The sequence below is a fragment of the Sphingobacterium sp. Ag1 genome, from assembly GCF_000988325.1.
Lineage (GTDB): Bacteria > Bacteroidota > Bacteroidia > Sphingobacteriales > Sphingobacteriaceae > Sphingobacterium.
Window position 1 is genome coordinate 1 of the sequence record NZ_LBGU01000038.1, and the last position, 57,671, is coordinate 57,671.

Annotated in this window: 45 protein-coding genes (1 of these 45 running past the window's edge); 28 read left to right on the forward strand and 17 right to left on the reverse strand. The window is 40.8% G+C overall.

Translation table 11 applies throughout. From position 1 onward, the window contains the following. Positions 1-36 precede the first annotated feature (36 nt). The 5 genes from AAW12_RS12065 to AAW12_RS12085 all read left to right on the forward strand — a co-directional run bounded on the left by AAW12_RS12065 (position 37) and on the right by AAW12_RS12085 (position 7,286). A complete protein-coding gene (locus AAW12_RS12065; RefSeq protein WP_046673894.1) occupies positions 37-639 on the forward strand; it encodes a TetR/AcrR family transcriptional regulator in 603 nt (200 codons plus the stop codon). A gap of 80 nt (positions 640-719) precedes the next feature. Beyond that, positions 720-3,473: a TonB-dependent receptor gene (locus AAW12_RS12070; protein WP_046673895.1), complete on the forward strand. Its 2,754-nt coding sequence runs from the start codon at positions 720-722 to the stop codon at positions 3,471-3,473. Positions 3,474-3,495: 22 nt separating this feature from the next. Further along, a complete protein-coding gene (locus AAW12_RS12075; RefSeq protein ID WP_053003658.1) occupies positions 3,496-4,770 on the forward strand; it encodes a parallel beta-helix domain-containing protein in 1,275 nt (424 codons plus the stop codon). A 2-nt stretch (positions 4,771-4,772) separates the two neighbouring features. After that, positions 4,773-5,852 (forward strand): SO2930 family diheme c-type cytochrome, encoded by a 1,080-nt coding sequence (locus AAW12_RS12080; RefSeq protein ID WP_197084027.1) that lies wholly within the window; start codon positions 4,773-4,775, stop codon positions 5,850-5,852. Positions 5,853-5,873: 21 nt separating this feature from the next. Continuing rightward, complete coding sequence (locus tag AAW12_RS12085) at positions 5,874-7,286, forward strand: aldehyde dehydrogenase family protein (protein WP_046673896.1); 1,413 nt, start codon at positions 5,874-5,876, stop codon at positions 7,284-7,286. A gap of 65 nt (positions 7,287-7,351) precedes the next feature. Here AAW12_RS12085 and AAW12_RS12090 read toward each other — a convergent pair whose 3' ends face one another. Then, complete coding sequence (locus AAW12_RS12090) at positions 7,352-7,717, reverse strand: response regulator transcription factor (RefSeq protein WP_046673897.1); 366 nt, start codon at positions 7,715-7,717, stop codon at positions 7,352-7,354. Positions 7,718-8,200: 483 nt separating this feature from the next. Here AAW12_RS12090 and AAW12_RS12095 point away from each other — a divergent pair, with 483 nt between their 5' ends. Further along, positions 8,201-10,717: a cation-translocating P-type ATPase gene (locus tag AAW12_RS12095; RefSeq protein ID WP_046673898.1), complete on the forward strand. Its 2,517-nt coding sequence runs from the start codon at positions 8,201-8,203 to the stop codon at positions 10,715-10,717. A 151-nt stretch (positions 10,718-10,868) separates the two neighbouring features. On the opposite strand, the gene AAW12_RS12100 is transcribed toward AAW12_RS12095, so the two are convergent. From AAW12_RS12100 to AAW12_RS12115, 4 genes are read right to left on the reverse strand one after another with little or no spacing between them, the layout of a single operon-like run. Continuing rightward, the gene (locus AAW12_RS12100; RefSeq protein ID WP_046673899.1) at positions 10,869-11,807 is read right to left on the reverse strand and encodes a glycerophosphodiester phosphodiesterase family protein; all 939 of its coding nucleotides are present in this window, start codon (positions 11,805-11,807) and stop codon (positions 10,869-10,871) included. Between the two features lie 3 nt (positions 11,808-11,810). Beyond that, positions 11,811-12,326 (reverse strand): shikimate kinase, encoded by a 516-nt coding sequence (locus AAW12_RS12105; RefSeq protein WP_046673900.1) that lies wholly within the window; start codon positions 12,324-12,326, stop codon positions 11,811-11,813. Between the two features lie 5 nt (positions 12,327-12,331). Beyond that, the gene (locus AAW12_RS12110; RefSeq protein WP_046673901.1) at positions 12,332-13,516 is read right to left on the reverse strand and encodes a BT_3928 family protein; all 1,185 of its coding nucleotides are present in this window, start codon (positions 13,514-13,516) and stop codon (positions 12,332-12,334) included. Between the two features lie 7 nt (positions 13,517-13,523). Beyond that, on the reverse strand, positions 13,524-14,066 hold the full coding sequence (locus tag AAW12_RS12115; protein WP_046673902.1) for a DUF1599 domain-containing protein: 543 nt from the start codon (positions 14,064-14,066) through the stop codon (positions 13,524-13,526). 302 nt (positions 14,067-14,368) lie between these two features. On the opposite strand from AAW12_RS12115, the gene AAW12_RS12120 reads away from it, so the two are divergent. From AAW12_RS12120 to cysM, 4 genes are all read left to right on the forward strand, one after another. After that, complete coding sequence (locus AAW12_RS12120; protein WP_046673903.1) at positions 14,369-15,166, forward strand: HipA family kinase; 798 nt, start codon at positions 14,369-14,371, stop codon at positions 15,164-15,166. Continuing rightward, positions 15,144-15,527, forward strand: coding sequence for a DUF3037 domain-containing protein (locus AAW12_RS12125; RefSeq protein WP_046673904.1), 384 nt, complete (start codon positions 15,144-15,146; stop codon positions 15,525-15,527). The genes AAW12_RS12120 and AAW12_RS12125 overlap by 23 nt, the downstream gene beginning before the upstream one ends. A 120-nt stretch (positions 15,528-15,647) precedes the next feature. Beyond that, positions 15,648-16,457, forward strand: coding sequence for a serine O-acetyltransferase (locus tag AAW12_RS12130; protein WP_046673905.1), 810 nt, complete (start codon positions 15,648-15,650; stop codon positions 16,455-16,457). 5 nt (positions 16,458-16,462) lie between these two features. After that, entirely contained in the window at positions 16,463-17,335 is an 873-nt protein-coding gene (gene cysM / locus AAW12_RS12135; protein ID WP_046673906.1) for a cysteine synthase CysM, read from the forward strand. 76 nt (positions 17,336-17,411) lie between these two features. Here cysM and AAW12_RS12140 read toward each other — a convergent pair whose 3' ends face one another. Next, positions 17,412-17,771: a bleomycin resistance protein gene (locus AAW12_RS12140; RefSeq protein WP_046673907.1), complete on the reverse strand. Its 360-nt coding sequence runs from the start codon at positions 17,769-17,771 to the stop codon at positions 17,412-17,414. Between the two features lie 242 nt (positions 17,772-18,013). Between AAW12_RS12140 and AAW12_RS12145 the strand changes: the two genes are divergently transcribed. Next, positions 18,014-18,988 carry a YeiH family protein gene (locus AAW12_RS12145; RefSeq protein ID WP_046673908.1) on the forward strand — a complete coding sequence of 325 codons (975 nt, stop codon included), beginning with the start codon at positions 18,014-18,016 and terminating at the stop codon, positions 18,986-18,988. Here AAW12_RS12145 and AAW12_RS12150 read toward each other — a convergent pair. From AAW12_RS12150 to AAW12_RS12160, 3 genes are all read right to left on the reverse strand, one after another. Further along, positions 18,985-19,449: a GNAT family N-acetyltransferase gene (locus AAW12_RS12150; RefSeq protein ID WP_046673909.1), complete on the reverse strand. Its 465-nt coding sequence runs from the start codon at positions 19,447-19,449 to the stop codon at positions 18,985-18,987. The two genes, AAW12_RS12145 and AAW12_RS12150, sit on opposite strands and share 4 nt — an antisense overlap. Positions 19,450-19,489: 40 nt before the next feature. Next, a complete protein-coding gene (locus tag AAW12_RS12155) occupies positions 19,490-19,948 on the reverse strand; it encodes a MaoC family dehydratase (RefSeq protein ID WP_046673910.1) in 459 nt (152 codons plus the stop codon). 161 nt (positions 19,949-20,109) lie between these two features. Further along, positions 20,110-20,550, reverse strand: a complete 441-nt coding sequence (locus AAW12_RS12160) for an SRPBCC domain-containing protein (protein WP_046673911.1) — start codon at positions 20,548-20,550, stop codon at positions 20,110-20,112. A gap of 179 nt (positions 20,551-20,729) precedes the next feature. Here AAW12_RS12160 and AAW12_RS12165 point away from each other — a divergent pair, with 179 nt between their 5' ends. The 7 genes from AAW12_RS12165 (at position 20,730) to AAW12_RS12195 (ending at position 27,017) form a co-directional block, all read left to right on the forward strand. After that, the gene (locus AAW12_RS12165; RefSeq protein ID WP_046673912.1) at positions 20,730-21,536 is read left to right on the forward strand and encodes an alpha/beta hydrolase; all 807 of its coding nucleotides are present in this window, start codon (positions 20,730-20,732) and stop codon (positions 21,534-21,536) included. Between the two features lie 145 nt (positions 21,537-21,681). Continuing rightward, complete coding sequence (locus AAW12_RS12170) at positions 21,682-22,086, forward strand: hypothetical protein (RefSeq protein WP_046673913.1); 405 nt, start codon at positions 21,682-21,684, stop codon at positions 22,084-22,086. A gap of 175 nt (positions 22,087-22,261) precedes the next feature. After that, the gene (locus AAW12_RS12175; RefSeq protein ID WP_046673914.1) at positions 22,262-23,143 is read left to right on the forward strand and encodes a DUF3347 domain-containing protein; all 882 of its coding nucleotides are present in this window, start codon (positions 22,262-22,264) and stop codon (positions 23,141-23,143) included. A gap of 11 nt (positions 23,144-23,154) precedes the next feature. Beyond that, a complete protein-coding gene (locus AAW12_RS12180; RefSeq protein WP_046673915.1) occupies positions 23,155-23,586 on the forward strand; it encodes a hypothetical protein in 432 nt (143 codons plus the stop codon). A gap of 12 nt (positions 23,587-23,598) precedes the next feature. Further along, positions 23,599-24,261, forward strand: coding sequence for a DUF3347 domain-containing protein (locus AAW12_RS25485; RefSeq protein ID WP_053003660.1), 663 nt, complete (start codon positions 23,599-23,601; stop codon positions 24,259-24,261). A 4-nt stretch (positions 24,262-24,265) separates the two neighbouring features. After that, complete coding sequence (locus tag AAW12_RS12190; protein WP_046673916.1) at positions 24,266-24,730, forward strand: DUF2231 domain-containing protein; 465 nt, start codon at positions 24,266-24,268, stop codon at positions 24,728-24,730. A 52-nt stretch (positions 24,731-24,782) separates the two neighbouring features. Further along, positions 24,783-27,017: a multicopper oxidase family protein gene (locus tag AAW12_RS12195; RefSeq protein WP_313418319.1), complete on the forward strand. Its 2,235-nt coding sequence runs from the start codon at positions 24,783-24,785 to the stop codon at positions 27,015-27,017. A 480-nt stretch (positions 27,018-27,497) separates the two neighbouring features. Here the strand turns inward: AAW12_RS12195 and AAW12_RS12200 are convergent, their stop codons facing one another. Continuing rightward, entirely contained in the window at positions 27,498-28,496 is a 999-nt protein-coding gene (locus tag AAW12_RS12200) for a beta-ketoacyl-ACP synthase III (protein ID WP_046673918.1), read from the reverse strand. A gap of 300 nt (positions 28,497-28,796) precedes the next feature. Then, entirely contained in the window at positions 28,797-30,233 is a 1,437-nt protein-coding gene (locus tag AAW12_RS12205; protein WP_046673919.1) for a PLP-dependent aminotransferase family protein, read from the reverse strand. 218 nt (positions 30,234-30,451) lie between these two features. Here AAW12_RS12205 and AAW12_RS12210 point away from each other — a divergent pair, with 218 nt between their 5' ends. Both AAW12_RS12210 and AAW12_RS12215 read left to right on the forward strand, forming a co-directional pair. Then, a complete protein-coding gene (locus tag AAW12_RS12210) occupies positions 30,452-31,609 on the forward strand; it encodes an aspartate aminotransferase family protein (protein ID WP_046673920.1) in 1,158 nt (385 codons plus the stop codon). Between the two features lie 128 nt (positions 31,610-31,737). Beyond that, positions 31,738-32,160 (forward strand): NUDIX hydrolase, encoded by a 423-nt coding sequence (locus AAW12_RS12215; protein WP_046673921.1) that lies wholly within the window; start codon positions 31,738-31,740, stop codon positions 32,158-32,160. A gap of 15 nt (positions 32,161-32,175) precedes the next feature. Here AAW12_RS12215 and AAW12_RS12220 read toward each other — a convergent pair whose 3' ends face one another. Both AAW12_RS12220 and AAW12_RS12225 read right to left on the reverse strand, forming a co-directional pair. Next, positions 32,176-32,703 carry a hypothetical protein gene (locus AAW12_RS12220; RefSeq protein WP_046673922.1) on the reverse strand — a complete coding sequence of 176 codons (528 nt, stop codon included), beginning with the start codon at positions 32,701-32,703 and terminating at the stop codon, positions 32,176-32,178. Between the two features lie 114 nt (positions 32,704-32,817). Further along, the gene (locus AAW12_RS12225; protein ID WP_197084028.1) at positions 32,818-35,991 is read right to left on the reverse strand and encodes an AsmA-like C-terminal region-containing protein; all 3,174 of its coding nucleotides are present in this window, start codon (positions 35,989-35,991) and stop codon (positions 32,818-32,820) included. Positions 35,992-36,168: 177 nt separating this feature from the next. Here AAW12_RS12225 and AAW12_RS12230 point away from each other — a divergent pair, with 177 nt between their 5' ends. The 7 genes from AAW12_RS12230 (at position 36,169) to AAW12_RS12260 (ending at position 50,867) form a co-directional block, all read left to right on the forward strand. Continuing rightward, a complete protein-coding gene (locus AAW12_RS12230; RefSeq protein WP_159332754.1) occupies positions 36,169-37,521 on the forward strand; it encodes a sensor histidine kinase in 1,353 nt (450 codons plus the stop codon). Positions 37,522-37,901: 380 nt separating this feature from the next. Then, positions 37,902-40,505, forward strand: a complete 2,604-nt coding sequence (locus AAW12_RS12235; RefSeq protein WP_231585258.1) for a zinc-dependent metalloprotease — start codon at positions 37,902-37,904, stop codon at positions 40,503-40,505. Positions 40,506-40,524: 19 nt separating this feature from the next. Continuing rightward, positions 40,525-43,863 (forward strand): SusC/RagA family TonB-linked outer membrane protein, encoded by a 3,339-nt coding sequence (locus AAW12_RS12240; RefSeq protein WP_046673925.1) that lies wholly within the window; start codon positions 40,525-40,527, stop codon positions 43,861-43,863. A gap of 21 nt (positions 43,864-43,884) precedes the next feature. Then, complete coding sequence (locus AAW12_RS12245; RefSeq protein WP_046673926.1) at positions 43,885-45,204, forward strand: RagB/SusD family nutrient uptake outer membrane protein; 1,320 nt, start codon at positions 43,885-43,887, stop codon at positions 45,202-45,204. Between the two features lie 75 nt (positions 45,205-45,279). Then, positions 45,280-46,005 carry a LytR/AlgR family response regulator transcription factor gene (locus AAW12_RS12250; RefSeq protein WP_046673927.1) on the forward strand — a complete coding sequence of 242 codons (726 nt, stop codon included), beginning with the start codon at positions 45,280-45,282 and terminating at the stop codon, positions 46,003-46,005. 230 nt (positions 46,006-46,235) lie between these two features. After that, positions 46,236-49,346: a SusC/RagA family TonB-linked outer membrane protein gene (locus tag AAW12_RS12255; RefSeq protein WP_046673928.1), complete on the forward strand. Its 3,111-nt coding sequence runs from the start codon at positions 46,236-46,238 to the stop codon at positions 49,344-49,346. A 36-nt stretch (positions 49,347-49,382) separates the two neighbouring features. Continuing rightward, positions 49,383-50,867 carry a RagB/SusD family nutrient uptake outer membrane protein gene (locus AAW12_RS12260; protein WP_156167633.1) on the forward strand — a complete coding sequence of 495 codons (1,485 nt, stop codon included), beginning with the start codon at positions 49,383-49,385 and terminating at the stop codon, positions 50,865-50,867. Between the two features lie 339 nt (positions 50,868-51,206). Here AAW12_RS12260 and AAW12_RS12265 read toward each other — a convergent pair whose 3' ends face one another. Further along, on the reverse strand, positions 51,207-52,388 hold the full coding sequence (locus tag AAW12_RS12265; RefSeq protein WP_046673930.1) for a PepSY-associated TM helix domain-containing protein: 1,182 nt from the start codon (positions 52,386-52,388) through the stop codon (positions 51,207-51,209). Between the two features lies 1 nt (position 52,389). After that, positions 52,390-54,720 carry a TonB-dependent receptor gene (locus AAW12_RS12270; protein WP_046673931.1) on the reverse strand — a complete coding sequence of 777 codons (2,331 nt, stop codon included), beginning with the start codon at positions 54,718-54,720 and terminating at the stop codon, positions 52,390-52,392. 283 nt (positions 54,721-55,003) lie between these two features. On the opposite strand from AAW12_RS12270, the gene AAW12_RS12275 reads away from it, so the two are divergent. Further along, positions 55,004-55,879 (forward strand): glycerophosphodiester phosphodiesterase family protein, encoded by an 876-nt coding sequence (locus tag AAW12_RS12275; RefSeq protein WP_046673932.1) that lies wholly within the window; start codon positions 55,004-55,006, stop codon positions 55,877-55,879. Between the two features lie 10 nt (positions 55,880-55,889). Here AAW12_RS12275 and AAW12_RS12280 read toward each other — a convergent pair whose 3' ends face one another. Both AAW12_RS12280 and AAW12_RS12285 read right to left on the reverse strand, forming a co-directional pair. Then, positions 55,890-56,315, reverse strand: a complete 426-nt coding sequence (locus tag AAW12_RS12280) for a tetratricopeptide repeat protein (RefSeq protein ID WP_046673933.1) — start codon at positions 56,313-56,315, stop codon at positions 55,890-55,892. Positions 56,316-56,416: 101 nt separating this feature from the next. Further along, positions 56,417-57,671 carry the 3' portion of a SusD/RagB family nutrient-binding outer membrane lipoprotein gene (locus tag AAW12_RS12285; protein WP_046673934.1) on the reverse strand. The gene runs 185 nt beyond the window's last position, so 1,255 of the gene's 1,440 nt are visible here — the last part of the coding sequence; its start codon lies beyond the right edge, outside the window; the stop codon is at positions 56,417-56,419.

Here is a 57,671-nt window from a genome sequence, read left to right on the forward strand (position 1 = left end):
TGAAAATTGAAAAATATATTACTAACTTTATTTTAGATGAACAAAAAGGAACAGGTCAAAGAAAGAATTGGACAGGCGGCCATGGAATGTTTCGAGCGTTATGGATTGGAAAAAACAACCTTGGAAGACATTGCTAAAACTGTGGGATTGAACAAAACGTCTCTTTATTATTATTACAAGAACAAAGAGGATATTTTTATTGAAGTAGCCATACGAGAGGGACAATCTTTTATCGATACATTACAAAAAAGTACATTGAAAAAGAAGGGCGTGGAGAATCAGATTTCTTTTTATTTAGAATCGAGATTGAACTATTATACCAATGTGCTCAATATGAATAGGGTGTCTGTCGAATCACTTGATAAGATTTTACCTCGTTTTTTTGAACTATATGATGCCATGATGGTGCAAGAGAAAGCTTTTCTTACGAAGCTTCTTACGCAAGCCATTGCACATGAAAAATTGGATCTAACAGATCCTGAAAATATAGCTTCTGTACTTATAAATTTTGCTAATGCATTAAAACATAGTACAGAACAACAGGCAATACTGAAGCGGCAGGTCGAAATTGACTATGCACAAAGTCTTCGGGATACCAAATTTCTAGTCGGCCTAATTTTTAGGGGACTTAGAATCTAATTCTCGATTGTCCATTTAGGAGAATCATGCTGGGTAAGGTGAAGCATTGAAGCGATAATAATACGCTAACCAATATAAACATGAAAAAAATTGCCTTATTAATCCAGATTCTCTGTATCTGTGTGCCATTTAGCTTGTCTGCACAACAGATCATCAATGGGCAGGTCAGTAATAGCTCGACATCCGAGCCGGCCTATGCCGTTTCGATCCACGTAAAAGACGGAAAGGAAGGTACTTTTACAGATGATCGAGGGCGTTTTCAGCTGAAAACAAACAAACCACTACCCATTACGCTCTATATTTCCGCTATTGGATATGAATCGAAAGAAGTTTTGGTGAATAACCTGTCATCGCCTTTGCGTATTTCGTTGAATTTGTCTCCCATTTTGGGGCAGGAGGTTGTTGTTTCTGCAAGTAGAACCGTACAGAGTAAACTATCCGCTCCAGTAACAATTGAGCAAATGAGCAGCAAAGACATTCGTAATGCTGCACAATTAAATTACATGGATATGCTTCAAGGTTTGAGGGGAGTGGATGTTACCGTATCCAGTATTGGTTTTACCAGTGTTACAACGCGCGGATTTAATACCAGTGGGAACACCAACTTTACGCAGATCGTAGACGGGATGGATAATCAGGCGCCCGGTCTGAATTTTCCGCTCGGGTCAGTCATCGGGCTAACCCAGCTTGATGTCGATAATATAGAGGTGCTGTCTGGAGCATCTTCGGCCCTGTATGGTTCAAGAGGATTGAATGGTACGATGGTGGCCACAGGCAAAAATCCGTTTAAATATCAAGGATTAAGTGTGCTGGTGACTCAAGGTGTAAACCATATTAATCCTAAAAAGAACAATGATCCGGTGCCTACGTCACCTTACTATGATTGGGCTATCCGCTATGCAAAACAAATGGGGAATAAAATTGCTTTCAAGCTCAATGGCCAGTATACACAGGCAAAAGATTGGGTAGCCAACGATGAAACCAACAAAAATGGTCCGGGGACAGCGCTGACAGATCCAAACTATAATGGGGTGAATCTGTATGGTGGAGCGACTTCGACTGATATCAATCCCTTTTTGGAAGGTGCACTGCAGGGAAATCCGGAATTGGCACCCTTAATCGAACCCTTACTGAAAAATCCGAATTATGTTGCCCGGACTGGATATCCTGAATATGGCTATCTCGATAATAGAGCCAAGCTCTTTAAAATCAATGGTGAATTCCGTTACAAGGTTTCCACAAATATTGAAGCCATAGCTTCAGCCACTTTTGGTACAGGTAATATTGTGTATACCAACGATACGCGTTATCAGCTGAAAGGATTTAAAGTTGGGCAATATCGGCTGGAACTTCGTGGGGATAAATGGTTTTTCAGAACGTACACAACCCAGGAAAATTCAGGGAGAACACTGGTCGCAGGGCCGACAGCACAATATATCAATGAATCTTGGAAAACAAGTTACGACGGAGGAACAGGTGGCTGGTATCCTGAATATACTGCTGGTCTCTTAAATGCACTTGCTTCAGGTACTTCACTCACAGACGCTCATTTAGCAGCGCGCACGCTAGCCGACCAAGGACGTGCCGAACTCGGAACACCACTGTTCAATAGACTTAAAGATAGTATCAGCAATACACCAATATCGCAGGGTGGAACGTTATTCTTAGATCGCAGCAAATTATACAATGCCGAAGCACAATATAATTTCTCCGATCTCTTAAAATTTATGCAGGTGATTGCAGGTGTCAATTGGCGTTTGTACAACCTAAATTCAAAAAATACATTATTCCCAGATAAGGATAAGCCAATTCATGTAAAAGAGTACAGTGCATATCTGCAGCTCGCCAAAAAAGTATTGGACGATCGCTTGAATATTGCTACCTCATTCCGTTACGATAAGAATACGTTGTTTGCTCAACCAAAATTAACTTCACGGGCATCACTGGTGTTTGATCTGTTTCATCAGAATTATTTGCGCCTTTCTTATCAGAATGCATATAGTTTCCCCTCCAATATACAAGCTTTACAAAATACCTTAAATGGTTATAATAGCTATTCCTCCGGTGGTTCATCGCTGCTGTTGATCGATAATTATCAGTTTGACCGCTATCCTCCTTACACCTTGGAAAGCGTACAGAAGTTTCAGCAATCGAACGATCCAACCGTACTTCAGAAATTTAAATTTGATGATATTAAACCGCAGTCGGTTAATGCTTTCGAACTGGGTTATGCAGCTATGTTGGGCAAGCGGGTGATGATCGATGTGTTAGGCTATTTTTCAACTTGGAAGAATTTTATTGGCTATGCCAATGTTGCTAATACTCCTGGAAGCAATGATTACAATGCGTTTAAAGATCATGCAACCTATGTGCAGTATAATATCGCCTTTAATGGCGGAGAGACCGTAAATACCTATGGATACGCCGCGAGTCTTAGTTTGGATCTAGGTCGGAATTTTGTAACCAAGGCCAATTATTATTCTGACTACCTAAAAAATAAAAACAATAGTCAAATTAACAACTTCAATACACCACACTATCACTTTAATTTTGAATTCGCGAATAGTGGCTTTGGAAAAAAACAAGTTTGGTCGTTTAGTACTTCCTTACGCTATAAACCGGGCTACTATTATGTCGTGTCTGGGGGGCTTGCCGCAGGCCAAGTGCCAAGCTCGGCGGTGATCGATGCACAAGTGAGCTATAAGTTTGTTAAGGCTCGTTCCGGAATTCGTATTGGCGGAACCAATATCACAAACAAATACTATTCTACAGGTATTGCTAATCCACGTATAGGTGCAGTATATTATGTCACTTATGCTTATAATATTTTCTAATCAAAATTAAATAAATCAGACCATGAAAAGATATTTAAAACAATTGATCGGTATTGCGGTCACAGCTTTCTTTCTGTACAGCTGTGCCGACCAATCGAAAGACAGTTACAAAGTCCTAACGTTTACTCCTGGACAGGAAGAGGCAATTGAGGAAGCTTTCCTCTCTATTAAAGATAGCACCAACATCGTGCTAAAAGCCGGGAAATACTCCTTCGATAATTTGAGTATCGCACAAGTAAATCATATTAAGATTGAAGGTGAGGGCTATGATAAGACAATTATTGATTTTTCCAGTCAGACACAAGGAGGAGAGGGAATACGGGTTACCGATGTGAAAGGTTTAACGATTGGAAATATGACCATTCGTGATTCAAAAGGAGATCTGTTGAAGATAAACAATAGTCAAGACGTTGTCATTTCAAACCTTCATAGTATATGGAGCTCGGCCGATTCTACGAGTGGCGGATATGGGATTTATCCTGTGCTCTGTAAGAATGTGCTTGTCGAGAATTGTTATGCCGAAGGGGCTTCAGATGCCGGTATTTATGTGGGACAGACAAAAGGTGTTATTGTGCGTAAATGCAAGGCAACGAAAAATGTGGCTGGATGTGAAATTGAAAATACAACAGATGCTGAAGTTTACGATAATGAATTCTATGGAAATACAGCCGGATTTCTGATTTTTGATCTGCCTGAACTTTCACAGCGGGGTGGAAGGGTAAAGGCGTATCACAATAAAATCTATGCTAATAATTTTAAAAATTTTGCCAAAGGTGGGAGCTTCGGAACTTTCTGGGGGGTAGGGAATGCATCACCGGGAAGTGGTATCATTATCCTCTCGACATCAAATATTGAAATTTATGATAATGTTATCGAACAAAACAATACCTCTGCGATTACGATCGCTTCAGGTTTTGCTGTCGATGAAAAAGCTGGAGAACGAATAAATTCAAATTACTCTCCAATACCCACACATGTTAAAATTTATAGAAACACCATTAAGATGGGGGATAAATTCCCCCAAGCAGCTTATGAGCATCGTATCGGTCAATTGATTATTGCTACCGAAGCCCAGTTAAATAGCGTTGAGCCGGATCGAAAAAATAAGCGAATTCCAGCCATATTGTATGATGGTATCACCAGTAATGTGATCACGAATGGTCGCACTCAAAACCCAGATTCCATCTGTATCAATCAGCCGGGTGAGAATATGTTTGTAGCCGCAGATTTTAGTCACGCAGGTCAACCAGCGAAGTGGAAACCCTCAAGTAATGTACAACCTTTTCTATGCAATTAACCGTGAAACCAACAAAATTTGCCCTCGTCTGTACCGGAATATTGAGCGTGATCCTGCTTGTGCTGCAACAGAGCTGTCGGCAGGGACAAAAGAAATCATCAGACCATGGGGTTGTTTCTTTTGAATTTAAAGAACGACTGTCCGAATACGGCTTTTTTACTGGAAAACTAAATCAATTAATCGCAAGAGCCGATATCTTGGGCTACGATCTGAGCACGCCTCTATTTTCTGATTATGCCGTTAAAGACCGCTTTATTGTATTGCCAAAAGAAGGGAAAATGGGCTATACAGAACATGGTCCGTTAGATTTTCCCGACTCAACAATTATTATAAAGAATTTCTCCTACATCAATGAACAAAAGCAAAAAGTATTGATAGAGACGCGCTTACTGGTGAAGGATCCAGCTGATCATGCCTGGAAAGTGATGAATTATCTGTGGAATGATGCGCAGACTGATGCGATGAAACACATTCGTGGTGCTAAACTACCGATTACATTGATCGATAATGCTGGCAACAAGCATACGACAAACTACATGGTACCCAATACCAACGATTGCAAACGCTGCCATAACAATAGCTCCAAGCTGATGCCCATAGGTCCAAAAGCCCGAAACCTCAATTTTGTGCGATTAGGTGATTCGATCAATCAACTCGCCAAATGGGTTTCCCTTGGTCGGATGGTCAATATGCCCAATCTAAAGAGCGTACCGCAATTGCCCGTATGGACTGATGAAAACAAATTCAGTTTGGAACAACGGGCAAGAGCCTATTTAGATGTGAACTGTGCGCATTGCCACACCAAAGGGGGAGACGCTTATAATACAGGGCTTTTCCTGGATTACGATGTGAAAATTCCTTCACACCTTGGTATTGGTAAAGCTCCTGTTTCAGCTGGAGGTGGAGCAGGTGGCTTAGATTTTGATGTGGTTCCAGGAGATGCCAAGCATTCTATCCTGCTTTATCGGATGAATAGTGTGGAACCGGGTACAGCAATGCCGGAGTTGGCGAGAAGTATAATACATCAAGAAGGTGTGGATCTGATTCGTCAATGGATCGATAATATGCCGTCAAAAAAATAATAATATTGATCTTCAATTGGTATGAACAAAGAGACATCAACCGATCAGATCGGTTTAATATTTGAACAGCAGCAGCTTTTTAAATATGAATTACGGTCTAGCAGTGCAGAGGACCGGATAAAGAAACTCCACAAGCTAAGGGCGCTTATTGAAAGTCATGAGGATTTAATCTATGCGGCGCTCGAAAAAGATTTACGGAAGTCACGAAGTGAAGCCGCCATAAGCGAAGTATTGTTTATTTACGGTGAAATAGCATTTGCAATACAACATTTACGAAAATGGATGAAGCCTAGAAAGGTTGGTCGCTCAATGACCAATTTTCTTGCTAAAAGCACAATTACCTACCAGCCTAGGGGTACGGCGCTTATTATATCGCCTTGGAACTATCCATTTCAGCTCACCATGAGCCCCTTGATTTCAGCTATTGCAGCGGGTAATTGTGTGATTTTAAAGCCCTCAGAACATAGCCCATTCACATCGGCAGTTATTGGGGAGATCTTGACCAAAGGATTTGACCAACGGGAATTGGCCTGTATTGAAGGTGAACAGCATGTTTCCGAAGCACTATTAGCGCTTCCTTTTGATCATATTTTCTTCACCGGGAGTCCGGCGGTAGGCAAACTGGTTATGCAGGCTGCCTCCCACAATCTCAGTTCTGTGACCCTGGAACTTGGTGGCAAGTCCCCCGTTATACTAGATGAGACTGCAGATTTGGAGATGACTGCCCATAAAGTTGCTTGGGGAAAATTAATCAATGCTGGGCAAACCTGCATTGCACCAGATTATATTCTTTTGCCTAAAGATAAACAGGATGAATTTGTAAACTATTATCTAAAGGCGGTTAAAAGTATGTTTTTCACCGAGGATGGACAGCTGGATCGAACAGTTTACGCGAAGATCATTAATCAAAAGCATGCTAGTCGTCTTGTTTCATTAATCACCAATGCAATAGCATGTGGGGCACAACTGCGCGAAGGCGGACAATTAGCTGATGATCTGACATTAAGTCCTGCATTGTTGATCGATGTGAGGGCCGACAACAGCATTATGCAGGAAGAAATATTTGGCCCCATACTTCCCATAGTGACCTATGAAGATCAAGAAGAGGCTCTAGCACTGATTAATCGTGCTGAAAAGCCTTTGGCTTTGTATATATTTAGCAATAACAAGTCCAATATTCAATATATCCTCCAACAGGTGTCCTCTGGAGGTGCTTGTGTGAATGATGTTTTGATTCATGTTTCCAACCCTCATTTGCCTTTTGGTGGTGTCAATGGCAGTGGTTTGGGCAGCTGTCATGGGCAGTTTGGCTTTAAGGCATTTTCACATGAAAGAGCTGTCATGTTTCAATCTAAATTTTCAGTTTCTACGTTGATTTATCCACCCTATGCTAAAAAGAATAAAGTTTTTAAATTATTGAAGAAATGGATTTAGTCAATTGAAACAGTTTTCAATAAAGACAGCTATCCGCTCTTGAATACAGGCTATCGGTGAAGGATTTAGTTGCGATTGTTGCTCGTCAGTCGTTTGACCCGCAGCAGGAGTTCTTCCGGGCTGAACGGCTTCACCATAAAATCTGAAGCGCCAAGATCAAAAGCCTCAATGACAACTTCTTCTTGTCCCATGTTGGAAAGTACAATAACGGGGGTTTTTTTCTCGAGCTTTTTTATGGAAGAGAGGACTTCTATCCCCGAAGCAAACGGCATCATAATGTCGGTAATGATCAGATCGAGATCCATTGTATTGAGCTTTTCAATTGCATCTTTTCCATTGGTGGTAGCGATAACCTCATGACCTGCCTTGATCAGTTTGTATTGAACTGTCCGTAATATCAACTCATTATCTTCTGCAATTAAGATGACCATCTTATTTTTATTATTAATAGACTACTATGGAGGCCATAACAAGTTTAGATCCTATTCCATATCTGACGATAGGTACAGAAATATTTTACAATATGTTGAGTTTTCAGCTTCAGTTTGTGTTTTGCACCTGAAAACATAGGTAGCAAAGAAGGACTTCAATAGCAAGAAGCTATCTTGGCAGTATTGGAAAATGATCTTAAAATTGCTTTCGGCTAATAAGAAATTCAATGTCCCCAAGTGAATTTCTGCGCAAATATAGGATTGTAATGGAAATATTCAATACAAGAAAAGCAGTAGAAGGTAAATTTTATGCTAATCTGTTGCTGATGAGTTTTTTATCCTTTCTGTTTTACAGAAAAGAAAGTGTAGAAATAAGAGATTGTAACATCATATTACGGGTAAAGGGGACGATCACCCACAGATGTTTTTAGTCCTTATATACCATAATTATTCATTATATTTAATCAACCTAGTTCATTCGATATGTCATATAATATTCCCGATAATCTGAAAGGTCTTTCCGCAACTGAGGTGCATGCCTCCCGAGCTAAATATGGTTGGAATCAATTGAGCGATAGTCACAAGAGTACCTGGTTTGAACTGCTTGTGGATATTTTGAAAGAGCCTATGCTGATTCTATTGATTATCATCTCGATGATTTATGTTTTTGTGGGGAATTACGGAGAGGCCGTATTTATGTTTGTCGCTATTGTTGCTGTTACGGCAATTTCTTTTTATCAGGACAATCGTAGCAAAAAAGCCCTGGAGGAACTTGAAAAGCTGAATGAACCATTAAGCACTGTGATTCGAAATGGGAAGGTTAGTGAAATTCCAACACATGAGATTGTTGTGGGGGATCTCTGTATTACAGAGGAAGGTCGAATTATAAACGCTGATGGTCGTATTTTACATAGTAACGATTTTTCTGTCAATGAATCTTCGCTGACGGGGGAGAGTTTTTCGGTGTTTAAGGACAGTAGATCCGAAGATAATCTAGTCTACAGTGGGACGGTTACGGTCTCGGGCCTGGCCGTGTTTGAAGTTACTGAAATCGGTAAGGAGACACGCGTTGGGAAAATCGGTGAATCGATAAAGAATATCAAAGAAGAAATTTCACCCTTGCAGGTGCAAATCCAAAAGTTTGTAAAAGCAATGGCTATTGTCGGTATACTCATTTTTTTATTCGTATGTATATACAGTTTTATTGATAGTGGTAATTTGGTGGCGAGCTTGCTCAATGGACTTACGTTGGCGATGTCTGTATTGCCGGAAGAGATTCCTGTTGCGTTTACGACTTTTATGGCGCTTGGCGCATGGAAGCTCATGCGCGAGGGAATTATCATCAAAAGAAGCAGTATTGTTGAGACTTTGGGCAGTACGACGGTGATTTGTACCGATAAGACCGGGACTATTACAGAGAATTCCATGCAATTGAAATACCTCTATAATTATGCTACGGATTCATCTTATGATCAGGAAAGGTTTGATGAATCCGATTTAAGAGAGCTTATCGATTATGCGATGTGGAGCAGCGAGCCTGTGCCCTTCGACCCCATGGAAATTACGTTACATAAAATATATGAAAAAACGCAAAAGCAGGACTTCAGAAAGGAATATGTACTATTTCATGAATATCCTTTAGCGGGTAAACCGCCGATGATGACCCATCTTTTCGAAAATACGGGAAAAGATCGGATTATTGCTGCCAAAGGGGCGCCGGAGGCTATACTTAGCGTATCCAAGCTGTCCGATAAGGAGAAAAATAAAATTAGGGCTATTGTTAAATCCTATGGAGCGCAGGGTTTTCGCTTATTAGGTGTGGGGAAAGCGACATTCGAAGGCAATAATTTCCCTGCGAATCAACAGGAATTTGAGTTCCAATTTTTAGGGTTGACGGTATTTTATGATCCACCCAAAAAGGGTATTCAGGAGGTGTTTAAAGATATTTATGCTGCGGGGATTAAAGTCAATGTGATTACCGGCGACAATGCCGATACGACTCAAGCAATAGCAGCTCAGGCCGGAATTCGTATTTTGTCTGCGCCGGTCAATGGCAGTGAGATCGTAAACAAGTCCGAAGGTGAAATTATGGCGATAGCAGAGCAAACAACGTTATTTACCAGAATGTTTCCGGATGCTAAACTAGCCATTGTAAATGCCCTGAAAAAGAAAGGCGAGGTCGTGGCGATGCTTGGCGATGGGGTGAACGATGGCCCAGCATTAAAAGCAGCCCATATCGGCGTGGCAATGGGTAATAAAGGTACTGAAATTGCAAAATCAGCCGCGGCATTGATTATCACAAACGACGATTTACAGAAGTTAATCATCGGTATAGCCGCTGGAAGAAGGATTTACGCAAATATCAAGAAGGCGGTTCAATACATCATTTCTATTCATATCCCCATTATTTTGACCGTGTCACTCCCTTTGTTTTTAGGCTGGGTATTTCCGCAGATTTTTAGCCCTGTGCATGTGATCTTCCTCGAATTGGTCATGGGGCCTACTTGCTCGATCGTATATGAAAATGAACCTATTGAAAAGGATACCATGAAGCGGCCTCCTAGAGCTATGAGCGACACTTTTTTGAGTATAAATGAGCTTGGAATCAGCATTGTTCAAGGCCTGATAATCACCATGGGAATTCTTTTTGTTTATCAGTTTGCTGTTCAGCAGGGGGGAACTGAGGAAAAAACAAGGGCTATGGTTTTTGCTACTTTAATCTTTGCCAATATTTTGCTAAGTTATGCCAACCGATCTTTTCACTATAGTATCCTGGAGAGTTTTAAAAACCGAAACTTGCTGCTCGTGGGAATTTCGATCGCTGTGCTTCTATTTTTAGCGGTGATATTATATGTTGCTCCGGTTGCCCAATTTTTTGCTGTAACAGCCCTGAGTGGATATGAATTGGGAATAGCGCTGTCCGTGGCTGCAGTATCCGTTTTATGGTTTGAGGTTTATAAATTGATCAGGAGAATTTCAGTTCAAAGAAAATCTGATTGATCTTAATTTAAGATTAGGATTTGAAATCTAAGCTAACAGCGATTTGCTTAAAGGCGGCCTAAGCTCATGATGCGATGCAGTGTCAAGTGCGATATTTGATGGCGAAATGATTTCTGTAGTGATTTGAGGTGGAAAAATGATGTTATCAGTCTTACTGAATAAATTTCGAAGTAATTCCTCTTTTCTTGATGTAGAAATTCAGCGCTCGCCCTGCTTCCGTAGGTCGATCTGTACTTAATATGTCTGCGCCGCGATCAATAAACCCAGCATAAACTTGAAAGCCTTTTTTGTCGGCCTGTTTGTCCAAGTTCCCCAGTGTACCCAATATGCACATGATGCCATGGTCATGTAGTATTTTGGTTAATGCTGGATCTGCTTCACGTGTTCCGACGAAAGCTAACAAGCGATTGTCGGGTATATCTTTTTCATTTAGACGAGCAAGGTCCTCCATGTTATTGACCGAAGCCGAAATCATGATGTCGCTTGCCAGACTGTGCACTTTGGCCGCTTGGTTGGCACTATACGTGATGATGACTACGCTGGATTCTGCCCTTTGTTTGCGAATAGCGTTGATAACGGCTTCATAAGGGACATCATTTTTAATGTCTAAGGTGAAGATTACCTTTCCTTTTCCCCAAGCAAGTGCTTCTTCCAGCGTAGGGATCCTATAGGGCGTTATCTTTTTGTTATTGTCCAATAGACGAAGACTTTTGAGCTCAGCCAATGTGCTGGCGTTCACAGTCCCTCTACCTGTGGTTGTTCGGTTTAGCGTATTATCATGCATTAATATTAATGCTGAGTCTTTACTGATACGAACATCACATTCAACAAGGACTGGCTGTAAGCTCGCGTTATAGGAAAAAGTTTCGATTGCATTCTCCGGGTATCCGGATGCGGGGCCCCCACGATGCAAACTGACCAATGGATAACGATTATCATCATAGGTCAAAAACTGATATAATTCCTCCACATTTTGGAGCTGTATACGTTTACCCACCGGCAAGCCATCCGTATTGGCTCCATTACGAAAGCAACTGCTTACGATAAAGCAGATCAATAAAAGGAAGTAGTGGGGGGTACGTATATTCATTGTCTATCTATTGTACTGATTAATCAAATCGGCCAGTGTCTCGACACTCGTGTTTAATTGGTCAATCGTCAAATGTGCCTGTGTATAATAAGGTTCTCTTTCGATCAACTTTTCTTCAATAAATAGCCGTAGTTCCTCCGGTGATTTTCCGATCAGAATGGGCCGTTTGTGTAATTTAGATTGAGAAAGACGGTCAAAAAGTGCTTTGGGCGACATCTGTAAGTAGACGGCATAACCATTCGCCTTGATCCATTCCATGTTATCAAAGAAACAGGGGGCGCCACCACCCGTAGATATTACGGCAGCATTCTCCGCAAATTTACGCAATTGCTCGCGTTCTAATGTCCGGAAGGCGTCTTCACCATGCTGACTAAAATATTCGGTAATGCTCATGCCAATTTGTTTGACGATTTCCTCATCAGTGTCGATGAAAGGGAGCTCGAGTTTGGTGGCAAGTTTCTTACCCAGGGTAGTTTTTCCACTTCCCATATAACCAATCAAAAATATAGGTTTAGGCATAGGTACTATTTGTCTTTACTTAGAAATTTATCTTCAATGGTTTTGGCATCCGGAAAATTATTATAGTGCCATTTTCCGACGACGTTGCCTCCTTTTAGGAGCAGTACACCAGGATTTGCTCTCACCATGCTTTTCAGAGGAATGAGATCGGCATAGAATATCTCCGCAATTAATTGCATTTTATCACTCAGATATTGCGCGTCTTTGGATGCAGAAGCAGTCAATAGAACAACGCGCAGTCCATTATAATCTTTTGTTAACTGAATGGCTGTCTGATTGATCTTTTGGATAGCATCAATATTGGTCGAAGAAAGATCTTTTGCAACGATCACAAGGTTATAATACGGGTTGGCAATGATTTCCTGTGTATGATCTGCACCATCAGCGTCTGTAATTAAGAGATCAGGAATAGGGATGTCATATCCTTTTTTTACTAATCTACTCTCAGGCTCACCTATAATTTCCCATGATTCATCTTCCCATAGCTTGTCAGCCATATAGACTTTGTCATTGACCTTTTTGGTTTCGCCCGTCTTTTTGTTTTTCATGGTATAGATTTGCTCAAAGACATCGCCTTGTTTGCCTTCAGGTAATACCATTAATGAAGGTAAGTTGTTGCCAACTTTGTAGGGTAAGAAATCAATAAAGGGGAGGTAGTTTACGGTGTAAACACCAATACCTAAGGAGATGATCGCTGTAATCAAAGTAGCAACGAATTGATTGCCTGATCCTTTGATAATTGATCGTAATTGTTTTCGGTTAAAAAATATAATAAGGATCAAGGCCAAGAGCACCAGATCTTTAGAAAATGATTGCCAAGGTGTGAGTGGGATGGCATCGCCAAAACAACCACATGAGGTCACGACCTCAAAAAATGCCGAATAGAAGGTTAGAAAGGTGAAAAACAGGATCAGCAGCAGCAGGCCCCAGGCAACGGTATTTGCATAAACCCCAAGTAATAAAAGTGCGCCTAACAAAATTTCAAAACCACATATCACCACGGCCATGGCAGTGGCGTATTCATTAAAAGCTGTGAGATGAAAGACCTCAAAGTATTCCTGAAGCTTATAGCCAAACCCTGTCGGGTCATTTGCTTTAATAAAACCGGAGAATATGAACAAAAGTCCCGTAAAAATCCGGCAAAATCCTAAAAGATAATTTGTTTTGGTACGCTGCTGTGTGGCTGTCATAATCCGATTATTGTTGTGCAATTCCTAATTTAATTAATGCAAAAACTGCGTAGTTGAGCATATCTTGATAGTTGGCATGGATGCCTTCAGAAACAAGGGTTTGCCCGTCATTATCTTCAATTTGTTTAACGCGGTGAATTTTCATCAAGATCAGATCTGTCATGGAAGAAACACGCATATCGCGCCATGCTTCACCATAATCGTGGTTTTTGGCAAGCATGAGATCTCTGGTCTCGGTAACCTTTTCGGTATATTTCTGATTCACAAAAGTTGGATCCAGATTTTCTTCACCATCTTCACCCAAATCAATCTGAATCATGGCCATGACACAGTAATTGATAATACCGATATATTCGTCGACAATGCCTTCGCCAACTTTGGAAACCTTTTTGATTTCTAGCGTGCGTATACGTTGTGCTTTAATGTAAATCTGGTCTGTAATGGAAGATAGGCGCATAATCCGCCAGGCCGTTCCATAATCTTTTGTTTTTTTAATAAATAAATCCTGACAATGTTTGATAACATTGTTATATTCCTGAATGGTATCCATATCGTTGATTGAAGAAACTTGATGAGACAAGTTGTGATTACACTACAAATATAATTAGAAAATAATACTTCCAACGGTCAAATGAATGTACAATTTGTGCTTTATTGCTAAAATATAAGCAATAATTTTGGATATTACCACACTTAATAGTTCGCAGGGACAAAGAGTAGTGGCATTGTGCAAGTACATGACGTGAATTTCTCGTTTCCTATAGCTGCAAACGTTTAAATATAGGTAACTTTAGATAAGTTTGATCAGTTTGCATGGTATTGCCAACTTTGAAGATCGTAAAAATATAATTCATGGATTTTAAACAACCTGTTATTAGAGATGTAGAGATCATCCGATATGTTCAGCCATTTCGGGAAGGAGGGTCTTTGCCCGCATTAGTCGATGCCGATGACGGCTTTAGTTATGTTATAAAATTTAGAGGGGCAGGTCAGGGACGAAAAGCATTGATCGCAGAACTGATCGGTGGAGAGCTAGCAAGATTGCTAAAATTGAGGGTTCCCGAAATTGTATTTGCGGAGCTGGACGAATCCTTTGGCCGTACAGAACCCGATGAAGAAATTCAGGATCTGCTCAAATTTAGTGTAGGCAAAAACCTGGGACTTCATTTTCTGAGTGGAGCCATCACATTTGATGCGAATGTTGATGCCATCGGCGCGGAGGAAGCTTCGAAAATTGTCTGGTTGGATTCTCTCTTGATGAATGTTGACCGTACCGTTCGGAATACAAATATGCTGATATGGCATAAAGAACTTTGGTTGATAGATCACGGCGCTTCCTTATATTTTCATCACAGTTGGGATAACTGGGAAGAACAATCCCTAAAACCATTTGTTCAGATTAAAGATCACGTACTGCTCAAAAATGCGAGTATGGTGGAGAAAATAGATCAGGAATATCGTTCCGTTTTTACGGAAGCGGTATTTCGTGGAATATTGGCGGTGGTACCCGATGAATGGCTGGAAGATGCCGAACGTGAGCTCTCCGCAGCCGATGCGCGCGAAGTGTATGTTTCTTTCCTGAAACAGCGTGTAGCCAATTCATCCATTTTTGTAAAACAAATAGAAGATGCCAGAAAAGACCGTATATGAGTATGCTGTGGTACGTTTGATACCACGAGTGGAGCGAGAGGAATTTATCAATGTAGGCGTAGCTCTTTATTGTCGTAAGTATCGTTTTGCGAAGATGGTTTATCTGGTCAATGAACAAAAAGTGCGTGCTCTTTGCCCGAATATCGAGTTGGAGTTGATCGAAAATCATCTGTCTTCCTTCCAGCGAATCTGCCACGGCGAAAAAGATGCCGGTAAACTTGCCGAGTTAGATATCACTGAACGGTTTCGTTGGCTCACAGCGAAGCGGAGTACCCTGATTCAATGCTCGGCATCACACCCCGGATTATGTGAGGATCCCGAAGCAACATTGAACGAGCTGTTTGAACGCTTGGTTCGCTAAGCTAAAAGATATGCTCTGCTCATCAAATGAGCTCAATGATCGGCAATGGGGCTAAGTTTTGATAATAAGGCTTAATCTATCAATATTGTATAGTATATTTGTTTTAATAAACTAGTGAAGATGCATGATTTTTATCAACATATCTATGAACAGCAATTGGCTGTTCTAGAAATGCCTTCTAACAAGAAGATCTGCGGCTGGGCTATCCGAATTGTGGATGTGCTCTTCCCCGAACGAAATTCTAGCGAGATGAAATCGGTCGATGATGTGAAGCTCGCTTTTGAACAATTTGAATTGGAGCTTGAGCAGCTCCTGAGCAAATCCAAAGCTTGTCAAAGCTGCAATCACTCGGAAGTAGCGCACCAGTTTTTTGAACGGATTCCACAACTTTATGAATTGATGTGCTGGGATGCAGATGCATTGATGGATGGCGATCCTGCAGCACAGAATAAAAGAGAGGTTGTACGTACTTATCCCGGTTTCTTTGCGATCTGTATTTTCCGGATGGCGAACGAACTACATCGCCTGGGTGTTCCTTTGATACCGCGCATATTGACAGAACATGCGCATTCCAAAACGGGAATTGATATCCATCCTGGAGCAACAATAGGCCATCATCTGCATATTGACCATGGCACCGGATTGGTTATCGGCGAAACCTGCACCATCGGTAATTATGTGAAACTTTATCAGGGTGTAACCCTGGGGGCCCTGAGTGTGGATAAGGTGTTTTCCAATGTAAAACGCCACCCGACAATTGGCGATCATGTTATTATCTACTCTGGAGCCACAATCCTGGGCGGCGAAACACACATTGGCCATCATTCGGTCATTGGCGGGAATGTCTGGTTGACAAGTTCTGTCGAGCCTTACACCACCGTATACCATCAGGCTACATCAAAATTTATAGATTCAAAACCAATAATATAGATACCATGGGAAATATTATAGATACCATAGGAAATACACCCTTAGTCGAGATTACACAATTTCATACAAATCCCAAGGTGCGGATCTTTGCAAAAATGGAGGGTAATAATCCTGCGGGCTCGGTGAAAGATCGTGCAGCACTCAATATGATCCGTTCGGCGATGGAGCGGGGCGATATTACAAAAGATAGTAAATTGATCGAGGCAACGAGCGGTAATACGGGGATCGCACTTGCTATGATCGCCGGTATATATGGACTTAACCTCGAGCTTGTGATGCCAGCTTCTTCAACGCGGGAGCGAACGCTTACGATGGAGGCTTACGGGGCGAAAGTTACTTTATTGGAATCCATGGAAATATGTCGCGATTATGCAGAAGAAAAGGCCGAAAAAGAAGGCTATTTTATATTGAATCAATTTGCAAATCCAGATAACTACGAAGCACATATCAAAACAACGGGACCTGAAATCTGGCGTGATACTGCGGGGAAGATTACACATTTTGTAAGCGCCATGGGGACTACGGGGACAATTATGGGAAATTCCATCTATTTGAAGGAAAAAAATGCAGCCATTCAGATCGTAGGCTGTCAGCCCACTCCTGAATCTTCCATACCAGGCATACGGCGTTGGCCCGAAGCCTATCTGCCTAAGATTTTTGATCCAAGCAGGGTAGATCGCGTTATCGATATATCCCAACAGGAGGCAACAGCGCTTGCCCGGGAACTTGTTAAGCGTGAAGGGGTTTTTGCAGGAATGAGCACCGGTGGAGCTTTTGCAGGAGCACTTAAAATTGCAAATGAAATCGACGAAGGCCTTATTGTATTTATTGCCTGTGACCGAGGTGACCGCTATTTGAGTTCAGACCTTTTTGGCTAAGAACCCATACGAACAATACCAAGCCCACTATGGATCTTTGCTGATTTTTAGCAATCTTTAGTGGGCTTTTCGCTATTTAAGCATCGGCGCCGAAGGTGAGTAGATTGCTGTCGGGATCTAAAATCGAAAACTCCCGCTGACCCCAGGGCTTAATCTCAAGTTTGCCATTAGGGTGAATCTCAACGTGATTTTCTTGAAAAGACTGATACAGACAATCAATGTCGTCTGTGCGTATATAAACCATACCATAATTTTCTTCTGGTGGAAGTTCTTGGAATTCAAAAAAATGAATTTCAATATGGTCTTTTTTTAGCATCAGGTAACCTTCGTAATCGACTGCTCCACATAATGAAAATCCAAGTTTATGTAGATAAAAATCTTTTGTGATGGTTTTGTTGCGCATGGGCAGTTTGGGATGAATGGCTGTCAGTGTCATCAGTATATAATTATTAAGTCAAGTTTAATTCCTATGAATAACCTCGTTGAAATATAATCATTAATCGTAATATTTTAATGTTCTAATGGGAAGGATTCTTTCATTTTAATAGCGTATCCTTTAATTATTTTGGTTAAAATGCAGTTGTCTGTTATAACCAATTGTTATGACTTATTTGTAATTGTGTCTTTTAAAATAATTGAGAGTTATTCAATTTTGTGCCAAATCAATGCATCATTGTCATGGACAAAAAAATAAATACGACAATTCGTTATAAGCAGCTGCTCAATCGAAAGGTCTCCGTTCGGGAAATCATTTTTATACTCTTATTTGTATTATGTCTTACCCCATTTGTGTCGGCCCCTCTTGCCTTACTTTTGGGTATTATTGTAGCGCAATGGATTGGCCATCCCTTTCTGGCAGTCAATCACAGGGCAACACAGATTTTGTTACAGATTTCTGTGGTTGGACTTGGATTTGGAATGAATATCGATACAGCTATCCAAACGGGTAAGCAGGGGTTTGTGTTAACCGTTATTTCTATTCTCGGAACATTATCATTGGGCTATCTATTGGGTAGGTTACTCAAATTGGAAAAGGTGACCGCTTATTTGATTTCTGTCGGCACTGCCATTTGTGGAGGAAGTGCCATTGCTGCGGTTTCACCGACGATAAAAGCCAATGAAAAGCAAGTAAGTGTGGCGTTAGGGACCATATTTGTACTTAATGCCATTGCTTTATTTGTATTTCCTGTCGTCGGTCATTTGCTTGATCTCAGCCAGACGCAATTTGGTTTATGGTGTGCGGTTGCCATACAGGATACCAGTTCTGTCGTTGGTGCGGCAAGTAAGTACGGTAATGAAGCACTACAGGTTGCAACAACCGTAAAATTGACTAGAGCTTTATGGATTATTCCAATTGCCTGTTTGAGTGCTGTAGCATTCAAAACCAAAGGGACAAGAATTAAAATACCGTATTTTATTGGTCTCTTTGTATTGGCGGTTATCTTAACAAGTTATATCCCTTTTTTTCAGTATATAGGAGGCTATGTCGTTTCTATTTCAAAGATGGGGCTTACCTTAACGTTGTTTTTAATTGGAGCAAGTTTGTCGAGGGAGGTCTTGTTGGCAGTAGGTTTTAAAGCAATACTACAGGGGGTAGTGCTGTGGTTGGGATTATCAATACCAGTACTCATCTATATCTATTTTTGTCTCTAGGGATTTAACGTATACCGCAGCATAATCATATCTTTCAACAACTGGCCATTTTCATAAATAGGCAGCTCATAATTTTCAATGAAAAAATCTTTACGGATGGCGTATTTAACAAAGCCATTTCGTTCATAAAAGCGAATTTGGGCCAGGCCACAATCTGCAGTACCTACAATCAGGTTCGGGTATTGCCGGTAGTTTTCCTTGATAAAATCAAGTAGTTGACTTCCGAGCCCCATGCCTTGATACGCTGGTGATACGGCAATGTTTTTAATCTCTAATGTATCCGTATTGACGGGATATAAACAGAAAACAGCGATCGGTTTTACCGTTTCATAGACAACATAAACTAGCGATTCATAGAGGTATTTGTCAATTGCATGAATGGTTTCGTCTGCTAAAAGCAACAAATCATAAGGATATTCCTTATGATTTGTAACAAGTTTTATTTGAAAGCTATTGCGCATGTATAAGAATTCGCTAATGGCCTATAGTCTAAGGTTGGAATTAATTGAAATGATATAAGAAGATCACATCACCCACGTACGCCGGTTTTGCACTATCTTTGATTTTCAATGTAGCTTCGATGGTAACTTTGACAACCCCTCTCAAATTGACAACCGATTTTACTTGTGTATGGAGCTGTACAGCATTGTCAACCAAAACGGGTTGTGCAAAACGTAGGTTTTCAATCCCATAATTGATTTCCATTTTGACATTTCTTACTTCAGCAATTTGTTTCCATAAATAAGGAATGAGGGACAAGGTCAGATAGCCATGAGCAATAGTCGATTTGAAAGGACTATCAGTTTTGGCCTTTTCACTATCTAAATGAATCCATTGGTGGTCAAGGGTTGCATCCGCAAATTGATTAATTTGTTTTTGATCAATAACATGCCATTGGGATTCGCCTAATGATTTTCCTTCAAAGGCTTTGTACTCTTCATAATTGTTAATTATTGTCATATGTAATCTTTTTATCGCGTTTTGTTGGTATCGTTCTCCGCTTTCTATGAAGAAGGGGGAGACGAATTAGTGGCTAAATATAACTATACTTTTAAGAATCCTAAGCATATCCTTTATTTAAAAGATGATCGCAAGGAAAGACAAGCTAAGCTCGTCCGTCGTTAATGCGATTGTCCGAGCTGTGTCGTTGCATAGGTATTTTCAACGTAAGATCTGAAATTTTCGAGTATGGCCTGCCATCCATTACGTTGCATATCAATAGGATTTTCCGTTTCTGCATCAAAAATTATCGTGATATCCGTAGCAGACTTTTTTGCATTGAAGTTGATTTCAACATGACGACCATCAGGCATAACATAGGCTATTTTTTTAAAGGGTTCAAGCGCGGTATAGCTGCCTTCAAAATCAAAGCCCATAGATCCATCTTTTGCCTCCATTCGGTTTTTGAACTTTCCGCCAATACGTAGGTCATTGATCGAACTTGTACAGTGCCAGTCATCTGAAGCATGATTCCATTGCATGATATCCTCGGCCGAGTTATAGGCATTCCAGATCGTTTCTACGCGTACGTTGATATGGGTTTCAATCTTTATCCGTTCCATATAATGTTATGATGTTTTCTAAGTTAATAACAGGAAAATTTGTGTTTTGTTATATCTGTTGCCAGATAATTATCAATATATAATAAAAAGTGTAAAGTTGAAACTTATTTTAACGCAACCAAATGGTTTTGATGAAGTTTTGTTAACTTTAAGCTATTTAATACTTAAATCCGATTTATATGTCTTCCAAATTGCTTGTTATCTTCTTTTTTCTGCTTTCACCGAGTTTGATGTTTGCGCAGCACTATAAAACGACAACCGACGTTGCCTATTGTAGACCAGATGAACCAGATTCTTATAAGAAAGAACGTTGTAAATTGGATATTTATATACCGACTGATCGTAAAAATTTTGCTACCATCGTATGGTTTCATGGCGGCGGACTAGAGGAGGGAAATAAATTTATTCCACTTGAACTTAAAGAAAAAGGTGTAGCGGTTATAGCAGTCAATTATCGGCTAAGCCCCAGAGCGAAAGCGCCGAGCTATATCGAAGATGCTGCTGAGGCTGTTGCATGGACATTTTCACATATTGCAAACTATGGCGGAGATCCCTCAAAAATTTATGTGTCGGGACATTCAGCAGGCGGATATTTGGCTTTAATGGTTGGTTTGGATAAGCATTACCTGCAAAAATTTGGTGTTGATGCAAATAATATAAAAGGGCTGGCACCGATTAGTGGGCAAACAAATACGCATTACACGATTAAAAAGGAACGTGGGCAATCCATGGTGATCCCCCAGATTGATCATTTTGCACCGCTTTCGTTCGCACGGAAAGATGCACCGCCAATTCTCCTGATCACTGGGGATCAACAATTGGAAATGGCGGCACGGTTTGAAGAAAACGCCCATTTGGCAGCGGTCTTAAAACAGGTAGGGCATACCAGAACCTCGTTGTATCAGCTACAGGGGTTTGATCATGGGGGAGTGTATGCGCCTGGTTGCCTGTTGATACTGAACTGGATCAAAGGACTCGAAAAGTAGTTTTTATGCGACCAGGCCGAGAATCGGAAATACAGCAAATCAAAATATTATAAATAAAATAAAAAATATTACAATTGTACATTCGAAAATTCTACCGAAATTTATCTCCAAAGTAGCACATCTCTACTTTTCAAATTAATCCGTTATGTGGGCAAAACGTAATATCGTATTTATAATCTGTATGCTGGGGCTTTTCTTAGCACCGTATAGGTTATTTGCCTGCCACGAACCGTCCGAAAAGCCAAAACAGGAAGAAAAATCATGTTGCCTTGATGAAAGACAACAGGTAAAGGACGTCGAAACAGCAGATTGTTGTAAAGATGAAAGAGCTGAATCACCAAAATCAGATCATCATGCGGATGACTGTGGTAAACATTGTGGCGAAAAATCATGCCGTACCTCTCTGCAATGTAATCCTATTGTTTCAGTGATCGAAGCTCAGCTTATTTTACCCTTATATGCTGATGCATCAAGCGCTTATGCGCGCTATAAACAGCCTTATTGCGCTGATGCCTATTTTTCCATTTGGCAACCTCCTCAGATCGCCTAGTGTTAGACTGATAGCCCATGCTATGTCTTTTTGGATCGGTTTCTCTATCCAAAGCCCCGTTTTATTTTAGCTTATGAAAATCCCTTTGGATCTATCGGATTCAATACGCAAATACAGTAAATCGCTGTAGAAGGGTTTTTCGTCGGTATTCTTTTATATACTACATATGATAATCATGAGATTAATGTCATTACTTGGTTTGGTAATCCCTGTATTACTATCCACCCAACATACACATGCACAAATTAAAAATGCAAAGACAGCGACTGTAAAGATTTTTGGAAATACACCGGCTGTTAAAACGATCATTGAAAAAGAAGGTCGGGACGGACAATTTGCGAAAGTTGACTGGAATCAGGCAACCAAACTGGCGGTTGTTACCTACGACTCGTCAAAAACAAGCGCGGATGAGGTTCTTAAGCGCATTGCATTGGCAGGGTTCGACAATGAAAAATTTCTGGCTCCAGATGATGCTTATGTTCAATTGGCAAAAGCTGAACAATATGAACGAGTCCTAAAACCAGCATTAAAAAATGATACTGAACAGCAGGTCGATCATACGAACCATCGTCAGGGCGTACAAACAACAATTCAGCCTTCGGTGAACTCAAAAGCAGCGGATGAAAAGACCGCATTTGCACTGTTGGCAAGTTCTTACTTTGCGCTAAAGGATGCATTGGTGAAGACAGATGCGGTGGCGGCAGCAGCTCATGCCGAGGCATTTCAAGCAGCAGTCAAAGCTGTCGATATGAATAAACTTAGCCACGATGAACATACGGTATGGATGAAGGTGATGAATAAGCTGGCAAGCGATGCGACTGGTATAACTAAAAATAAAGATGTTGCTAAGCAACGTGTGGCTTTTGCATCTCTTTCAAATGCGTTGTATGAGCTGCTGAAGGTGAGTAAAGTGGACGGACCTATTTATTATCAGCATTGCCCTATGTTTAGTGAAGGCAAGGGAGCGCATTGGCTAAGTAAGGAGAATGCCGTGAAAAACCCATTCTTTGGAGCGCAAATGATTAGTTGTGGAAGTACAGTAGAAACGTTAAACTAATCGCCTGTGTTATGAATTATTTCCTAGCGAGCCTATCGGTTGTTGTATTGTCTTTAACGGCCTGTAGCGGTTCACAAACAAATACCAAAGCTGAAGATCAAATAGCTTCGACTGATCCGGCGATCAGTTTGCCTGTACAGTCAGTTCAATATAAAGTGGGTGATCTCGTCCCTACAGCACAAGTTTGCATGGTGAATGATGCTTTTATGGGGAAAAAACAATTGCTGGTCAGATACGAGGGTAAGGATTATTATGGTTGCTGTGAAATGTGTAAAAAGCGCATACCGCAAGAAGCTGCGGTACGTGTAGCCATCGATCCTTTTTCAAAAAAAGAAGTGGATAAGGCGACGGCTTCCATTGCAATTACCGGCGATCAAGGGGAAGTTTCCTATTTTGAAAACGAAACAAACTATCGAAATTATATTAAAAATCTAAACCTATAAATACACGTAATTATGAAAAAGTTTATGCTAATTGTGGCGATCGCATTGATATTCGTTGCATGCAACAATTCAACATCGAAAAATACACATGCAGATCATACGGTCCCTGTTGCTGCGGATAGCGCAACGACGAATGTCGACAAAAGCAAAGGCGATAGCGCTTTGACTAAAGAGGCTGCCAGAGTAAATAATACAGCTGCAAAAATAGAACCATCGGCGGGGAAAGTTGATGTAACAGCAGCTAGCAATCCTTTTGCAGGCTTATACAGCGCCTATTTCGCGCTGAAAGATGCATTGGTTAAGGATAATGGAGCGGCTGCACAGACAGCAGCGAAAGGAATACAGGCTGCCATTGCAAAACTTAATAACGAGCAATTAGATGCTGTTCAAGGAAAACTTTGGAAGGAATACCAACGGAAATTGGCTTTCGATACAGAGCATATTGCTGGAATTACGGAAAATGAACATCAGCGAGAGCACTTTGTGACCCTTTCCAAAAATATGTATGTGTTGATGAAATCTGTCAAACCTGAAGCTCCAGTCTATTATCAGCATTGTCCGATGTATCGTGATGGAAAAGGAGCCAATTGGTTGAGTACACAAAAGAAAATTGAAAATCCTTATTTAGGTCAATCAATGGCCACCTGTGGATCTATCGTAGAAACAATACATTAATACAATGAAAAGCTTATTCGAAGGACTGCCCAGCTTACACCCGCTATTGGTACATTTTCCGATTGTGCTCTTGTTGATGGCCTTGATTAGTCATATGGGTGCCTTATTGTTAAAAAAACATCGACGTCCTTTCACTGTGCTGACTTTCGGATTGTTATTACTGGGAACACTTGGAGCTCTTGCTGCAATTCAGACCGCAACCCATATTTCAGGCGATGCAGATGAAAAGGCCTTCGCGGTTTTTGAGATCCATCAACGTTTTGCCTGGATCAGCTTTTGGATTGCAAGTAGCACTACAGTCCTGCATTTTGTTGGATTGCGAAAAGATACAAGTGCTTGGATAAACTATTTGATATTGATTTTGTTGATCAGTTTATCGGTGACACTATTTATCACAGGGCATCACGGTGCTAGACTGGTCTACCAATATGGCGTAGGACCGATGGGAAATGGAATATTAATGAATTAAATGAATAAACATGTATAAAAAGAGTAATATATTAACGGTTGTCTTACTATTGATGACACAACTGACAGTGCTGGCCCAGAAGGTGGTTCGTCATGACCTTTATGTACGGGATACCATTGTCAATTATGCCGGCAAATCAAAACGGGCAATCGCTGTAAACGGACAGATTCCAATGCCGACCCTGACTTTTACTGAAGGAGATACGGCGGAAATCGTTGTTCACAATGAGTTAAAGGAAAGTACTTCGCTGCACTGGCACGGTATTTTTCTGCCGAACAAAGAAGACGGTGTGCCACACCTGACGCAGGAACCTATAAAGCCGAATTCGACTTATACCTATCGTTTTCCGATAATTCAACACGGTACACATTGGTATCACTCGCATTCGGGCCTTCAGGAACAGATCGGTATGTATGGTAGCCTTATTCTCAACAAGCGTGCAGATGATAAGACTTTCCGAAAAGGAATTGATGATTTACCCACGATTCCGGTCATTTTAAGTGAATGGACAAATTATAACCCCGATAACATTCAGCGAATGCTACACACGGCCAACGATTGGGCCGCGATAAAAAAAGGGTCTACACAATCGTACGTCGAAGCAATTAAAGAAGGGAAGTTTAAGACGAAAGTCACGAATGAATGGAAACGTCAGCTGGCGATGGATGTCAGTGATGTCTATTATGATAAGGTGTTGATGAACGGGGCTCATTCCACGGATTTAAAGTCGGTGAATGGTAAAGCTTTGAAAGCAGGAGATAAAGTGCGTTTACGAATTTCCAATGGCGGTGCTTCGTCTTATTTTTGGCTGCGCTATGCAGGTGGCAAAATTACCGTTGTTGCCAATGATGGGAATGATGTGGTTCCGGTGGAGGTCGATCGATTAATGATTGCGGTATCGGAGACTTATGATGTCGTTGTAACCATACCAAATGAAGGTACAGCTTACGAATTCATGGCAACAACAGAAGATCGAACACAATCTGCCAGTTATTTTGTCGGAAATGGTATTAAACAATTGATTTCCCCGCTTCCCCGCCTTAAATATTTTGAGGGCATGAAGATGATGAACGATATGATGAAGATGAATGGTGATCTCAATGATATGGGCATGAAGATGAGTCTGAACCAGATGGATATGAATGTGGTGATGTATCCCGAAATTACAGGTGATGGAAAGAAAAAAGAAGATCACAGTAAACATAGCGGTATGAATCATGGACAAATGAACATGGACGAAGATCCCAATCGTTATAATGCCAATGCATTGGGCGATATTGTCACGCTCAACTATGCGATGCTGGAGTCTCCTCAAGCTACTGAACTACCTAAAGAAGCGCCGATACGAGATCTCAAATTTACCCTGACGGGAAATATGAGCCGTTATGTATGGAGCATGGACAATAAAATTCTTTCTGAAACGGATAAGATACCTGTAAAAAAGGGCGAGGTATTGCGCATTACCATCTATAATAACTCAATGATGCGTCATCCAATACATCTGCATGGCTTTGACTTTAGATTGTTAAATGGAAAAGGATCAAAAGCGCCGTTGAAAAATGTGGTGGATATCATGCCCATGGAGACGGATACGATCGAATTCTTAGCGAATGAAGAAGGAGACTGGTTTTTTCATTGCCATATCCTGTATCATATGATGGCGGGGATGAACCGCGTTTTTGCTGTGGACGATTATAAAAATCCCTATCTTCCAGATAAAGCTAAAGCCTATAAGGAGTTGCAGATGGAAAGTAATATGACTCATTTCATGGCGCAAAATGATTTCGCTACCAATGGAAATGACGGTCAGGCAATGTTTCAGAATGCACGCTGGCAGCTTGGTTCAGAATGGCGTTTGGGGTATAATGATATGCACGGTTATGAAGTGGAAACCCACTTGGGTAGATACTTTGGGAAGATGCAATGGTTTATGCCATTTGTAGGTTTTGATTATCGTTATCGTCGAATGGGGGAGGATGAACATGAGAAAAATATTTTTGGACAGGCCAATAAAAAAGATAGTCGCAAAGCTTTAAGTCTGGGTTTTATGTATACTTTACCCATGTTGGTCAATTTTCAGGCAGAGGTGTATCACGATGGAATTGTGCGATTGCAGCTTATGCGTGAGGATATCCCGATCGCTAGAAGGATCCGTGGCGATTTTATGGTCAACTCAGACCTTGAATATATGGCTGGACTAAATTATGTCATCACCAAAAATATGGCTTTTAGAACACATTATGATAGCGATATGGGCTTTGGTGTGGGCTTGTCATTAAATTATTAAAAACGTAAATTTTATATTGGATTTTTAAAGGGGGCTTTGCATCGCAAAGCCCCCTTTTTCTTGTGCTATAAAAAGAGTGGATAAGTGGCGTACTGTTTATAAAATAATCCTGATTTTATTGGTAGATCATTGGGAGATAAATCGGACTTTAGCCGCTTTCATCCGAATGAGGTCCCTATAAGGTCCGAATAAGGTCCTTATAAACTCCCTACTATTGAATATAAAAATAACTTGTTATATAAGCCTTGTCTACAATGTATTTTCATGTTTTGCCCTTCGGGTTATCGCTAGCTTAGTGCTTTCCCCGTTAGCGTATTCCTTTCTCCGCTACCCTGCCTATAAAAGGAAGATAGATCAATTCTCATTGGGGGATGGCGAATCTGGTTTTGGTAGATGGAAAGAAAGAAAAACGCCAGAAATGGTTTATTCCTGGCGTTTTATACTAGTGTGAATTTTATGACGACTAAAGTTTTTGATCGCTTAAATCATCCATTTAAATATGCTGGCTCCCCAAGAGAAACCTGCACCAAAGGCGGTTAACATGACTAAATCACCGGTATTTAATTTTTTAATATTCTGCCAGATACACAACGGGATCGTGGCAGCAATGGTATTTCCTAGGTATTCGATATTACTTAATGCTCTGTCTTCTGGTATATTCAGACTACGCCCAACGGCATCAATGATGCGCTGGTTAGCCTGATGTGGAATTAACCAGTTGATATCTTCAATCTGTAGGTTGTTGCGTTGTAAAACCGTATTACAAGCGTCGCTCATAGACTGAACAGCATGTCTAAATACAGTTTTGCCATCTTGTTTCAGGAATCTGTTGTCGTTGACAGGAAGATTACTGTCGATTGGATACAAAGAACCGCCGGCTTCGATTTTTAAGAATTCTTTTCCCGCGCCATTGCTACATAAATAGGCATCCATAATTCCACCTTCTAAAGATGGCTCAAGCCATATCACACCAGCGCCATCACCAAAAAGAATATTGGTCGAACGATCTTTTAAATCGACATAAGTACTGATGTTGTCAGCACCGACTACGAGTACATTTTTATAACGGCCTGTCTCAACGAGAGCTGAAGCCATGTCTAAGGCATATAAAAAACCAGAGCAAGCAGCATTGACATCAAAAGCCCAAACATTGGTAAGACCTAATTTTTCTAAAATGATATTTGCTGTTGCCGGCATTGGCATATCGGGTGTAGAAGTTGCTACAATTAGCGCATCTACATCGTTCAGATTTTTATGATATTGTGTTGCCAAATCTTGTATAGCTTTTACAGCCATGTCTGATGTGGCAAGATTTTCTTCTAAAATTCTCCGCTCCTTAATACCTGTACGTTTGATAATCCATTCATCGGATGTATCGCAAAACTGCTCCAAATCTGTATTTGATCTCTTATTCGGTGGAATATATCCGCCAATACCAGTAATTGCTGCATACGGCCTGCTGGGTATTCTCTCAGTCATAAATTAATGTACTCTATTCTCTCTCTTATTATAGCTATCCTATTAGGAATGACTCGTGTGTTTTTTGCGCCGTAAAACTACGGTTAATTTATGCGATTAATAAGCGAAAAAAATGATTTATGACAAAAAATTACGTTTTGCCAACACTTTTAACTGTTTTTTACATATTGTCTATACTAATCTTTTAATCGGTCTTTATGATGCGGAATTAAATATTGAATGCGCCTGTTTTTACGAAATATTAATCTAACTATGTTCGTCCAATTCGCAAAATAGTCTAGTTGCTTTTTGTGTTTCAAATCATCGGAAGGAGCGTTTCGCCTGTTCCAAAAGTTCAGCTAAAATGATGATTCCTTCCTCGATCAATTCCTCAGATAAGGATCCATAACCAAGTCGTATTCCACCAAAAATATTTTCTCTGCTGTAGTTTTCGGGATGCGGTATATGGACTGATCTTTCCTTTAATTTTTGGGATAAAAATGCCCAGTCGATCTGATGTTTAAATGATAGCCAAACCGCCAATCCCCCTTTTGGAGAAGTATAGCTCACATGATCCTGCAGATATTTGTCCAATTGGGCGATCATGAAATCACGTTTCTTTTTGTAAAGCAGCGTTGCTTTTCGGATATGTCTACGAATTGTTCCATCCTGAATGAGTTCCAGTACAGCTTGCTCCATAATATTGTCACCTTGTATATCGATGATGTAGCGAAGTTCGGTAACCTGCTGGAGTAACTGCTCGTTTCTTGTCGCCAGATAACCGATACGGAGTGCTGGTGCAACAACTTTGCTGAGTGTACCAATGTAAACAGTATTGATCAGTTCCTGCTGTGAAGCGAGTGGGTAATAGGGCGCTTGTTCAAAATGAAATTCGTAATCGTAATCATCCTCAATGATCGTGAAGTTATATTGATTGGATAATGCTATTAATTGTGATCTCCGTTCTTTGCTTAAGGTCACAGTGGTTGGATATTGTCGATGTGGAGTAAGATATAGTGCCCTAATATTGCTTTTTTTCAATAAATGTGGGAGAAGTTCATCAACGATAAGACCATCGGTATCGACAGGGATAGGAATCAATCGCGCACCAGCTTTTTCAAAGATTTTCCAGGCTGAATGGTATCCAGGGGACTCCACAAAGATATAATCATCGCGCCGTAATAGGCATTGGGCTACCAGGTACATGGCCATTTGACTTCCACGACTGATGCATAGGTTATTTTTATCAATGTGCATGTTGCGCTCGATGTTGAGCATATTGGCGATTTCTTCCCGAAAATCAAGATGTCCTCGGGGATCGGCATAGCCCATCATTTTCCAACGTGCGCTGCGTTTAAAAATCTGACGATAGGCCCGTCCGAGCTGTTCTATCGGGGCAATCTTGCTGTCTGGATTACCATCATCGAATATAATACGTGTGGGGGCTTGATGATCAGATAATTCGATCTTTTGTGCAACATATAGGTTAGAGCCATAAGGTAATTGAGCCGCTACAAATATACCTCTACGTGCCTGACTAACCAGCCAGCCTTCGCTCAACAGCAACTGTATGGCTTCAATTACCGTGTTTCGGTTTAATTTTAATTGGGCTGCAAGAGATCTGCTACTGGGTAAGGCCGTTCCCTTCGCCAATCGACCTGATTGTATATCAGCAGCAATGTTATCCGCTATTTGGATGTAAATCGCTTTTGAAGAGGATCTGTCAATATCTATCGTTAAATTCCAAGGTCTAAGCATGAGGCTATTGTATCGGGTAATTGTTCAAATATACAATTGTTCTGCAGGATTAAAATACATCGGATAGATGATGCATGATCAGTGCTGCGCTATTCTATTTAAGATGAGCTGTTTTGTTTATTGCCTGTGACGGCTGGACTAGGAATAAATAACCATCTTGGACTAGGAATGAAAGGAGATTTAAGTTGATTTTTGAGTTTTACTAATCGAAGTCATTCATGAAACCATTTCCCGTTTTCGAGAAAGTTGATATTGCGATCGAACGAGCCCTTGGTTGCTTTGTTTATGATAAACAGCAGCAGGCCTATTTAGATCTATATGGTGGTCATGCCGTTATTTCTGTTGGGCATAGCCATCCGCATGTTGTTGAAGAAACTATACAACAGATGAATAAGATCGGATTTTATTCAAATGCAGTTACAAACGATCTTCAGGATCGTTTGGCCGAGCGCTTGGGCAGTGCCTGTGGTTATCCTACATATGCTGTTTTTTACAGTAATTCGGGGGCCGAAGCAAATGAAAATGCACTGAAGTTAGCTTCGTTCCATACGGGAAGGAGGAAAGTATTGGCGATGTCAAATGCGTTTCATGGGAGAACCTCAGCCGCGGTTTCGGCAACGGATATCCGGTCGATTCGTGCACCATTAAATGACAGTGAACAATTTGTCTTTACCCCCTTTAACGAGACCTCCAGTTTGAAAAAACAATTGGAAACCGAAGAATACTGCGCTGTCATCATTGAACCTATTCAAGGTGTCGGGGGGATTCATCGGGCAAGTCCTAGTTTCTTACAAGAAGTAAGAGCAATCTGCACGAAAACTGGGACTATGCTTATTGTGGATGAAATTCAGTGCGGGTATGGGCGCACGGGACGTTTCTTTGCACATCAGCATGCTGGGATAGAAGCCGATTTAATTACGGTGGCCAAAGGGATTGCAAATGGCCTCCCGATGGGGGCGACAATTATTTCGCCTAAAATAAAGCCGGTCACGGGGCAATTGGGCACTACTTTTGGCGGTAGTCATGTGGTTTGCGCGGCGGCACTGGCTGTACTTGATGTCATCCAAAAAGAGCAATTGATTGATAATGCCGCAGCTGTAGGTGAATTTCTGTTGACAGAATTAAGAAAAATTCATGGCGTAAGTGAAGTGAGGGGGCAAGGATTGATGATTGGCGTAGAGTTTGAAAACGATATTCAACACCTACGGGAAGAACTTTTGTTTTCTGAAAAGATTTTTACAGGATATGCAGGACGCTATACCCTTCGCCTATTACCGCCGCTCTGTTTCACCATAAATCACGCGGAGACATTTTTGAAGAGTCTACGGAAGCTTGTGCATAAAGAGAAACTAGCCGATGATGTTTCGGTATATTGATTGGCCCCGCTGTATTGATTTTTTGCGAAGTTTTAACGAAGGATTCTCCAGATGAGCTGTTGCGCTTTGATAAATGTTGTAAAAGAAGTAATTTCACATCTAGCGTATTTAATCAGTAATAGCGTATAATGGATTTCAAGACAACAAAAAAATATTTGCCTACAGCGGGTTTAGTGAGTACTAAGGAAGATAAACTATTATTGGCGTATAGCAACAATAGAAAGGCATGGTATCTGCCAGGTGGGAAGATTGATGCAGGGGAGGAAGCCCTGCAGTCCCTACGTCGCGAGATTTTGGAGGAGTTGAATATCAATCTGGATCCGGATAAAATCTCGTATTATTGCCATGTAACAGCTCCGGCGTACGGGCTTGTGCCAGAGGTTATCATGGAACAGGATTGTTTTCTGTATCCATTAACAGAGCAGATCGAACCCAGTAATGAGATTGGCGCCGTTCGTTATTTTTCACACCAAGAGTACCAGAAAGAACCTATCCAGGTCATTGGCGTTTTGCATGTGTTTGACAAGTTGAAGGCTGACGGATTGATTTAAAAAATCCTGTCGCCGCTAGATGCCATAGCCTTCATTGAGGCAGCTGATACCCTTTGTGTCTTTTAAAGGAATAATTTTTTGGCTTTTGGTATCCATTCGCCATGCCTTGACGATTTTGTCGAAATATTCTTTGTGTTCATCGACCCGGCTAATGGCTATAATTTCGCTGTCTGGTTTGTCACCTTGCTTGCAGTTGCATAAGCTGAGTTGCTCGTTGGACTTCAGTTTTTGAATATTGATGGTATCCAAAATCTTGTATTTGACTTTACCTTTGCTATCATCGGGCAACAATTCCTCTAAAATACAAACACCATTTTTGGCATTTGTAAAATAGCCGGCAGCAAAGCGAAAGTCTCCTTGGGTATTCTTGTCGGTTTCAATAAGCGCACCAGTTGTATAGGTATAAGATTTTAATTCAGCAATTTCATTGATCTCACGGAATACTTTCCCATATAAGGGGTTTTTCTGATCGTTAACGGTCTTGAAACTGGACCAACTGCAAATGGATAGCATTGCAATGGGTATAATTAGTATATATCTCATGGTTTTCAAAAATTAAAAACGTTGTTTAAGTTAACAAATCTTTCTGTTATATTAAACAACGTTTTTACTGCAGCACTATTGTGTTGACAGACTTTATTAGAACTTATTGCGAGTTTATTTAGCCTGTGATTCTTGCGTCTTTTGAGATTCTTTATATACTTTGTTGTCCTCGTCGTCCATTTCCATGTCGAGATCTTCTTCTTTGTATTTTCCCATTTTTAAGTGAAAGTTATCTGGAGTGCCCGTAATTCGCATAGGTATCCCAAAGATTCCAAAAGGAGGTAAGCCCAGTCGAAAACCCAGGTTCATCCGCCCATCTAAGGTCACTTGACCTTCAAAACGAGGCCTGAATCCCATCATTTTCATTTTCGTGCGTTCGATGGTCATCACATTATTTTTGATATGGGATTTAATAACAACTTTTTTCACTTCGCCATCTTTCAATTTTTCCTTGGAAGTAGATTGACTAATTCCATTAAGTAACTTGAAGCCTCTGAATTTAATTTGATTCAGTGTTAGGGATCCATCGCCGACGATGGAGGGCATTACTGGTTGCATATTGCCATTCAATAAACCACCCAATTTATAATCCAATGAAACCAGGCCATAAGCATTTTTGGCAGAGCTAACCATTTCTCTGAATAGCGGTATCTCTTTGTAAGCGCGTTGAATATCAAAGCTGTCAGCTTTCACAGCATAATCAAAACTTGCTCTACGTGGATTTATAGGACGATAGCTTCCGTTCATATCTACTTTCAGTCCCGCTAGTTCAAAGTTTGTCTTATGAAGAATCATCTTACCGTCTTTTACCTGTAGGTCACCTTTGAAGTCTTTGATATTCATTTTATTATATGCTATGGCATTGACAAGCCCCAAGACCTGAACGTCCAAATTTTTAGGCAGAAGAACTACACCACTTTCCGAAGAGCTTGCAGTCGTCGATGTGGCCGGAGAAGCAAAAACCATAAAATCATCCACATTGATTTTCTTGCTGCTGAGTGTAAATTGCCCCTTTAACGGTGCTTGACTACTTGTTGCGTAATTAATAATGTTGTTGAGATATCCCTTGATGGAAATGTCATTTTTAGCGTAGGCAACCAGAAATTTATCGAAATTCATTTTCTCCTGATTAAAACTGAAGTTCCCGCTTCTAATTGCAATAGGCTGTGGAAGCATGTCGGACTGAACCTGGATATTCCCAATATTTAACCGACCACTATTTTGGAGTCGGTTATAATGACCATTGGCGGCATCGCTCTGTAAGCCTTTTAAACTGAAATCCGTATAGATAAAACCATCGACATTGGTACCATCTAATGCAAAGAGTTTATAAATAGGTCCGAGATTGAGCTTACCCTTGGATTGTATGCTGTACTTAATATTATTGAAGTTCTTGAGGTCTGCATTCAAGAAAAAAGGTTCACCAGCAAATGTAAATGATACCGGTAGGATTTTGACATTCAGATCCCGAAGCGAGCCTTTTTCGCTATTGACAAAAGCTTCGACCTGAATATTTTCCATCGGGATAGGATAATCATTTGACTTGATCAAGCCATTCTTCATCACGATGGACGTATTAGTTTCGGGAAAAATGTTTCGTTTGAGATCCACATAACCTTTTGCCATGAGGTTGACATCCACCAATCCTGCCAATTCAACTTGTTTAATGGGATAGAAATTTTTGATATCTGCTAAATTAAATGAAGCTTTTAAATCCGAGTTGACAGCAATTTTATTAAAATCTGTTATTGAAATAAAGCCCTTTACATAGTTGTTAAGCGCCTGAACAGAAATGTCATGGATTGCTATTGATGCACTTTTTAATTGGCCATCGGGATCCTTTGCTTCCAGACGATAGGCAATTTTGTCCAACCCCTGTGGGAGGTTCGCCAATTTGAATTTACCATCGACGAGTGTATTTTTGATATCAAAAGTAGGAATGGATGCAATGTATTCCTGTTCGCGTTTTTGAAGTCCTACCTTACGAATAGCTTTGGCGTATGTTCCGTCGATTTTTGCGTAAAGATTCCATTTTCCACCAAATGAAAAGTCTGGGAATTGTAGGGATTCATTGAGTTTACCGAGATCAAGATCACTTTTTATGTTGGCATGCACGGTTACAGGGTGTAAACCCGCAATGTTGCCCTGTGCATTAAAATAGCCTGAAGCAACTTTAAAGTCAAATTGTTTCAGATCAATTTGTAGTGAGTCTGTATTCAGTGCCGGCAAGTCTATCCGTAATTTTGCATTCCAGTCTGTCAGCGGATTGGTGGATTGTTTATACGCGAGAAAGCCATTGTTGACCATGAGCCCAAGGGAAAGATTAGGCATTTTGTTGTTGTCGACAATATAGTCTCCTTCTAAATTGACAAAAACCTCCGATGTACCTTTCACGGAGAGGTCCTTGATCCAAGAAGCGTAGCTATTTGGGACTAATGAAAGTAATTCGGCCAAGGTGCTTTCCTGTGATTTTAATTTGAAATCCAGGTGATAACCATGGGAGATAAAAGACAACAACCCACGGAAACGAACCGGTAATTGATTTATTTTAATATCATTTCGTTCGAAGACGAAAGATAAATTGTTGGTATTGATCCGTGTTAGCAAATTGGCATCGATCGACTTTTTGTCCACATACAATTCATTGTCAAAGGAAAATGAAAAGGATGCAATTTTCGCACGTGTGTTCAAGTCAAAGATATTTGACATCAGATCTCCCTTACCCTCATATTCCAGATCTTTTGCCTCTATCTGAAGCGGAATGGAGCGATCTTCATAATGGAGATTTGTTTTTTCAAGTTTAATCAGTTGGAAGGCTAAAGCACTGCTTTCGGAATTGTCTTGTGTTTTTGTAGCATCAGCGGAGCTAGATTTATAAATATTGTAATTGGCATTTCCCAAAGAATCAACCAGGATGTTGATCTTCCCGCTGTTCACGATAAACTTGTCGATTACAATTTTAGATTTGAGAAGACTCATAAGGTCCACGCCAAAACTGACTTTTTTTGCAGCGAGCAGCGTGTCGTTTTTGAAAGGTTCGGCCCCTTTTAATAAGACATCATCCATCGATGCAGTAAGCAAAGGGAATTGATCAAAGAAGGTTAATCGTACTTTGGAATAATTTAATTCACCTGTAATGTGCTCGTTTACGAGCGATTTGACTTTGCTGTTTACTTCATTTTCGAATATATAAGGAATGGATAATATGCTGATAACGAGTAAGACAATGATGCTTGCAAAAACGATAGCGATACGTTTCACAACCTTTATAAATGTTGCTTTTGACACTTTGGAATTTTTTGTGGTTACAAAAATCAGAAAATTATTATTAATCTCAGTTATGTGATGCATTTATTTTGAAAAGGGCTTGGATTATGTCGTTTTTCATTGACAAGAGGCCGCGTTAAAGCCTTTCTTGCGAAGTGCTTTGCATAGGCTTTTAAAAATTTCATGTATTTTTGCAGCGTGAAATTTCGATTTAAAAATGCCGAACAGAAGAATAGTATCATCCTGACTGCCTGTTTGTTTTTGTTGTTGTTGATTGGGGGGGGCTTGCTCGGTATTATCCATCATAAAGTAGACCTCCTTAAGAAGAGGATACTGATCGATTTTGCAGATGAGAATATGTTGCTTGTCAAAAAGCAATTGGAGTTGTTGCAGCAAGATCTATTCCTTTCGGAAAAAAAGATATTAAATCAGCCCGCCTTTGATCTAAAAGAAAGTGCTGACTCGCTGTTGGTCGTTTTGCCGGTTGGACAAGCGGACTCTGTCAATCAGCGAATGCTTACCTTGTTACGCACACGGACAATAAATCACCGACTATATCACATTTATCTGGATGTAGTAAAATTGAATGCCTATTTCGCGGAACTCAATTTCGGAAGACGAGCTTATTTCGAGATTTACGACGACCGTGGATTATGTGTGTATTCTCCAGATAATCGAAAGTGGGGTAAGCGGGCCAGTACAGCAGTTGCAAAACAAGGACAGATTGTGAAATCTGATTTTCTTCAGCTGGACGTTATGGTCAATTCGTATCCCTGTAACATTCTTTTAGTGGGTGGTGAAATCAAGGTGTATGTCCTGTTGCTGAGTATTGAAGAGGAAATCCAAGAATTGCTAACGTATAGCATCTTGCTTGGTGTGGGCTTGATGTTGGTAGCTATGGTGTTAATCTACTTTAATATCGTGGAGCGTCGCAAGATTCAGCAGCTGAAACTGCAATCCCTGAAGCAAGAGAATGAATATACGCGCATGCAGTTGGTTCAACTGCGGCAGCAGATCAATCCGCATTTTTTATTCAATACATTTGGGTCGCTTCAATACCTGATTGGAAAGGACAATGATCTTGCGAAGTCTTTTATTGGCAAGATGACAAAAGTCTACCGGAAGATGCTCCGCACAGATGAAGCCGAATGGTCATCATTGGGGGAGGAGCTGGAATTGGCCAAAGCCTATTTCTTTTTACAGCAGGTGCGGTTCGGAGCGGCCTTAAGTGATATGGAAATTCGGCTGCCAGCAACATGTTTGGATCGGAAAATTCCACGTTTGGGCCTGCAGATGCTGGTAGAAAATGCGATCAAGCATACCCGTATTTCGATCGAACATCCGCTGAAGATTCAGATCATCTATCTTGTTGAAGAAAACGTGCTGGAAATCCGCAATAACTGGCAGCCCAGACAGGGGGCAGAGCTGGAAGGTGAGGGGTATGGGCTTAATTATTTAGCATCCATCTATCGTTATTATGCGATGTCGGGCTTTCGGTACGGGATAGAATCGGACTTTTTTTCGGTATACTTACCACTCTCATCCAGTTGAAAATGAAGAATAAAAGATGGTCGGTTTACGTGTTCATGTTTTAGTAGCGCGTGTTCATACCTTTAAACTGCGTGTTCATCGCTTTGCATACTTTTCTGTATAATATTTTTAACAAATTTGGCTCCTAATCTAGAAATATTAGTTCGTGGTTAGCCTAATCCTATCCGATCAAATAGCATAAGTTTTAAGTATAAATGACTTGGAATTGACCTGCTTGGAATAGACAAAATTACTTTCTAATCGTTCTGTAGTAAGCTAAAATTAGCTTATGGATAACACGAGATAATAGCTTGATGATCCGTCATCACTTTTGAAAAACACATGGAGTGCAACGAGCTCAGATATCACCTTTGAAAACAAGGGCTCAAAATATTTATTTGATGAAAAACACTTACACTAAGTTAGCCATAGGTCTATTATTTTCCGCTGGTCTAATGCAATCTTGTTCATTATTGCAAACAGTAGGCCTGCGAAAAAAAGAAACGGTTACTTCTGCTAAAGATTCTATTGCCAAGAAAGATACGACAGCTGCGTACGACAAATTGTTTAAAGATGCCCGGGTTGATACTGGTATGTTTACGGTAATTCGTAAGGAAAATAATTACTATTTTGAAATTCCATTGAAGAAAATGGGACAGGATATTCTGTTGATACAGAAGCTGTCTTCCGTTCCATTGGCTTTAAATGAGGCTGGGGTAAACAAAGGAATGAATTATGAAAATAAGGTCATCCGGTTTACACTCCGCAAGGAGAAGAAAGAAGTGTGGGTTTCGGAGATCAAACCTCAGGTGGAAGTCCCTAAAGGTGACGCAATAGCCGCTTCGGTATACGATAATTACCGCCCTTCTTATATTGAATCTTTTAAGATTGAAAGTTATTCAAAAGATTCAAGTGCTGTTGTAATCAAAGTCAATAAGGTATTTGATGGTTCAGAAAAGAGTTTTACGGATGTGTTTACTTCCTTGGGTTTGGGAACTTCACCTAAAACCAGTATATCTACAGTTGAAGATATCAAATCCTATGCGAATAATATCGTTGTGAAGTCTGTATTTTCTACCAAGGTGACGGAAGGTAATGAATCTGTACCGGTTTCTTTGGAAATTACAAGTAACCTTTACGAACTGCCTGAAACGCCTATGGTTGCCCGGTTTGCAGATCCAAGGGTTGGTTTCTTTACTTCGCCGCGTTGGTATTTTAACGATAAACAACAAGAACTGGATAAGAAAAATCTGGTCAATCGCTGGCGTTTGGAACCGCGTGACGAAGACAAAGCGCGCTATCTGAAAGGGGAGCTGGTCGAACCCAAAAAACCGATTGTCTTTTATTTGGACCCAGCGACCCCAAAACAATGGCGTCAGGCCATTATTGATGGCGTACATGATTGGCAGGTCGCCTTTGAAGCTGCTGGCTTCAAAAATGCAATTCTGGCCAAACAACAGCCGGATAGTGTCAAATTTGATCCAGACGACGCTAATGTTTCTTCTATTGTATACGCAGCATCTGCTCAAGCTAATGCCATGGGGCCATCTGTTGTTGATCCACGCTCAGGGGAGATATTAGAAGCTGACGTGATTTGGTGGCACAACGTCATGACTATTTTGAACAGTTGGATGCGCATACAGACCGGTATCGTAGATACATCAGTACGTGCTAATGTTTTCTCCGATGAGAAAATGGCACATGCCATTCGTTTTGTGTCGTCCCATGAAATTGGACACACGCTTGGATTGATGCACAATATGGGCTCTTCGGCAAGTTTCCCTGTTGATTCGTTGCGTAGCAAAAGCTTCACCGCTAAAATGGGAGGGACCGCTCCTTCCATTATGGATTACGCACGTTTCAATTATGTGGCGCAACCTGAAGATGGTGTGGAACAGATTACTCCCGTGATCGGTGCTTACGACAAGTACGCCATTGGCTGGGCCTACCGCTGGTATGGCAAAACACAGTCTTGGGATGAAATCCCTTTGCTGAGAAAGGAAATTGATAGCCATGTACATGATCCTATTTATCATTACGGTGAACAGCAAGACTCTAAAAATATCGTTGATCCGCGGGCTCAATCGGAAGATCTTGGTGATGACGCCATGAAGGCTGGCGAATATGGTATGCTGAATCTGCGTCGCATGATGCCTAATATTATCAATTGGACAACCAATGTCGGCGATGATTACTACCGTGCCGGTAAGTTGTATATGGGCGTGGTTGGACAATGGTATGCATATGCTGATCATGTTTTAAATAATATTGGTGGTATTTACCTCGAAAATGCTGTTTTGGGTGATCAAAAAGATGCCTATAGCCCAGTACCAAAAGACAAACAACTACGTGCTTTGGAGTACCTCAAGAAGAATGTCTTTTACATGCCCGAATGGTTGTTCGTTCCGGAGCTGATGGCAAAAACTTTTCCATTGAAAGATTCTCCGATAGGACCATTTGAGTACGCTCCTTATAACTTACAACGTGAATTTCAATACGCTATGTTGTATAAACTGGTCAATGATGAACGTTTGCTGCGTATGGTTGAGATGGAAAATCTTTTTGGAAGTAAGAAAGCATGGAGCGCACCGGAGTTTTTAACTTCTGTACGTCAGACGGTTTTTGCTAAAACCATCAGCGGAAAATCGTTGGATCTTAAAACACGGATGCTGCAACAAAACTATGTGGATGTGCTGATGGTCTCTACCAACAAATCGATGGAGAAACTAAATGCGAAGAAACTAGCAGGTATCGAGCAGCTGGTTGAAGCGACGCAACCTGATCTATGTTTACATCCACAACATGCATCCTCTTCAAAAGCTGGACTGCGGAATGTACATGTCACTGGTATGATCCGTACTTCGGATATGCTGACTTATAAACGCGCTGAATTATATGAGATTTACCAGTTGTTGAAACAAAAGCAGCGGACTGGTGATGCGACGACAAAATCGCATTACATGGATCTTTTATTGCGTATTGCAAATACCTTAGAATTAAACTAATATATTAACATCTACCAAAATGAATAAGTTTTTAATACCGTTGACCTTCATGTGTGTGCACGTTGCGCATGCGCAGGAATCCAGAGAATTGAAAGGAAAGGTTCTGGATGCGGTCACTTTAAAACCTGTCGTGGGGGCGACAGTTGTCGTTGAAAGTTCGGCAGTAGCAGAAGATATCGGTGTACCTAATCAGGTGCAGCAGTCGGCATTGGGTTCATTGACCGATGCGGCTGGAGAATTTCGCTTAAAAGTGCCTAGTAATTTAAAATATGTAACGATTAGCTATGTCGGGTACCAGCGTATTCAGGTGCCGGTATTTCAGGATCATAAGACAATCTTGCTTCAGCCAAGTGGTGAATCTTTAGATGAAGTGATCGTAACAGGTTATACGGATATCAAAAAACGTAAGAATACGACGGCTTACAATAAAATCAATGTCGCTGATATCAAACAAACCGGAGTCTCATCGATCGACGAAATGTTGGCCGGTCAGGTCGCAGGCTTGCAGCTGAGTAATTTTAATGGTGGACCTAACAGCGCGCCACAGATCCGTATCCGGGGTACGGTATCACTCAATGGCACACAAGACCCCTTATGGGTAATTGATGGATTGCCCATTGAAGGTACGGCAATGCCAAACCGAATAGAGAAAGATGATCTTAATAGTTTGACAAATCTTCCTATTGCAGGCATCAATCCTGATGATATCGCCGATATTACCGTTTTAAAAGATGCTGCGGCGACTTCAATTTATGGTGCCCGGGCCGCAAATGGGGTCATTGTGATTACCACAAAAAGAGGTAAATCTGGTCCTGCAAAATTGCAGGTGTCAGCAAATACCTTTGTGACGCAACGTCCGGATTTCGGTAAACTCAATCTGATGGATGCCAATGAAAAAGTGGATTTTGAGTTATTGATGGCCAATCGTACGGATCTCAATTATCGTACGGATAAGGGCGCCGTTATGCGGATCCTAAATAAAGCAAATGCATTGGATACTTATCGTACCGGCGGTTTAGCAGCTTTGTCACCGGAAGTACAGCAGTCAATCAATCAATTGCGTTCACAACAAACAGACTGGGGGAAAGAACTTTATCGTCAGGCGGTCAATCAACAGTATTCCGCGTCTATTTCAGGCGGTAATGATGGACATCGCTATTATTTGTCAACAGGTTTGTACGATGAAAAAGGTGCTACAAAAGCGGTAGATCTTCGTCGTTATTCATTGACGCTAAATAACGATTTTACAATCAACGATCGGTTTAAAGCTGGTATTAATATATTAGGATCAGTTTCGAATAGACAAAATCCGATTCAGGATCGGGATGCTTTCACGAACCCAAGTTATTATGTGCGTTCGGTTAATCCATATCTTTCAGTTTATGATCAATCTGGGAAATTCAACTATGATCCAGATATCGAGGGCTTTGAAAGAGATACTTATATCCCATTTAACGCAATTGAAGAGCGTGATAATACCAAATACACGTTAACAAATAAAGCACTGAAAGCAATCAGTTATTTGGAATACGCTATTTTACCACAGTTATCCCTGAGAACAGAGCTTGGTTTGCAATTTGATGAAAATAAAACTGAAAAATTTGCAGATCAGGAAAGTTATAACACCCGAAAATTGCGTGCTGCTACCCGCTATTATGATGCCGCCAGCAAGACAAACAAGTATTTTTTGCCTACTGGTGGAACAATTGAAAATTCCAATAATAGCGTGTTTCAATACAATTGGAAAACTTATTTAAAGTACAACAAAACCTGGAACGATCGCCATGAGCTGGAATTGATGGGAGGAACGGAACTGAGACGGAGCAAGAGTGAAATCGTAACAACGAAGGGTTTCGGGTACAATCCGGCAACATTGACGACGCAAACACTTGTTTTTCCAAATAGTACTTACCAAAATGATTCAAGGTTTGTACAGTATAAAAAAGGATTTGTAGAAAGCTCATATGCCTCATTCTATGGGAATGCGACCTATACGTTTGATCGGAAATACAATGTATATGCAAGTCTTCGACAAGATGGTTCTAATATGTTTGGTGTTGATCCCAAATATCGTTTTCTACCGATTTGGTCTGTTTCGGGATCGTGGAATGTGCTAGAGGAAGAGTTTATTAAAGGGAAAACCGCTTTGTCTGATCTCCGAGTGCGCGCGTCTTACGGTACGCAAGGAAATATTGATCGCAATACTTATCCTTTTATTGTTGGTTCTTATAATAACATTACAATGTTGCCAGGTAATAATGAAGGAACTGTATTTGTTGATATGCCTGCTAATGATAAACTTCGTTGGGAAAAGACCCAATCTTATAATGCTGGGATTGATTTAGGCCTATGGAAAAACAGATTAAATATTACGGTCGATTATTATAACAGAAAGAGTACCGACTTAATCGATTATAGCTCAATACCTTTGGAAAACGGTTTCCAAAACGTAAAAGTTAATTGGGCCTCGGCAAGAAACCAAGGCGTAGAATTGACGATATCAAGCCGTCAGATCCAAACGGATAAATTCTCCTGGTCAACGGACTTTAATATTGCCCACAATAGTAATAAATTATTAAAAGTACTCGCTGATCCAAAAGCTTATGCGCTTGAAACACAGGAAGGGCGTCCAATTAATGGCCTATACGTATTGGAAACGGCTGGTTTGGATAAAGATGGGGTGATGCAGTTTAGAAATCAGGATGGATCCGTTTCGAGCTTTGAGCAGTTTTTTGGATTATATGATCCATGGGCGGAGTTTTTGCCAGGTTATATTTCACAAACCGATATGACCGCTGCAGAATACCGTTCTAAATTTAAATACAAGGGTAGTAAAGATCCGAAGTTTATCGGCGGAATGACCAACCGTTTCCGTTATGCTAACTTTGATCTCGCAATTTCTGCTGTGTTTAATTTGGAGCGTTGGGTAAGTCGTACACCGACTTATAATCCGGCTCTGGTAGACCGTGGTCAGAATTATACAACAGATCTTTTGAAGGCACTGCAAGAGGGTGGTAATATGCCTGCTTTGGGAAGCATAAGTTCTGAATTCAATGATCGCTGGATGGCTTATGCTTGGTTGGAAAGCAATGATCCAATTAAATCATTCAATCTCTATGATATCTGGGCAAAGAAAATGAGCTATGTCCGCATCAATAGCATTCGTTTAGGTTATACACTCCCTGCTGCACTAAGTAAAAAAATTGGTACAAGCAATTTACGCGTGAATGTAGAAGGACGTAACCTATTTGTCTTTGGAGCAAATTATGACGGATATTTTGATCCTGAAACTTACGGTAATTATTATGCACAACCGATCAGCAAGTCTTTTGCATTTGGTCTGTCAGCGAGTTTTTAATTCTTTTAATTGATTTATAACATGAAAAAGATAGTTTATTTTGGAATGATCATGGCAGCGAGTGCATTGACTTCCTGCGATAAATATTTAGATATAAAACCGGTAGGGACGGTTATTCCTACTTCGGAAAGTGATTTTAGAGGTTTAATGACAAGTAGTTATGCAAACTTTCCTGCACATAAGTCCTATTTGTCCTTGCGTACAGATGAGCTATTGTTGGATGAAAGTTCGACTGATGCCGCTAGAACCAAAGATATCTATCTTTGGAATGACCAAAATCCTGATCCGACAACAATTGCTTATTCCTATCTGACATTTTATAGTAGTATTTTTTATACCAATCAGGTCATTAGTACAATCGATGAAAAGTTGGCTAGCAATGCAGCAGTGGACCAAATCAAGGGAGAAGCTTATCTGATGCGTGCTTATGCTCATTTTGAGTTGTTAAATCTTTACAGTGAGGTCTATTCGGCGAGCAATGCAGGGCTTCGGGGCGTTCCTTTATCAACAAAGATTGACCTGGAACAACGTTTTGTTCCCGCGACCATTGGAGAGTCTTATACGCAGATCCTGACTGACATGGAAAAAGGGACAGCGTTACTGACTGTGGATGATCAGGCAAAAGGTGTTAACTATCGCTTTAGCAAACGCGCTGCTTTTGCAATGGCCTCACGCGTTCATTTATACCGCGGTGAGTGGCAGGAAGCAATTGATGCCGCTAAAAAAGCTTTGGTTATAAATGACAAATTGGTTGATCTCAATGTTGCTGGAAGCTTACTTCCGAATGATTTTGAATCCGCGGAGATGATTATGGCTTTGGAAAAAGTATCTGTTCCTGGAGTACGTACAAGTTCCTTTATTTCACCGGCCTTATTAGACAGTTATTTAGCAGGCGATTTGAGAAAAGGTCGTTACTTCCAAAAAAGTGGGGGCGATTATGTATCCCTCAAAGGTGGAGACAACCGTTTTAACGTGAGTTTTAGAAATGCTGATCTTTATTTGACGATGGCCGAATGTTATGTTCGTCTGGGAAATACAGCAGAAGCATTAAAATATCTGTCTGCTTTAAAGAAAAACAGATTTACCGCAGATGCCTATGCCAAAGAAACGAAGGCCGACGCAGGTTTGTCAAAGGAGCAATTGCTAGATGCGGTTCTGCTGGAACGCAAGCGTGAACTGGCGCTAGAGGGATTACGCTGGTATGATCTAAAACGGACGACAAGACCGGCGATCACACACAGCAGTTTTGGTAGAACGGTAACCCTGCAGCAGAACGATCCACGTTATGTGATTCGCTATCCACAGGAGGCAATCAATAATAATCCCGATCTGTTAAAATAATCGATTTTTTTTTATCCTATATATATTAATCCATTTTCTTTTTTTAGGAAATGGATTTTTTATTACATTCAACCCATGGGATGGAAAATACTGATTGTCGAAGACGAAGACTGGGCTTTTGTAGGCTTAAAGGAAATGTTGACTGCGCTCTATGGAGAAAGCGAACTGATCTTTACCAATGCAAAAGAGGTTCAGGAAGCGGTGACGACGATCAATAGAAATCAATTCGATCTGATTTTTATGGATATCCACCTGATGGATGGGCTGAGCTTTGAAATTTTTAAACAGGTATCGATCGATGTGCCACTGATTTTTACGACTGCTTACGAACAATATGCATTGGAGGCCTTCCAAAATAAGGGTTATGCCTATCTGTTAAAGCCTTTCGATAGCGACGAGTTGGCGGAGATCATGAAACGTATCGAACCGCTACTACCCAACGTAGAACCTCGGCTCAAACAGCGCTTCCTAGTGAAATACGGTAATTTTTTAAAGTCGCTTGCCATTGCTGATATTGCCTATTTTATGGCAGAAGACAAAGAGCTGTATGCCGTAGAAAAAGGATCGGGAATTGCATATATTATTGAAGATACCATCACACATCTCGTTTCACAGGTGGATCCCACAGTTTTCTTTCAGATCAATAGGAAATTCCTTGTTCGGATAGATGCCATCCAGTCCATGTTAAAGATTAGTCGAAATCGAATCAAGTTAGAGCTAATGCCTTCAACCCCAGAAGGAATTGTCGTCATTGTTAGTGAGGAACGGTCCCCGAAGTTTCAAAAATGGCTTGATCAATAATGGTGAGTTAGCTAACGAAAAAATATTTTTCTAGACATAATTATAAATTAAATTGCTGAATATTAGTGTTTTTTGTTTTTAGTTCTTAAAATCTAGTAATTCAATGGATTTTGTTATATATTTGCACTCGAATAAAATCTATTAAACAAGTAGTTTTTATTCGAGTGCAAGAAGCCGCCGTGTTTTTTGTTTTTAATCACACTTAACTTATTTAGTAAAGCATTCTTACGATGTACGCAAAACTTAAATACATTCCTATTGCTGCTATAGCATTATCGGGGGGCAATATGAACAGGCTCTATGCTCAGCAGCGGGCTATACAAGGAAAAGTTGTTGATGCCAATACCGGTCACCTACTTCCTGGAGTAAATGTTCGCATTTCGGGGCAAAATCAAGGAACCTTAACGAATTCAAAAGGAGAGTTTACAATCAATGTCACAGGTGACGTATTGTCTGTATTGGAATTTTCTTTTGTTGGTTATGAATCTCAACAGCTAAAAGCAACAAGCACAAACTTAACATTGTCCTTGAAACCCTCCAGTACAGATCTGGAAGAGGTGGTGGTCGTGGCTTACGGTACTGCCAAACGTACAAACATAACGGGATCGGTCAGTACAGTAAGCAGTAAAGCGATCGAAAATAGACAAGTGTCAAATATTACCAAAGCATTAGAGGGACAGGTACCGGGCTTACAGTCCGTGGCGTCCTCGGGACAGCCAGGTACTGAAGCAGCCATCCGTATTAGGGGTATCGGCTCCATTAATGCCTCCAGTGCACCTTTGATCGTGTTAGATGGTAGTCCCTATGCAGGAGATATTAACTCCATCAATCCGAATGACATTCAGTCCATCTCTGTTTTAAAAGATGCAGCATCAAGTGCACTTTATGGTTCCAGAGGGGCAAATGGGGTGATTATCATTACCACAAAGTCGGGTGTGACTTCCGACAACACCAAGATTAATCTCAATTTTACACAGGGCTATTCAACACGTGCAGTTCGTGACTATGATCAGGTGTCGACCGATGAATATTTTCAACTCTATTGGGAAGCTTTAAGAAATAAAAACCTATCAAATGGCCTTACGGCAGAGCAAGCGGCGTCCAATGCAAGTAAGACCGTATTGACAGATTTAAATATTAATCCTTACGGCAGTCAATACCCACAGCCGGTCGGCGTAGATGGTAAATTGGTTGCTGGAGCAAAAGCGCTTTGGAATGATCCATGGACCGACGTATTGCAACGTACTGGGGTGCGTACACAGGCAGACCTCGGATTTAGCGGTGGTAGTGCAAAGAGTACCTACTACATTTCAGGAGGTTATCTCAATGATCAAGGAATTGCAATTGAATCGGGCTTTAAACGCTATAATCTGCGTGCAAATATTGACAGTAAAGTCAAGTCTTGGTTAAATGTAGGCCTGAATATAGGTGGTAGCAGTACACAACAAAAATACCCGCAGTCTGAAGACAGTAATACGGCTAATATTATAAATTTTACGAGACTGGTCCCGTCTTTTTATCCGTACTATGAGCGGAATGCGGATGGCTCATATGTCCTTGATGGAGCCGGAAACAAGATTTACGATTTTGGAGAATATCGTCCAAGTGGTGCGACTCCACGTAATAATCTGGCAGCATCTCTTCCTTTGGATCGAAATGATATCCGCCGTGAAAATCTATCTGCGCGAACCTATCTGGAAGTTTTGTTTTCTAAAAACTTAAAGTTTAAGTCGACTTATAGTCTTGATTATCTCAATGGAAATACGCACGACTACACTAATCCATTGTTGGGCGATGGTGTGAACACCGGGGGGTATGTGTATCGTTCAAACGTACGTACGGTCGCACAGACCTGGAATAATTTGCTGACCTATGAAAAGCAGTTTGGTTTGCATTCCCTCAATGTATTGGCCGGACAGGAATACTATGATTTTAACAGCAGTAATATAAATGGTAGCAGACAACAGTTTGTACTTCCTTATTTTGACGAACCTGCTGCTGCATCGCAACTTAATAATTTTACAGGATCCAGTGTTGATTATAGGTTACTGAGCTTTTTGGGAAGAGCGGAGTATAACTATGATAACAAATACTATTTTTCAACTTCCTTACGGACAGATGGATCATCTCGTTTTTCGCCGGATAAACGTTGGGGTACATTCTGGTCTGTGGGCGGCTCATGGAAACTGAAGCAGGAGGATTTTCTGAAGGATAATACAACGGTTAATCAGTTAACCGTCAGAGCGAGTTATGGTGGACAAGGAAACGATAATCTGGGAACCTATTATGCTTATAAAGGACTTTATACGATTGCCAATAGCTTAGGTAAGGGCGGTACCTATACCGGCAGGTTGGCTACGCCGGATCTAAAATGGGAGTCGAACCTTAATTTGAATGTGGGGGTTGACGTATCCGCTTTTGAGAACCGGGTGTCGTTAAGTGTGGAGTACTTTAACCGTCGAAGTAAAGATTTGCTATTTACAATGCCGATGGCTTATTCAACAGGATATACAGGCTATGATGCAAATATAGGAGCGCTGAAAAATACAGGTGTCGACGTGGATATTCGTACTGTCCCGGTTCGAAATGAAAATTTTAAATGGAATTTAGACGTCAATCTTTCGCATTATAAAAACAAGATTACAGCTTTGCCAAAAGATAACAAACCGATTATTACAGGGAATAAACTCCTGCGCGTAGGCGGAAGTATCTATGATTTTTATCTGCCGGAATGGGCTGGAGTAAATCCAGATAACGGTCTGCCGCAATGGTATACTGCTGATAAGGACGGTAATAAAACAGGTGAAAAAACTTCGGAATACAGTAAGGCCGGTAATTTTATTGCCGGAACTTCATTGCCAGATCTTGTCGGCGGGATTCAAAACAGTTTCACCTACAAAAATTTTGATTTGTCTGCTTTATTGAGTTTTAGTTTGGGTGGACAGATATTAGATAACGATTATATTCAGCTTATGCATAGCGGTAATAATCCAGGACGCGCTTGGTCAAAGGAGATCCTCGAGCGCTGGACGCCTGAGCATACGCAGACCGATGTGCCTAAATTGACAACTGATAACTTGAATTGGACTTCTTCGTCCACACGCTTTCTTTACAGTGGCACTTATGCACGCCTTAAAAATGTAAGTTTAGGTTATCGATTACCTTCGGATTTATTGAAGCGGATAGGTGTAGAAAAACTTCGCGTCTTTGCAACAGCCGAAAATCTATTGACATTTTATGGTCATCAAGGAATGGATCCAGAACAGACGGTGAATGGGGCGACCTATTTTCGCTATCCGGCAATGCGAACAATCTCTGGTGGTATTCAGCTTGTTTTTTAATGCCTTATTGTTAATCTGAGAATTTAAATGAAAATCATGAAACTAAAAATTGTATATATCATATTGGCGCTCTCCCTTGTGAATGCATCATGTAAGGATGCGCTTGAGCTGGATCCGACGACCGCAGTGCCTGAAGGTGAAGTTTTTAAAAACACCGACAATGTTGCTACGGTGATCAACGGTACCTGGAAGTATTTAAATGATACCTATTTTACCTATGCTAATCCGGGATATACAGCGGTGATGCGTACTAGTGATGCGATGGGAAGTGATGTGGCGGTGACCACCAAATATGGCTATCGTGATGCTTATGCCTTTACCGAATTGACAAATAATCGATCAAATCGTGTCAATTCTTTTTGGATTATGTTGTATAAGGTGATCGATAACATGAACAATGTCATTGCAAAGGTAGATGGGGCCGAAGGCTCTACTGAAACTAAAAATGTGTTAAAGGGAAGAGCTAAAGCATTACGTGCATTTTCCTACTTAAATCTGGCCACATTTTATCAGTTTAGTTACCTCAAGGACAAAAATGCGAAATCTGTTCCGATTTATACCGAACCCAGTACACTATCGACTGAAGGAAAATCAAGGTCAACACAGGCAGAAGTGTATGAACTTATCTTGAAAGATCTCAAAGACAGTGAAAGCTTGTTGGCTTCTGCTGGTCGAGCGGATAAATACGAAATCAATGCAGAGGTTGTTTATGGTTTGCTCGCTCGGACTTATCTGCAGGTTGGCGAATGGAAACTGGCCGCAGCGTATGCTGAAAAAGCAGCTCAGAAGTATAATTTAATGACTCCGTCAGATTATCAGGCGGGTTTTAATGATCTTGGAAATAGCGAGTGGATTTGGGGGCATCAGCAGACTAACGAGCAAAATGTGGCAAGTTATACATTTCATTATTTGGATGTTTCGTCAGCTGGATCTTATTACTATAGTTTTATGGCCGATCCTTATTTTAAAGATTTATTCGATACCAGTGATGTGCGTTACGGTTTATTTGAATGGGATAATTTACCCGGTCGGGAGGGCTTTCTACGGTATAAGAAGTTTAAGTTTAAATCGAATTTGATCGGTGACATTGTGTATATGCGTGCTTCGGAAATGGTTTTGATCGCTGCCGAGGGGTACGCACGGGCTGGTGAAAAAGATAAAGCAGTATCAGCCTTGAATAAGCTGCGTGCAGCGAGGAATGCAAAGCTGTTTTCAGGAAATGATACGGATCAATTAATTGCAGCGATCCTGATTGAAAGACGAAAAGAGCTTTGGGGGGAAGGATTTGCCCTGTCGGATATTCTTCGGACACAAGGAAAGGTTGCACGAAAATCTTATGTTGATGCAGACGGCAAGCCTATTCAAGTCCAAATTGTGGGTGCAGATGGCAAACCGAAGCTAGTGAACGGGCAGGGGCACCGGGTTATTAAGTTTCCTAATGGATCTAATTTTGTGGAAAATAGCCCTTATTATTTGTTTGCTATCCCATACGAAGAGACTGTGCGGAACCCGAATCTGTAAAGTTAGTTGTTGGTTTATTATTGAAGAAATCCGGTGTACCCTGTGCATCGGATTTTCTTTTTTCCCGCTCGCCCTTCTTTTTAGGCTCTATATTGTGGTTCCTTATGTTGAAGAATGCTTCCTTTTTTTAGTGTCGCCCTGTTGATCCTGCTTCGCGCTGGACTCTTCTCGATTTAAAGGTTGTCATCTTTTTTCTCTCGTATGGTATTTTTTCAGCTGGCTTATCGTGTTCCTGTAAATTTGGACAAGAGATTGTGTCGGGTAAATAGGGTGAGGGTTAGTTTTCCACATTATGTTAATAACGCTGTTGAAAACCTGTTTAAAAGAAAAATACAGTTATTAACAGTACTTATTAACATTATGTTGATAACCTTTCTTTTTCTTCTTTTTGCTTTTGTTCATCCAGATGATGTATCCTGTGATGGGCAAGGAAGCACAAAAGAGACTGGCAAGGCAAGCGATAATTTTTGTTGTGAGTCCACCGATGGCACCGGTATGAATATCATAGTTAAGTGCACTGAGCTTATCCCCATACTGCAATTCGTTGCTGGATTTGACTGCTGTAAGACTGTTTTCTTCTTTATTATAATTAAGCCAGTCAAATACACCGCTTCGTTTTTCATGATGTCTCACCTGTATATCCATTGCTGTTTCGGTTTCTTTTTTTAGTCGGATCGACATCATTTCAGCATCCGGATAATTTGTCAAGGCATACCGCAGCGCATTGTCCTGAAATTTCTTTTCCACAGCGGGCAAGGGTATAGGGGAGCTACGTGTGGAAGAAGCTGTTGGCGACTGCAATAAATTGAATGTTGCGCTATAGGTCTTTTTAAAATCCGGAAAAGCAAAAGCGAGTCCCGTAATGGCAAAAATCAATCCGATAAATAAACTGTAAAATCCAATGACATTGTGGAGGTCGTGGTTCAGTCGCTTCCATTTTACTTTGGTATCGAGCCAAAAACTGCGTTTGAGATTCTTGCCCTTCCATTTTTTTGGCCACCAAAGAACGATGCCACTAAGTAAGATAAGGACAAAAATGGCCGTTGACCAGGCGACGATAGGGTGGCCATATTGCTTGCCCAAGAGGAGATTGAGGTGAAGCTGAAGCACCAGTTGAAAGAATTCTGTTTTTGAATTTTCTACTTGCTGTACCTGGCCAGTATATGGATTGATGAAAACGCGTTTGTAATAGCGGTAATAATTCCAATGGCCAAATGCTTTTTCGTCCGTTTTTATGGCACGAAATACCCAGGTACGATTCTTCGAAGGATAGAGATCAACCCGCGTAATTTTTTGATTTTTTTTGAGGCTTTTCTGTGCGCTGTCAAGAAGTGTGCTTAATGGTAGTGGAGTTTTTGAGAGGATGGTTGTATCGGAGATAAAATATTTTTCAGGATAAGCCCAGAGCTTGAGCTCATCCTGAAAGGTGTATATGCTGCCCGTCAGGCTTAGGATGAATACCACAACTCCGGTGATGATTCCGAGCCATTTATGCAACCAAAGAATGACGGTCTTAAACATATTAAAATTTATAGTTGATGTTAAATGAGGCCAACATACCTTGTCCTTTGACGTATTCTTCATTTAAGGCACGATATTGACTGACAACAGGGTAATAGTTTTTATTGAATAAGTTTTCTACACCCATACCGATAGACCATTGTTTGTTTACTTGGTAATTTCCATTTAAGTTAAATAGGTCAACAGTTTTAACGGGGCCTTCACTGTTTTTGTAGACGCCTTTATCGTTTGGAAGAAAGCGATCCCGGGACCCGGTATGTACCCAAAAAAGCTGAAAGGTTAAGGGTTTGATTGGCGTGTAATAGATGTATCCCGTTGCTTTGTCTGGCGAGATCCGTGAACCATTGAGGTAGGATTTTGATCCATCGTCTTTTTTTGACTTTCCTTCCACATAGGCATAGGTTCCACCGATGGTCAATTGAGGCGAAATATGAGCGCTTAATGCAATTTCGTAACCATACACATCTTCTGGAAGGCGTTGCGGCATCAGGTAACCGCCAATGTCCACCAGTTCAACACCCATTTTTGAAGTACTGTAGTAATAAGATGCTGATAGCTGGAAAATGCTGTAATTGCTTGAGAATCCGATTTCGTAATTATTGGTGATGATAGGGTCAGTTTTTAGGCTATCTAAATCATTATCTGTTGCCCGACGCACAATACGGCCAAGTTCATTGATCGCGAAACCTTGTGAGAAACTCACGAAGGGATTAAAGATCGCGAATTTGTTGTAACGCAAACCTGCATTGAAGGTCGCTCCTTTGTAGGGAATTGTACCTCCTTTTACGGCAATACTGCCTTCGTTGTTGGGACCTGTAGCGATGGTATGGAAATCCTTGATTTTGACTGTTGCATTTTCATAACGTACACCGCCTTTAAAGATTAAATTTTCTAGGAAATCAATTTTTACCTGGGCGTATGGAGCGACGTTTAACATGTTCATATAGGGAATATAGACCCTGCCGTCGGTCAGATTTTGATCCGTAACATCATTTAATAAATCCACACCATAGGTGATATCCGCATTGGAAGCCAATACCTGGAAAGGTGTGTTTAGGTTAACGCGTAGGCCTTTTTTCTCCGAGTTGATCTGTGTTTGTCCCGGACCGTACCATGCAGAAGCTTTCTCGACATAACGGTTCATGGATCGAAATGTATTGTAGTATGCAGAAGCAGTTAAGGATGTCGAAGCGAATAGATTACTTTTAGTATAGGTCAACATGGCATTGTGGTTATACGGAGTTCCGGCAGGTTTACCTGGATCATCGCCTTTTACGCCTATCGTTGGCGTTTGACCATATACACCTGTTTGGCTGATGTATCTGTTGTGTTGGTTACTTCTGTAGAAGTTGTATACTGCCGTAATAGTGGAGCTACTATCGATACGGTATCCGGCCTTTAAAAACGCATTATATTGATAGGTGTTCGAAAGACCGTCTGTCTGACCAAGGGGAACTCCGTCGCCATCGCGCTGCAGGCCAACGTAATCGGCCGAACCGCTAACGGTATAATTCCATCTGTTTTTTTGTCCGTACAAGGTTTGTCCTATGCGATATCCCATGGTGCCGGCGCTGTGTACGGGATTGAATGTTGTTCGTAGACTGGTGATTCCTTGGATAGCTGCAGCGTCTTTGGAGGGATTGCGTGTAATGTAATTGATAATCCCGCCTGCCGATCCATTTCCATAGATGGATGTGGCACCTTTGATAACCTCCACGCGCTCGATGACACTCGGGTCAATGGTCCGGAGATCACGTTGTCCATTCATCAAAGGTGTAGATTGCGGGATCCCGTCAATCAACACCAGTACAGATCGCCCACGCAGTGTTTGTCCAGAATTGGTCGCTTTGTTCGTCGAGGTTCCCAATCCAGGGATGGTATTACCCAAAATTGTGGAAAGATTGGTGCTTATTTGACTTTGAGCTTCGATTTCTTTTGTGGTTAAAATAGAAACTGAAGAAGGAACAGTTGAAATGTTCTCCGCTTTACGTCCAGCTGTTACGATAATTTCATCTAAAAGTTGAGTAGAATTGAGCTGAAATAACAGGGGCTGTTGAACGGTATCTAAATTAACCATTTTTTCAACTGTTGAAAAGCCTGTGTATGATACCCGCAATTGAATCGGATTATTCGAAGGTCTTTTGGCAAAAATGAATTGTCCAAGTTGATTAGAATAGCCGACGCTTTTTCCGTCAACTTTGATATTCGCTTGGCTTAATGGTTTATTGTCTCTGTCTTTTACGATAAGGGATAATTCTTGTGCATGTAGCTGAGCACTTAAAAGCAAAAGAATTCCACTGCTGAACATCATATATCGTGTTCCGTTTTTCATGGTAATTTATTTAGATCAAATATAAATTAATGTGCAAATATAGTTTATTTTATAGTTGTGCCAACAGCTATACGTTATTTTTTTGATTTTTACAGATGTTAGGTCGTGATTTTCAAGTTCATTTTGTCGCACTTGATGCGTATGAATTGGTAAGCAAATGTTTACGGGCTGGGGTTTACACGAATTAAATGCCTTATTAAAGATTTATTGATCTTGGATGATTATTTTAGCATACTGTTTTTGTGTGTCGCAGGCTAAGAAATTTTAACGTAATTATAAATTCATGAGAAGAACATTTTTTGCTTTTTTTCTTTTTGTTTCGTCGTACTCAATCGTCGTCGGGCAAAAAATCCACTCACTTGCGTTTGCTTCTCCACAGGCGATGCGAGCTTATTTTACCTATGCTAGCGACAAAAAAATTGTCAGTGGTCATCGGGGAACGATTGAGGCTGGGCTTCCAGAAAATTCGATTGCGGCATTTGAGGCCGTACTGCAAAAAACACCGGCTATTTTTGAAATCGATCCGCGTTATACCAAGGATAGTGTTGCTATCTTGATGCATGATGCGACATTGGATCGAACCACAAATGGAAAAGGAAAAATAGCAGACTATACCTGGGATGAATTGCGTAAACTGAAGCTAAAGGATCAGGCTGGAAATGTGACCAACTATGGTATTAACACACTTGATGAAGTTATTAAATGGGCAAAGGGTAAAACTATCCTCAACTTAGATAAAAAAGATTTACCATTGGCGGCTACAGCAGCAATACTAAAAAAATACAATGCCTACAGTTGGGTGTGGGTTACGGTACATAATACTGAACAGGCAGCGTTTTATTTGGCGCAGAATCCAGAACAGTATATGTCCATGCATATCAAAGATCAAGCTGCATTGGAGAAGTTTAAATCCGCTGGATTACCCTACGATCGTATGATTGTCTATATCGGGCCAGAACTAAAGGATTCCAATCAGGCGATGTATCAATTTTTCAACAGAAAGGGTGTGATGTGCATGATTTCAGCAGCACCTACCTACGATAAATTGAAGACAAAGGCAGAACGTGGCGAGAAGTATAAGGCCATATTTGCGGAAGGAGCCTCCATTCTTGAGTCTGATCTTCCTATGGAAGTTGGCGAAGTAATCGATTCGTTTTGACGAATTATTATCAATCCAAATCGATATTGTCATCTAAAAATTTAAGATACTTAGGTGATTCATCGTCAAAAATGTCTCTTCCTTCCATCATATAGGCGCGGAGAAGATATTCCTGGGCAGACTCGCTATTATTGTCTTCCAAATAGCACTGTCCTAAGCGCAGCATGATAAAAGGGTTTTCATAGGCATTTTCGATAATGTTCTGTTTTGCCTTTTCAAAATGGGAGAGGGCATTGCGAAAATCGTCCATTAAGAAAAAGGCATCTCCAATGGAAGCTTCGAGCCAGAGGCTTTCCGCATGAACATTTTGTGGACTAGGGACTAGATCAAGCGCTTCGGTCCACACCCGAATTGCTTCCTGATAGTTGCCTTCATCACATTGGATGTTTCCTTCCTCGCTAAGTTGGTCTATTCTGTCTAATGTTTGATCGTCCATAGCATTTTATTCTTTAGAGTGCTATACGAAGATAAGAAATCTACAGAAAAAAAGCGGAAAAATAACTTCTTCCGCTTCTTTGAAATTGTTTGAATTTATGCTTATTCTACATCAAACCACAATTTAGTGAGTAATGTATTGCTACCCTGACGTGCTATGGCTTCCTGATAGCTCGTTCCATTGAGTGATTGTTCGGTTCCCGGGTAGAGAAAACGCAAAGGAATTTTGCCATTTAAAGCACCAGCTTTCGCTGGTGTTAATTGCGGATAATCTAACCTACGCCATTCTGCAAAGGCTTCTAAGCCCTGTCCATACAATGCAATCCATTTTTGTTCGCCAATGGATTTTTTGTAGCTATTGGAATCGAACTTAATGGCTGCCTGGCTGAGATAGCTAACGATTTGATCATTGCCAACGTTGTATTGCTCCAAAGAAGCACGGATTGCCTTCTGATAGTAGTCTGCTGCGTCACCTGTAATAAATCCTCTGCTGACTGCTTCTGACAAACCAAAAAGTGTTTCCGAAAAGCTTAAGATTACTGCTGGAGCATGTGGGTCTCTAAAATAGATACCAGGTCTTGAAGTACGGGCGAATCCTAAGTTACTGGCGTCGCTTGCCGTTAAACCATTTGGTACGCCGATATATTTTTCTGGCGTTGAGGTAGTGGTTGTATCGGCGTAAATACCTAAGCGCGGATCGTTAAGTGAACGCAATTTGTCGACAATTGTCTTACTGACTCTATAGTCTTCCCGCGCTTCAAACGATGCACTGACCGGATTACGATAGGGAGCGTCGCGATAGATGAGCTGTGCATTGTCTGCATTTGAAGTCAAATAGCCACTTCCTTCTGCAGCGATCTCCTGTAATGTTGTTTTGGAGAGGTTTGGTAATCGGTCTGCGATACGTAAAGCAATACGTAGACGGAGGGCATTTGTAAAACGCTTCCATTGTGCGATCTTACCGTTATAAATAATGTCTCCTTCAATATTTTTTCCACTCGGATTTAATAAAGCCTGAGCACTTTTCAGATCGTTTAATAAGCCTGTGTATACTTTTTCTTGCGTATCGTAATGTGGTGTAAGATAAACGTCAATATTTCCCGCTTCTGTGTAAGGTATTTCACCATAAGCGTCCGTAAGTAGCGAGAATACCCAAGATTGTAGGACGATTGCCACCCCCTTATAGTTGTCATTTCCTGTGCTTGCCGCCAGTTTTTGAATGATTTTCAATTGGCTAATGCTTTTCGAGTACCAGGTAGACCAACCCTCGTTAAAATCATTATTTGTAAAGATGTAACGATCGGGATCAGTATACTGTATTCTCGCCCAATGTTGAACAAATAACAAGCTAGACGCG

Bases quoted from the DNA above. Each gene is read 5' to 3' on its own strand.
- AAW12_RS12165 (WP_046673912.1), top strand. From the start codon at position 20,730: ATGTCTTCCAAATTGCTTGTTATCTTCTTTTTTCTGCTTTCACCGAGT.
- AAW12_RS12085 (WP_046673896.1), top strand. From the start codon at position 5,874: ATGAACAAAGAGACATCAACCGATCAGATCGGTTTAATATTTGAACAG.
- AAW12_RS12150 (WP_046673909.1), bottom strand. From the start codon at position 19,449: ATGCGCAATAGCTTTCAAATAAAACTTGTTACAAATCATAAGGAATAT.
- AAW12_RS12215 (WP_046673921.1), top strand. From the start codon at position 31,738: ATGGATTTCAAGACAACAAAAAAATATTTGCCTACAGCGGGTTTAGTG.
- AAW12_RS12115 (WP_046673902.1), bottom strand. From the start codon at position 14,066: ATGGATACCATTCAGGAATATAACAATGTTATCAAACATTGTCAGGAT.
- AAW12_RS12195 (WP_313418319.1), top strand. From the start codon at position 24,783: ATGACACAACTGACAGTGCTGGCCCAGAAGGTGGTTCGTCATGACCTT.
- AAW12_RS12090 (WP_046673897.1), bottom strand. From the start codon at position 7,717: ATGGTCATCTTAATTGCAGAAGATAATGAGTTGATATTACGGACAGTT.
- AAW12_RS25485 (WP_053003660.1), top strand. From the start codon at position 23,599: ATGAAAAAGTTTATGCTAATTGTGGCGATCGCATTGATATTCGTTGCA.
- AAW12_RS12125 (WP_046673904.1), top strand. From the start codon at position 15,144: ATGCCAGAAAAGACCGTATATGAGTATGCTGTGGTACGTTTGATACCA.
- AAW12_RS12265 (WP_046673930.1), bottom strand. From the start codon at position 52,388: ATGTTTAAGACCGTCATTCTTTGGTTGCATAAATGGCTCGGAATCATC.
- AAW12_RS12100 (WP_046673899.1), bottom strand. From the start codon at position 11,807: ATGAATATACGTACCCCCCACTACTTCCTTTTATTGATCTGCTTTATC.
- AAW12_RS12140 (WP_046673907.1), bottom strand. From the start codon at position 17,771: ATGACACTGACAGCCATTCATCCCAAACTGCCCATGCGCAACAAAACC.
- AAW12_RS12175 (WP_046673914.1), top strand. From the start codon at position 22,262: ATGAGATTAATGTCATTACTTGGTTTGGTAATCCCTGTATTACTATCC.
- cysM (WP_046673906.1), top strand. From the start codon at position 16,463: ATGGGAAATATTATAGATACCATAGGAAATACACCCTTAGTCGAGATT.
- AAW12_RS12130 (WP_046673905.1), top strand. From the start codon at position 15,648: ATGCATGATTTTTATCAACATATCTATGAACAGCAATTGGCTGTTCTA.
- AAW12_RS12070 (WP_046673895.1), top strand. From the start codon at position 720: ATGAAAAAAATTGCCTTATTAATCCAGATTCTCTGTATCTGTGTGCCA.
- AAW12_RS12075 (WP_053003658.1), top strand. From the start codon at position 3,496: ATGAAAAGATATTTAAAACAATTGATCGGTATTGCGGTCACAGCTTTC.
- AAW12_RS12275 (WP_046673932.1), top strand. From the start codon at position 55,004: ATGAGAAGAACATTTTTTGCTTTTTTTCTTTTTGTTTCGTCGTACTCA.
- AAW12_RS12190 (WP_046673916.1), top strand. From the start codon at position 24,266: ATGAAAAGCTTATTCGAAGGACTGCCCAGCTTACACCCGCTATTGGTA.
- AAW12_RS12250 (WP_046673927.1), top strand. From the start codon at position 45,280: ATGGGATGGAAAATACTGATTGTCGAAGACGAAGACTGGGCTTTTGTA.
- AAW12_RS12200 (WP_046673918.1), bottom strand. From the start codon at position 28,496: ATGACTGAGAGAATACCCAGCAGGCCGTATGCAGCAATTACTGGTATT.
- AAW12_RS12110 (WP_046673901.1), bottom strand. From the start codon at position 13,516: ATGACAGCCACACAGCAGCGTACCAAAACAAATTATCTTTTAGGATTT.
- AAW12_RS12255 (WP_046673928.1), top strand. From the start codon at position 46,236: ATGTACGCAAAACTTAAATACATTCCTATTGCTGCTATAGCATTATCG.
- AAW12_RS12280 (WP_046673933.1), bottom strand. From the start codon at position 56,315: ATGGACGATCAAACATTAGACAGAATAGACCAACTTAGCGAGGAAGGA.
- AAW12_RS12245 (WP_046673926.1), top strand. From the start codon at position 43,885: ATGAAAAAGATAGTTTATTTTGGAATGATCATGGCAGCGAGTGCATTG.
- AAW12_RS12145 (WP_046673908.1), top strand. From the start codon at position 18,014: ATGGACAAAAAAATAAATACGACAATTCGTTATAAGCAGCTGCTCAAT.
- AAW12_RS12220 (WP_046673922.1), bottom strand. From the start codon at position 32,703: ATGAGATATATACTAATTATACCCATTGCAATGCTATCCATTTGCAGT.
- AAW12_RS12170 (WP_046673913.1), top strand. From the start codon at position 21,682: ATGTGGGCAAAACGTAATATCGTATTTATAATCTGTATGCTGGGGCTT.
- AAW12_RS12105 (WP_046673900.1), bottom strand. From the start codon at position 12,326: ATGCCTAAACCTATATTTTTGATTGGTTATATGGGAAGTGGAAAAACT.
- AAW12_RS12270 (WP_046673931.1), bottom strand. From the start codon at position 54,720: ATGAAAAACGGAACACGATATATGATGTTCAGCAGTGGAATTCTTTTG.
- AAW12_RS12260 (WP_156167633.1), top strand. From the start codon at position 49,383: ATGAAACTAAAAATTGTATATATCATATTGGCGCTCTCCCTTGTGAAT.
- AAW12_RS12095 (WP_046673898.1), top strand. From the start codon at position 8,201: ATGTCATATAATATTCCCGATAATCTGAAAGGTCTTTCCGCAACTGAG.
- AAW12_RS12210 (WP_046673920.1), top strand. From the start codon at position 30,452: ATGAAACCATTTCCCGTTTTCGAGAAAGTTGATATTGCGATCGAACGA.
- AAW12_RS12235 (WP_231585258.1), top strand. From the start codon at position 37,902: ATGAAAAACACTTACACTAAGTTAGCCATAGGTCTATTATTTTCCGCT.
- AAW12_RS12180 (WP_046673915.1), top strand. From the start codon at position 23,155: ATGAATTATTTCCTAGCGAGCCTATCGGTTGTTGTATTGTCTTTAACG.
- AAW12_RS12160 (WP_046673911.1), bottom strand. From the start codon at position 20,550: ATGGAACGGATAAAGATTGAAACCCATATCAACGTACGCGTAGAAACG.
- AAW12_RS12205 (WP_046673919.1), bottom strand. From the start codon at position 30,233: ATGCTTAGACCTTGGAATTTAACGATAGATATTGACAGATCCTCTTCA.
- AAW12_RS12065 (WP_046673894.1), top strand. From the start codon at position 37: ATGAACAAAAAGGAACAGGTCAAAGAAAGAATTGGACAGGCGGCCATG.
- AAW12_RS12155 (WP_046673910.1), bottom strand. From the start codon at position 19,948: ATGACAATAATTAACAATTATGAAGAGTACAAAGCCTTTGAAGGAAAA.
- AAW12_RS12120 (WP_046673903.1), top strand. From the start codon at position 14,369: ATGGATTTTAAACAACCTGTTATTAGAGATGTAGAGATCATCCGATAT.
- AAW12_RS12240 (WP_046673925.1), top strand. From the start codon at position 40,525: ATGAATAAGTTTTTAATACCGTTGACCTTCATGTGTGTGCACGTTGCG.